50 protein-coding genes and 1 tRNA gene (2 of these 51 only partly in view) are annotated in these 57,671 nt (G+C 36.9%); 34 read left to right on the forward strand and 17 right to left on the reverse strand.

Annotated elements, in window-relative coordinates; translation table 11 throughout:
- The 4 genes from NG809_RS16760 to NG809_RS16775 form a co-directional block, all read left to right on the forward strand.
- A protein-coding gene (locus NG809_RS16760) for a K(+)-transporting ATPase subunit C (protein WP_262152418.1) crosses the window boundary here: on the forward strand, positions 1-213 show its 3' end. 354 nt of this gene lie to the left of the window's left edge; 213 of the gene's 567 nt are visible here — the last part of the coding sequence; its start codon lies off the left edge, out of view; its stop codon occupies positions 211-213.
- Positions 214-291: 78 nt separating this feature from the next.
- On the forward strand, positions 292-1,371 hold the full coding sequence (locus tag NG809_RS16765) for a porin (protein ID WP_262152419.1): 1,080 nt from the start codon (positions 292-294) through the stop codon (positions 1,369-1,371).
- A gap of 207 nt (positions 1,372-1,578) precedes the next feature.
- Complete coding sequence (locus tag NG809_RS16770; RefSeq protein ID WP_262152420.1) at positions 1,579-2,703, forward strand: sensor protein KdpD; 1,125 nt, start codon at positions 1,579-1,581, stop codon at positions 2,701-2,703.
- Positions 2,703-4,430 carry a sensor histidine kinase gene (locus NG809_RS16775; protein ID WP_262152421.1) on the forward strand — a complete coding sequence of 576 codons (1,728 nt, stop codon included), beginning with the start codon at positions 2,703-2,705 and terminating at the stop codon, positions 4,428-4,430. The genes NG809_RS16770 and NG809_RS16775 overlap by 1 nt, the downstream gene beginning before the upstream one ends.
- Positions 4,431-4,508: 78 nt before the next feature.
- Here NG809_RS16775 and NG809_RS16780 read toward each other — a convergent pair whose 3' ends face one another.
- Positions 4,509-7,511 (reverse strand): DUF4982 domain-containing protein, encoded by a 3,003-nt coding sequence (locus tag NG809_RS16780; RefSeq protein ID WP_262152422.1) that lies wholly within the window; start codon positions 7,509-7,511, stop codon positions 4,509-4,511.
- Positions 7,512-7,718: 207 nt separating this feature from the next.
- On the opposite strand from NG809_RS16780, the gene NG809_RS16785 reads away from it, so the two are divergent.
- Positions 7,719-8,753, forward strand: a complete 1,035-nt coding sequence (locus NG809_RS16785; protein WP_262152423.1) for a LacI family DNA-binding transcriptional regulator — start codon at positions 7,719-7,721, stop codon at positions 8,751-8,753.
- Here the strand turns inward: NG809_RS16785 and uxuA are convergent.
- From uxuA to NG809_RS16845, 12 genes are all read right to left on the reverse strand, one after another.
- Positions 8,748-9,911, reverse strand: coding sequence for a mannonate dehydratase (gene uxuA, locus NG809_RS16790; protein ID WP_262152424.1), 1,164 nt, complete (start codon positions 9,909-9,911; stop codon positions 8,748-8,750). The genes NG809_RS16785 and uxuA overlap by 6 nt on opposite strands.
- A gap of 10 nt (positions 9,912-9,921) precedes the next feature.
- Positions 9,922-10,743, reverse strand: a complete 822-nt coding sequence (locus NG809_RS16795) for an SDR family oxidoreductase (protein WP_262152425.1) — start codon at positions 10,741-10,743, stop codon at positions 9,922-9,924.
- Positions 10,744-10,817: 74 nt separating this feature from the next.
- Positions 10,818-11,723, reverse strand: a complete 906-nt coding sequence (locus NG809_RS16800) for an IS1595 family transposase (protein WP_262147160.1) — start codon at positions 11,721-11,723, stop codon at positions 10,818-10,820.
- Between the two features lie 364 nt (positions 11,724-12,087).
- Complete coding sequence (locus NG809_RS16805) at positions 12,088-12,909, reverse strand: alpha/beta fold hydrolase (protein ID WP_262152426.1); 822 nt, start codon at positions 12,907-12,909, stop codon at positions 12,088-12,090.
- Positions 12,910-13,250: 341 nt separating this feature from the next.
- Complete coding sequence (locus tag NG809_RS16810; RefSeq protein WP_262152427.1) at positions 13,251-13,769, reverse strand: DsbA family protein; 519 nt, start codon at positions 13,767-13,769, stop codon at positions 13,251-13,253.
- 4 nt (positions 13,770-13,773) lie between these two features.
- Entirely contained in the window at positions 13,774-14,235 is a 462-nt protein-coding gene (locus NG809_RS16815) for a redoxin domain-containing protein (protein WP_262152428.1), read from the reverse strand.
- A 4-nt stretch (positions 14,236-14,239) separates the two neighbouring features.
- Entirely contained in the window at positions 14,240-14,941 is a 702-nt protein-coding gene (locus NG809_RS16820; RefSeq protein ID WP_262152429.1) for a YoaK family protein, read from the reverse strand.
- 26 nt (positions 14,942-14,967) lie between these two features.
- A complete protein-coding gene (locus NG809_RS16825; RefSeq protein ID WP_262152430.1) occupies positions 14,968-16,014 on the reverse strand; it encodes a cupin domain-containing protein in 1,047 nt (348 codons plus the stop codon).
- A 473-nt stretch (positions 16,015-16,487) separates the two neighbouring features.
- The gene (locus tag NG809_RS16830) at positions 16,488-17,045 is read right to left on the reverse strand and encodes a hypothetical protein (protein WP_262152431.1); all 558 of its coding nucleotides are present in this window, start codon (positions 17,043-17,045) and stop codon (positions 16,488-16,490) included.
- A gap of 348 nt (positions 17,046-17,393) precedes the next feature.
- Positions 17,394-19,601 carry a hybrid sensor histidine kinase/response regulator gene (locus NG809_RS16835; protein ID WP_262152432.1) on the reverse strand — a complete coding sequence of 736 codons (2,208 nt, stop codon included), beginning with the start codon at positions 19,599-19,601 and terminating at the stop codon, positions 17,394-17,396.
- A 284-nt stretch (positions 19,602-19,885) separates the two neighbouring features.
- A complete protein-coding gene (locus tag NG809_RS16840) occupies positions 19,886-20,581 on the reverse strand; it encodes a LytR/AlgR family response regulator transcription factor (RefSeq protein WP_262152433.1) in 696 nt (231 codons plus the stop codon).
- A gap of 54 nt (positions 20,582-20,635) precedes the next feature.
- Positions 20,636-21,112, reverse strand: coding sequence for a Dps family protein (locus NG809_RS16845; RefSeq protein ID WP_262152434.1), 477 nt, complete (start codon positions 21,110-21,112; stop codon positions 20,636-20,638).
- 233 nt (positions 21,113-21,345) lie between these two features.
- Between NG809_RS16845 and NG809_RS16850 the strand changes: the two genes are divergently transcribed.
- The 26 genes from NG809_RS16850 (at position 21,346) to NG809_RS16975 (ending at position 52,396) form a co-directional block, all read left to right on the forward strand.
- Positions 21,346-22,278, forward strand: a complete 933-nt coding sequence (locus tag NG809_RS16850; protein WP_262152435.1) for a ring-cleaving dioxygenase — start codon at positions 21,346-21,348, stop codon at positions 22,276-22,278.
- 50 nt (positions 22,279-22,328) lie between these two features.
- Entirely contained in the window at positions 22,329-22,625 is a 297-nt protein-coding gene (locus NG809_RS16855) for a GNAT family N-acetyltransferase (protein WP_262152436.1), read from the forward strand.
- Between the two features lie 53 nt (positions 22,626-22,678).
- Positions 22,679-23,632, forward strand: a complete 954-nt coding sequence (locus NG809_RS16860; RefSeq protein WP_262152437.1) for a VOC family protein — start codon at positions 22,679-22,681, stop codon at positions 23,630-23,632.
- 1 nt (position 23,633) lies between these two features.
- The gene (locus tag NG809_RS16865) at positions 23,634-24,254 is read left to right on the forward strand and encodes an alpha/beta hydrolase (RefSeq protein ID WP_262152438.1); all 621 of its coding nucleotides are present in this window, start codon (positions 23,634-23,636) and stop codon (positions 24,252-24,254) included.
- A gap of 211 nt (positions 24,255-24,465) precedes the next feature.
- Positions 24,466-24,813 (forward strand): cupin domain-containing protein, encoded by a 348-nt coding sequence (locus NG809_RS16870; RefSeq protein ID WP_262152439.1) that lies wholly within the window; start codon positions 24,466-24,468, stop codon positions 24,811-24,813.
- 9 nt (positions 24,814-24,822) lie between these two features.
- Positions 24,823-25,134: a hypothetical protein gene (locus NG809_RS16875; protein WP_262152440.1), complete on the forward strand. Its 312-nt coding sequence runs from the start codon at positions 24,823-24,825 to the stop codon at positions 25,132-25,134.
- Positions 25,135-25,144: 10 nt separating this feature from the next.
- Complete coding sequence (locus NG809_RS16880; RefSeq protein WP_262152441.1) at positions 25,145-25,729, forward strand: Crp/Fnr family transcriptional regulator; 585 nt, start codon at positions 25,145-25,147, stop codon at positions 25,727-25,729.
- Positions 25,730-25,967: 238 nt separating this feature from the next.
- Complete coding sequence (locus NG809_RS16885; RefSeq protein ID WP_262152442.1) at positions 25,968-26,360, forward strand: Rid family hydrolase; 393 nt, start codon at positions 25,968-25,970, stop codon at positions 26,358-26,360.
- A gap of 98 nt (positions 26,361-26,458) precedes the next feature.
- On the forward strand, positions 26,459-27,334 hold the full coding sequence (locus tag NG809_RS16890; RefSeq protein ID WP_262152443.1) for a pirin family protein: 876 nt from the start codon (positions 26,459-26,461) through the stop codon (positions 27,332-27,334).
- A 146-nt stretch (positions 27,335-27,480) separates the two neighbouring features.
- Positions 27,481-28,899, forward strand: coding sequence for an NADP-dependent phosphogluconate dehydrogenase (gene gndA, locus NG809_RS16895; RefSeq protein ID WP_262152444.1), 1,419 nt, complete (start codon positions 27,481-27,483; stop codon positions 28,897-28,899).
- A 10-nt stretch (positions 28,900-28,909) separates the two neighbouring features.
- Positions 28,910-30,391 (forward strand): glucose-6-phosphate dehydrogenase, encoded by a 1,482-nt coding sequence (gene zwf / locus NG809_RS16900; protein ID WP_262152445.1) that lies wholly within the window; start codon positions 28,910-28,912, stop codon positions 30,389-30,391.
- A gap of 19 nt (positions 30,392-30,410) precedes the next feature.
- Positions 30,411-31,121, forward strand: coding sequence for a 6-phosphogluconolactonase (gene pgl, locus NG809_RS16905; protein WP_262152446.1), 711 nt, complete (start codon positions 30,411-30,413; stop codon positions 31,119-31,121).
- A 506-nt stretch (positions 31,122-31,627) separates the two neighbouring features.
- Positions 31,628-32,317 (forward strand): hydrolase, encoded by a 690-nt coding sequence (locus NG809_RS16910; protein ID WP_262152447.1) that lies wholly within the window; start codon positions 31,628-31,630, stop codon positions 32,315-32,317.
- A gap of 70 nt (positions 32,318-32,387) precedes the next feature.
- On the forward strand, positions 32,388-34,160 hold the full coding sequence (locus NG809_RS16915) for an amidohydrolase (protein WP_262152448.1): 1,773 nt from the start codon (positions 32,388-32,390) through the stop codon (positions 34,158-34,160).
- A 30-nt stretch (positions 34,161-34,190) separates the two neighbouring features.
- Positions 34,191-35,561: an alginate export family protein gene (locus tag NG809_RS16920; RefSeq protein WP_262152449.1), complete on the forward strand. Its 1,371-nt coding sequence runs from the start codon at positions 34,191-34,193 to the stop codon at positions 35,559-35,561.
- Between the two features lie 176 nt (positions 35,562-35,737).
- A complete protein-coding gene (locus NG809_RS16925) occupies positions 35,738-36,481 on the forward strand; it encodes a M17 family peptidase N-terminal domain-containing protein (RefSeq protein ID WP_262152450.1) in 744 nt (247 codons plus the stop codon).
- A gap of 720 nt (positions 36,482-37,201) precedes the next feature.
- Positions 37,202-41,104 carry a response regulator gene (locus NG809_RS16930; protein WP_262152451.1) on the forward strand — a complete coding sequence of 1,301 codons (3,903 nt, stop codon included), beginning with the start codon at positions 37,202-37,204 and terminating at the stop codon, positions 41,102-41,104.
- A 569-nt stretch (positions 41,105-41,673) separates the two neighbouring features.
- Positions 41,674-42,216 (forward strand): peptidoglycan-binding protein LysM, encoded by a 543-nt coding sequence (locus NG809_RS16935; protein WP_262152452.1) that lies wholly within the window; start codon positions 41,674-41,676, stop codon positions 42,214-42,216.
- A 194-nt stretch (positions 42,217-42,410) separates the two neighbouring features.
- Positions 42,411-42,956: a peptidoglycan-binding protein LysM gene (locus NG809_RS16940; RefSeq protein ID WP_262152453.1), complete on the forward strand. Its 546-nt coding sequence runs from the start codon at positions 42,411-42,413 to the stop codon at positions 42,954-42,956.
- A 201-nt stretch (positions 42,957-43,157) separates the two neighbouring features.
- On the forward strand, positions 43,158-43,703 hold the full coding sequence (locus NG809_RS16945) for a peptidoglycan-binding protein LysM (RefSeq protein ID WP_262152454.1): 546 nt from the start codon (positions 43,158-43,160) through the stop codon (positions 43,701-43,703).
- Positions 43,704-43,783: 80 nt separating this feature from the next.
- Positions 43,784-44,584: a WxL protein peptidoglycan domain-containing protein gene (locus tag NG809_RS16950; RefSeq protein ID WP_262152455.1), complete on the forward strand. Its 801-nt coding sequence runs from the start codon at positions 43,784-43,786 to the stop codon at positions 44,582-44,584.
- 27 nt (positions 44,585-44,611) lie between these two features.
- Positions 44,612-47,398, forward strand: coding sequence for a COG1470 family protein (locus tag NG809_RS16955; RefSeq protein WP_262152456.1), 2,787 nt, complete (start codon positions 44,612-44,614; stop codon positions 47,396-47,398).
- A 19-nt stretch (positions 47,399-47,417) separates the two neighbouring features.
- Positions 47,418-48,845 (forward strand): hypothetical protein, encoded by a 1,428-nt coding sequence (locus tag NG809_RS16960; RefSeq protein WP_262152457.1) that lies wholly within the window; start codon positions 47,418-47,420, stop codon positions 48,843-48,845.
- Positions 48,846-48,869: 24 nt separating this feature from the next.
- Positions 48,870-50,957, forward strand: coding sequence for a response regulator (locus NG809_RS16965; protein ID WP_262152458.1), 2,088 nt, complete (start codon positions 48,870-48,872; stop codon positions 50,955-50,957).
- 60 nt (positions 50,958-51,017) lie between these two features.
- Entirely contained in the window at positions 51,018-51,752 is a 735-nt protein-coding gene (locus NG809_RS16970) for a sensor histidine kinase (protein ID WP_262152459.1), read from the forward strand.
- A complete protein-coding gene (locus tag NG809_RS16975) occupies positions 51,749-52,396 on the forward strand; it encodes a response regulator (RefSeq protein WP_262152460.1) in 648 nt (215 codons plus the stop codon). The genes NG809_RS16970 and NG809_RS16975 overlap by 4 nt, the downstream gene beginning before the upstream one ends.
- Before the next feature lie 474 nt (positions 52,397-52,870).
- On the opposite strand, the gene NG809_RS16980 is transcribed toward NG809_RS16975, so the two are convergent.
- Positions 52,871-52,944, reverse strand: a tRNA-Arg gene (locus tag NG809_RS16980).
- 47 nt (positions 52,945-52,991) lie between these two features.
- On the opposite strand from NG809_RS16980, the gene NG809_RS16985 reads away from it, so the two are divergent.
- The 3 genes from NG809_RS16985 to NG809_RS16995 are packed head-to-tail and all read left to right on the forward strand — an operon-like array spanning position 52,992 to position 56,772.
- Entirely contained in the window at positions 52,992-54,038 is a 1,047-nt protein-coding gene (locus NG809_RS16985; protein WP_262152461.1) for an ABC transporter substrate-binding protein, read from the forward strand.
- A 42-nt stretch (positions 54,039-54,080) separates the two neighbouring features.
- A complete protein-coding gene (gene mtgA / locus NG809_RS16990; RefSeq protein ID WP_262152462.1) occupies positions 54,081-54,725 on the forward strand; it encodes a monofunctional biosynthetic peptidoglycan transglycosylase in 645 nt (214 codons plus the stop codon).
- Positions 54,726-54,753: 28 nt separating this feature from the next.
- Positions 54,754-56,772: a site-specific recombinase gene (locus NG809_RS16995; RefSeq protein WP_262152463.1), complete on the forward strand. Its 2,019-nt coding sequence runs from the start codon at positions 54,754-54,756 to the stop codon at positions 56,770-56,772.
- On the opposite strand, the gene NG809_RS17000 is transcribed toward NG809_RS16995, so the two are convergent.
- The 3 genes in view from NG809_RS17000 to recF are tightly spaced (at most 47 nt apart) and all read right to left on the reverse strand, a layout consistent with a single transcriptional unit that may run on beyond the window.
- A complete protein-coding gene (locus NG809_RS17000; protein ID WP_262152464.1) occupies positions 56,750-57,046 on the reverse strand; it encodes a hypothetical protein in 297 nt (98 codons plus the stop codon). The genes NG809_RS16995 and NG809_RS17000 overlap by 23 nt on opposite strands.
- Positions 57,047-57,057: 11 nt before the next feature.
- A complete protein-coding gene (locus NG809_RS17005) occupies positions 57,058-57,441 on the reverse strand; it encodes a hypothetical protein (protein ID WP_262152465.1) in 384 nt (127 codons plus the stop codon).
- Positions 57,442-57,488: 47 nt separating this feature from the next.
- Positions 57,489-57,671: the end of a DNA replication/repair protein RecF gene (gene recF, locus NG809_RS17010; RefSeq protein WP_262152466.1), read on the reverse strand. It continues 897 nt past the right edge of the window; 183 of the gene's 1,080 nt are visible here — the last part of the coding sequence; its start codon lies beyond the right edge, outside the window — the gene reads right to left on this strand; it ends in the stop codon at positions 57,489-57,491.

The raw sequence follows: 57,671 nt of genomic DNA on the forward strand, positions 1-57,671 counted from the left end.
ACAGCCAGCGGAAGCGGATTGGATCCGAATTTCTCTGTACAGGCAGCCAAAATTCAGGTGAAAAGAATTGCCAAAATCAGAAATATTGATGAAAGTAAAATCAATAATGTCATCGCCGAACACACAGAAAAACCTTTGGCAGGATTGTTTGGACCGGAAAAAATCAATGTCCTGAAACTGAATATCGCACTTGACAGGTTAAGTGCAAAGTAAAATTTTAAAATCACTAATTATCTTTTGGAATTAAATTTTTTCAAACGAAATTCCATCTTTTTCTTAAATTTAAATTCAATGAAAAAAATACTGTTTGTTTTGTCAGCCGTATGTGGAATCACAGCATCTGCACAAAACGATTCTATCATCAAACCCCTTACTGTAAGCGGATACGCTGAAGTTTATTACACTGCGGATTTTAATAATCCTAAAAATAACAGCCGTCCTTCGTTTGTGTACAGTCACAACCGGAACAATGAGATAAACGTCAACTTAGCCTTTATCAAAACGGCTTACAATACCGAAAATGTAAGAGCCAATCTGGCCTTGGCAGTCGGAACGTATATGAATGCCAATTATGCAGCCGAACAGGGTGTGATGAAAAATATTTACGAAGCCAATGCAGGTTTAAAAATTTCCAGAAAACACAATCTGTGGATTGATGCGGGAATTTTCCCGTCTCATTTAGGTTTTGAAAGTGCCGTTGGAAAAGATAACTGGACATTGACACGAAGTCTTTTCGCAGACAATTCGCCTTATTTTGAAACCGGTGCGAAAATTTCCTACACTTCACAAAGCGGAAAATGGTTTTTGAGTGGTTTGGTTCTGAATGGTTGGCAGCGTATTCAGAGAGTTGACGGAAATTCCACGCCTGCATTCGGTCATCAAGTGACTTTTAAGCCTAATGAAAAACTGACCGTCAACAGCAGTTCTTTTATCGGAAACGACAAGCCCGACAGCATTCGACAGATGCGGTATTTTCACAATCTTTACGCAGTGTATCAAATCAGTAAAAATTTTGGGGTAACTGCGGGATTTGACATTGGAGCCGAGCAAAAAGCAAAGGAAAGTAAACAGTACAATATTTGGTACACGCCTGTTTTAATTGCAAAATACAATGCTACAGAAAAACTTAGTTTTACCGCAAGAGGAGAATATTATCAGGATGAAAAAGGAGTCATCATCGCTACCGGAACAGAAAATGGTTTTAAAACTTTTGGATATTCTCTGAATGCCGATTATCAGATCTTTCCGAATCTTGTCTGGCGTACAGAAATCAGAAATTTAAACAGCAGAGTCGCGGTTTTTATGAACAGAATTGATGAGTTTAATAAAAACAGTTTTACGGCAACTACGGCACTGGCAGTTTCATTTTAGTAATGAATATGATATTTATAATTTTTAAACCATTAAGATTATTAATTGATTAAGTTTTTTTAAGAATCAATAGAATTGATTTAAGTCTCCTGCTTAATGATTATTCTCGATTAATCTTAAAAAATCTATCATTTTTGTCCTTAAAAACTCAAAGTTCTTAATGGTATAAAGAAATTTGTAACCGTTCTCAAATAAACCATTTCAATAATGAACGAATCCAGAAAATCCGCAGAAGAATTTTTACATCTTATCAATAAATCAAAAAGAGGAAAACTTAAGATTTATATCGGGATGAGCGCAGGCGTGGGCAAAACTTTCAGAATGCTGCAGGAAGCTCACGTACTTCTTCAAAACGGAATCGATTTAAAAATTGGTTACATAGAAACACACCAGAGAAAAGAAACCCATCGTTTGCTGGAAGGTTTACCTGTTATTCCAAGACGAAAATTATTTTACAAAGGAAAAGAACTGGAAGAGCTGGATGTTCCCGCCATTTTGATGCTCCGTCCTGAAATTGTGATTGTGGATGAACTGGCTCACACCAACATTGAAGGAAGCAAAAATAAAAAACGATGGCAGGATGTGATGGATATTTTAGACGCCGGGATCAATGTAATCAGCGCTGTAAACATCCAGCATATAGAAAGTTTGAACGAAGAAGTAAAGGCCGTGACCGGTGTGGAAGTAGCAGAGAGAATTCCGGATACGGTACTTGCCGCTGCTGATGAAGTTGTGAATATTGACCTTACCGCAGACGAACTGATTGCCAGATTAAAGGAAGGAAAAATTTACGACCAAAGCAAAATTCCTTCGGCACTGAATAATTTCTTTAAAAATGAAAATATTCTTCAGCTTCGTGAGCTGGCTTTAAAAGAGGTGGCTTCGCAGGTGACCAGAAAAGTTGAAACAGAAGTCATCACCGGAAAGACATTAAAGAAAGAAAGATTTCTGGCGTGCATCAGCTCCAATGAAAAAACAGCAAAAAATGTCATCCGGAAAACGGCAAGACTGGCAAATTATTACAACAGTCAGTGGTTTCTGCTGTATGTTCAGATTCCGAAAGAGTCGGCGGACAGGATTAATTTGAGCAAACAGAGACATTTAATTAATAATTTTAAACTGGCTACAGAACTCGGCGCAGAAATCATCAAGGTGGAAAGCAAAAACATAGCCCTATCAATAATGGAACAGTGTGATGAACGAAGCATCACAACGGTATGCATCGGAAAACCACATCTGGATATCTGGAGAATTATTTTGGCAACCGATACCTTTAATTCATTATTAAAAAGGCTGTCAAAACAGAATGTAGATTTAGTAATTTTGTCGTAATGAAAATAAAAACAAAACTGAATGCAGGCGTTGGTCTGCTGTTTTTTATGATAATTGTGCTGTCCACTTTGGGTGGGTGGTTTATTTATCAGCTGAAAAAAGATACGCAGAATATTCTTGTGGCCAATTACAACACGCTGCAATATTCCCGAAATATGCTTTTGTCGCTGGAAGAAATCGGGAAGGAGCCGTTTGCGCTGTCAGAATTTCAGAAAAATCTCAATCTTCAGCGGCAGAATATTACTGAAGATGGCGAGAAAGAAGCGACGCAAAATATTCATGAACATTTTTCAGAATTAAAAAATAATCAGGGCAATTTAAACTTACATTCAGCCATCCGGAAAGATATTGCCGAACTGATGCAGCTGAATATGAATGCCATCCAGATCAAAAGTGGCATTGCCAACACCACGGCACAAAATGCGATTGCAGTGATTTCCATCGTCGGAACTCTCTGTTTTTTGATTGCTTTTATTTTAATGGTGAATCTGCCTTCCAATATTTCCAATCCTATTCGGGAGCTGACTTCGAGTATTCATCAGATTGCCAACCAGAATTACAGAGAACGGGTTCATTTTGAAAGCAACAGTGAGTTTGGTGAATTGGCGAGATCTTTTAATACGATGGCAGAAAAACTTCAGGAATACTCTGAAAGCCGGATTGATAAAATTTTAAAAGGAAAAAAGCGCATTGAAACGCTGATTGACAATATGCATGACGCTGTAATCGGGATCGACGAGAGTAAGAAAGTTCTTTTTGTAAATGATGAAGCACTAAAAATTTCAGGTCTGAAAAAAGATAATTTTGTAGGAAAACTGATTCAGGATGTAGCGGTGAGCAATGATTTGATCAGAGATTTAATTAAAGAGATTATTGATGTCAATCATCCTAAAAATGAGTCTGAAACCTTAAAAATTTTTGTAGAAGGAAAAGAAAATTACTTTGAAAAGGAAATTTTAGACATCAATGTAATTCCCACAGGAGAACACGAAAGCCGTTTTATCGGTCAGGTGATTATGCTCAGAAACATTACGCCATTCAAAGAGCTGGATTTGGCTAAAACACAGTTCATCGGAACCGTTTCACATGAGTTTAAAACGCCTATTTCTTCGATTCAAATGGGTCTTCAGCTATTGGAAAATGAGAAAGTAGGAAAATTAAATACCGAACAGATGAAACTCCTGAAAGGTATTGATGAAGACACGGTAAGATTGCTGAAAATTACACGGGAATTACTGAATCTGGCGCAGCGCGAATCCGGAATGATGCAGCTCAACGTTTATCCGTTTTACGTGAGTACAGTTGTTCAGGAAGTGGTTAAGACCAATCAGTCTGCTGCTGCTGAAAAAAATATCCGTTTTAAAACTTACATTGATCCTCAGTTGGAAAAAATAAATGCGGACGAAGAAAAAATTGTCTGGGTGTTAAACAATTTTGTTTCCAATGGAATCCGTTATTCTCCTGAAAATTCTGAGATAGAAATTTCAATTGATAAGTCGGGAAACAATTCAGTTAAATTTTCAGTTGCAGATCAGGGTGCAGGAATTGAGCCCCAATATTTAAATCAGATATTTACCAGATATTTTCGCATTCCGGGAACCAAAGCTGAAGGCAACGGATTGGGATTAAGCATCTGCAAAGATTTTGTGGAAGCACACGGAGGAAGAATATCTGTAGAAAGTAAAACGGGACAGGGAAGTGTTTTCAGTTTTGTACTGTCTTCGTAATTTGAGATTATACCACATTTTTATATAATTTATTTATTTATAGGTGTTTAATAAAATGAATTTGAACTTTACGAGTGATTATAATTCTTCATAGAACTCAACTTCCACTATGCGTAAATCATTATTTTTGTCCTTCGATGAAATACTTTCCGCATCTTTTTGCTTTTTTCCTGTTACTTCCACAATGTCATTATAAGCATCTTTGGTCGTGGTTTGTCCTTCCAGCTGAATTTTCACAAATCTGCCCTTAACAGGTTTTATTGGAATGGAAATATATCCTAAACTTTTTTCTGTATTTCCGGAATACACTTCCTGATCATCTACTAGGATTTTTATGGGATAACTGCGAGATCTCCAGCCGGCTGGTTTTAATTCTACTTTATTAATTACGGCATCTTTTTCCAATTCATACGTAATCCAGCCTGTTGCTAAATTTCCATCATTTTTCCATTCAGATAACTCGTTGTCATCATAGCTAAATTTAACCTCATTTTGATTAACCGAAGAATATGCTCTCACAATTTTTACAGCTTTTCTCTTAACAGTAAACGAATTACCCTTCGGTGTTTGTCCTCTCTCAAGATTTGATGGTAAATGATGGCCTGAAATGTAATCTGAAACATCTTTGTTATCAACTGAAACCGTATTGAACTCAATTGATTTTGAAGCTAAACCTTCTGCTGAAGCAGTAAGCGTTATTTTTCCGCCTCTGTTGGTTGAGCGTAATAAAATTCTATTGACGCCACTTTCTACGGGTAAAACTTTAGATAAAATATAATTGTCTTTTCCCTGGGCTATTCCGCCACGCCATTCAGCAGGACCTTTTAGGTCGAAAGAAATTTCATTATTCGCCAACGGACAACGGTTTCCCTGAGCATCCACAACTTCAATCTCAACCAATGCTAAGTCTGCACCATCAGCCTTAAAACCATCTGGCGAATGCATTTCTTTTAAACGGATTGAAACGGGTTTTCCTGCAGTTTTAATTTCAGCTTTGCTTAAAAGTTTTCCTTCCGAATTATAACTCACAGCAGAAATTTCACCTTCTTCCCACTGAATATTTTTAAAACTAAAAAGGAAAGCACTGCTTCGTTCACCGAAACCTTTGGATTTACCATTAATAAATAATTCCACTTTTTCACCATTTGAAACCACAAAAACATCTTTTGTAATTTCTGGAGTGTAATTCCAATGTCCGATAATGTACGTTCGGTATTTTTCTATATCAACCCAGCCGTCCCACATCACCTGATGAGCAAAAAAGGCATCTTTCGGAATACGCATCGCATCTACTTCACCGCTTCTTCTATAATTTTCCGCCCCTCTGAAATGCGTGTTTGAATCTGAAAATATAATATTTACACCACCTGAACTGACCCGCGTTCCCGTTCCCGGTCGCACCCTGTAATAATCATACCAGGCATTGATATCAGCAATTGCAAATGAATCCTGATTTTGATTGTAAGCTTTCGTATCCGTTTTTTTTGAGACGGTATTGGTCACAGTGGATCGGTATTCATTGGATCCGTCTCCGTTTTTATGGAAAGGATAGGAATATTCATCCCAATATTTACGCAAAGCCTCATCTCTACAGTATTCTGTCGCCCACATAGGAATATTGGCACTTTTATTAATGTACAGCATTTCGCCTCCATATTCTGCTATTTTACTGTCCAGCATTTCCCTTGAACCTATGGCACGCCCTCCGTGAGGATCGTATTGATCACGGATTGCTTTCATTTCTGCCATGTGTTCCTCCGAAATCGATTCATTTCCGGATTCATAAAACAAAATACTCGGATTATTTCTGTTATAAATGATCGCATCCCTCATCAATTCTGCACGCTGTTCCCAACGTCGGCCAACAACATCTTTTTCTGCATCACCAGCCGGCATTGCCTGAATAAGACCGACACGGTCACAGCTTTCAACATCCTGTTTCCACGGAGTTACGTGCATCCATCTCACAAGATTGGCATTGCTGTCCACCATTAATTTATTTGAATAATCGCTCAACCATGCAGGAACACTCATTCCAACTGCAGGCCACTCGTTGCTGGTGCGTTGTGCATAACCTTTTAATTGAATGACACGGTCATTCAGCCAAACCATTCCTTCATCAAAACGGGTTTTTCTAAATCCGGTGCGTGTATTGACAACGTCCAAGGCTTTATCATCGACAAATAAAGTAGTTTTTACATGATAAAGATAGCCGTAACCCCAGCTCCAGAAATTTAAATTTTCAACCTGATTTTCTGCTGAAACTGTTGCCGTTTGTCCTGCGGGAATCAAAGTGTTTTTTCCGCTAAATGTTTTGACTGTTTTCCCATCAAGATCTTTGATTTCTACTTCGTATCTCACATTTTTATCGAAAGAATATTCGTTACGAACCTGCGATTCTGCGTGAATGAGAGCCGATTTTTTTGAAATATTAATCTGGTCAGCGTAGATATAAGTTCCAGTTGTACCTAAATTGCTGTAGAGTGGAAGCGTCTGATAAATTTTGTCTTTGATGTGCAGATAAACATTTTTCGGAATACCACCATAGTTGGCATTGAAGTTTTTATCATTCCATTGAAATTTTGATTGGGATGTGCTCTCTTTATAATCCCAGGAATTATCGATGCGTACTGCTATAAAGTTTTCTTTACCATTTTTGTTGAGGTAATCTGTAATGTCAAAACCAACTGCCATTACACCGTTTTCGTGCTTTCCAATTGACTTTCCGTTGACGAAAAATTCGCCTCCAAAGCGGATACCTTCAAATTCTAAAAACACTTTTTTACCGTTTGCCTTTTTTGGAAGACGAAAATGCTTACGATACCAGATAATCGAAGTGCTAAGGCTGTCAATAGGAACTCTGAAAGCTTCATCTTCATTAAAAGCTCTGGGTAACGTGATTTTCTTCCAATCAGAATCTTTAAAATTTTTCTTCGACCCCTCCGGAAAATCTCCAACAGCTAATAACCAGCCGTTGTTGAAATTGTATTTTTCCTGAGTTTTAGATTGTGAAAAAACATACAACTGACCACAGATGACTAAAAATAATAAGGTGAAAATATTTTTTAAGTATGCACTCATTTTATGGTGTATTTTTTTGTTCAGATGAACGTCTTGATTTTTTTTGAAGGTTGCTTATTGTTCATTTTATTTAGAGCTTCATCCACTAAACTACAGTTAATTAGATGCTCAACTGTCTTGTAGTGTAGGGCATCAATTCCTTTCTGAAAATTTATTATTGCAGTACATTCATTAATTTAAATATCTTTGAAATCATAACTTTTATCATTGGAGAAAAAAATTACCATCAAGCAGATTGCCACCGATCTTGATCTTTCGGTTTCTACAGTTTCCAAAGCTTTAAACGACAGCTATGAAATCAGCGAATCGACTAAAAGCAGGGTTTTGAGCTATGCTTCCGCAAATAATTATTCTCCCAATCAGGCTGCACAAAATTTAAAAACCGGACGAACAAATACAATCGGCATTGTGGTTTGTGCAATCAATAATGTAATTATTTCACAGATTTTAGACGGAATTTATTCTGCATCGGCAAAATCTGGCTTTGATGTTATCATTATGCAGAGTAATGAAAATATCGATGAAGAAAAACGCTGCCTTTTAGCCTTGCTCAATAAAGGTGTTGACGGCATTCTTTTGGCTCCCGTAAGCGAGAATTCTAATACTGATTTTCTCATAGAAATTAATAAAAATGTTTGTCCCATAGTTTTGTTTGACCGATTTAATCACCACATTGAAACCATTAAAGTCGGCAGTAATGAATATGAAGGAATTTTAAATGCTGTTACTCATCTTAAAGATATTGGCAGACAAAATATTCTCTTTATTACCGGAAACCAATTCGGAGAAGAAAATCTTCGCATCAAAATTTTTAAAGAAGTTCTTAAAGAAATCAATATCACTTTCAGAGAAGAATTGATGCTCCGTTGTGATCTCGCCAATCATCATATACTGGATCAACAAATTGCCACAAAAATTGAAGAACTTCAATTTTCCGGTCAACAACCTGACGCCATTTTCGGGGCTACCGATTTTATCACTATTCGTTCTCTTGGAATATTAAAAAAGTTAAACATCCGGGTTCCTGAAGATATCGCTGTGATAGGTTTTTCCAACTTTGATATGGTTTACTCTCTCAATCCGCCATTATCTGCCATCAGACAACCTGCGAAAGAAATTGGTCATATCGCATTTCTGAAATTAATTGAATTTTTAAATTGCGATATTTCACAGCGTTCAAAACTGATTCAAAACTATTATTTAGATACAAAAATTGATTTCAGAGAATCTACAGGCTTATAAACTTTTTAAAATCCCCAGTTCCAAACCTCTTAATTCGGCAAGTCCTCTTAATCTGCCGATTGCAGAATATCCGGGTAATGTTTTTTTATTTACATCATCCAGCATCTGATGCCCGTGATCCGGTCTGAACGGAATTGGTTTCTCTCTATTTTGATTTTCAATAACAATCGCTTTCATAATTTCATACATGTCAACGTCTCCATCGAGATGATCGGCTTCGTAGAAATTTCTGTTTTTATCTTTTTTTACATTTCGCAAATGAATAAAATTGGTTCTGTCTTTTACTTTATTAAAGATGTTTAAAATCTCTTCATGATTTCCCGCTCCCAAAGAACCTGTACAAAAACAGACTCCGTTGAAAGGTTGGTCAACTGCATTCAGGATAAATTCAAAATCTTTTTCATTACTTACAATTCTCGGCAAACCCAAAATAGGGAAGGGAGGATCGTCGGGATGAATGGTCATTTTGATATGGTTTTCTTCACAAACATCAGCGATTGATTTAAGAAAATACTTAAGATTCTCACGAAGTCCATCTTCACCTAATTTTTTATAAGTGTCAATACTTTCTTTAAGATTTTCCAATGAAATATTTTCCTCTCCCGGAATTCCCAAAAGGATATTTTCTGCAAGCGTTTTCTTATCATCTTCTGTAATATTCGCTATTTTAACTTCAACTTCATTTAAAATCGATTCTGAATAATCCTCAGCAACATTATTTCGTTTCAGAATATGAATGTCAAACAGTGCCAGATCAACCCAGTTGAAGGATAATGCTTTCGAACCGTCTTTCATTTCCAGATCCAGCTGCGTTCTCGTCCAGTCCAAAACAGGCATAAAATTATAGCAAACGGTAAAAATTCCGCAGTCACTCAAGTTTTTTAGAGTCTGTCTGTAATTTTTGATATAAATTTCGGCATTTTCTGAACCTGTTTTTATATCTTCATGTACTGGAACACTTTCTACAACAGACCATACCAATCCGGCATCAGAAATGATTTTTTTCCTTTTACTAATCTCGTCAACTGTCCAGATTTCCCCGTGTGGAATATGATGCAGAGCTGTTACAATGCCAGTCGCTCCCGCCTGTTTTGCATGCTGAAGTGACACAGGATCTTCAGGACCGTACCATCTCCAGGTTTGTTCTAAATTTTTCATTGATATTATTTTAAACTCCCGACCATGCACTGAAACCACCATCAACAACGATCGTTTCTCCATTTATAAATCCTGATGCATCACTTAACAAGTAAACCAATGCTCCCTGTAATTCCTCAGGATTTCCAAGTCTTGAAAACGGAGTATTATTGATGAATTTCTGTGTTCTTGGTGTATAATTATTTTCCGCATCCAGAAGCAATCTTTCATTTTGTTTGGTCAGAAAAACGCCTGGAGCAATTGCATTTACACGAATTTTATCACCATATCTTAAGGGAAGTTCGGTAGCCATCCACTTGGTGTAAGCTTCAATACCGCTTTTGGCAACTGCATATCCCATTACCTGCGTCAAGGTACGGTCAGCAGCAATCGAAGAAATATTGACGATGCTTCCGTATTTATTTTCTGACATTACTCTTCCAAAAATCTGCGTAGGAATCATCGTTCCATAAAGATTTAATTCAATGGCCTCTTTAGTATGCTCAAATTCTGCAGAAAACAAATCCTGATGAGGCTGAATGGTCGCCCCAGAAACATTACCTCCCGCAGCATTCACCAAACCGTCGATAGTTCCGAAGGTACTCAGGATTTGATCTTTGGCAGCCAGCATTTCTTCTTTTGAAAGAACATCTGCAATAATGACCAAAGCTTCAGAACCAAGTTTGTGAACCATGTTCTTTCTTTGTGCAGCGGCTTCTTCATTTCTTCCGATAATTACCACTTTTCCACCTGCTTCTGCAATCGCTTTTACAAATGATTCTCCCAAAATGCCAGTTGCTCCAGTAACGACTATAATTTTATTCTTTAAAGAAAATTTGTCTAATATGCTCATTCCAATGATATTATGATGTAATATTAGAGACAATTTTTTTCAATTTAAAATTTTTAATGTATATCCGTTTTTAATCATACCGCTGTAATATTAGCAATAATGAGCCTTTCGAAGAGTTGGTCGCCGAAATATCTCCGATTTAGTTTGTAGATAAATTCATTTAAATACAGTTGAAGGTATTTTCTTTTGATTTTATGATAATTTCCCAATAAATTCCGTTTTGCATTACTAATGGTAATATGAACCCATTTTAAGGTTTCATTTGTGGTTTCTTTATCCGATTTCTCTGTGATATGAAGCTCTACAAAATCAGAGATATCAACGTACGAGGTACTTTTATCAGTGAAAACAATACTTTGATTATCGATCGATTCCTTAATGGTTTCGTTGATTTCAAGGGAAAGATGCGTTTCTAAAACTTTAGCTTTAAAGTATCTGCAGGATTTTGATTTTTCACCAGTCTCTATATTTTCCAAAGGCGTAGATTCGGCCATTACAGCAACATTTTGTTTGCCCGCTGCACCTCTGCCGCGGACTCCTTTTTCCTGCTCAATCTCACTGGATTCTACTGTAAAATAGCCTTCATCAAATTCAATCATTCCTTCTAAAGTATATTTTTCGTCCCGTGTTCCCATTGCTTTTCTTAGCTTATGAACCATTGCCCAAACAGGCTCATAGCGTTTCAATCCCAATTGCTTCTGAATTTCTTTAGACGAAAATCCTTTTTTTGTAACGCTCATTAAGAACATTGTCTTATACCAAATTAAAAATGAAAGATTAGAGTTCTGCATAATGGTGCCGCTTTTCAAAGAAGTCCTTTTACGGCATTTTTTGCATTCGTAGCTCCAAATGCTCTTAATCCAGAAATGTTCTTTATGACCACATTTGCATGCCACGCCAATCTTATCTCTCTGTTTCTTAAAATGAATTCTGCAATCTTCCTCTGTCCCAAAATGAGCGGTAAAGCTAAATATATCCATCTAATTATTTAAATTACAGATAAATATACGAAATTATTACGAATTACGGATATACATTAAATTTTTTTATAAAAATCTACTACAACGTTTTCGTTTAGAACATTTTGTTGGTTTAAGTATAGAATTGTACATCTGATTTAAAATAAAAATTTTTAAACAAAAAAATGGCGCTAACTGTTTTCACTTGGCGCCATTAGGCTCTTTTTGACAAAGACAGGACTTTATTCAAACCATTTTTTGGAAGATGTTAATAATATTTTAAAGTGTCAGGCTTCTGAAATAATTCGCATTATACTTAGTACTTTCATCTTTTCCAATTAAAAAAGTGAATCCATTCAGACTCACTTTTCGTTATTTATTTAAACTAATCCTCAATAAACTCCAAAAGATCTTTATTGATTGTCTCGTGTTCTGTAGTCGGCATTCCGTGAGGGAAACCAGGATATGTAATCATTTGACCGTTTTTCAACAATTTGATTGATTTCAACGCTGCGTTTGCAATTGGTACGATTTGATCATCTTCGCCATGAAGCACCAAAACCGGAATTTCTACCGCCTTCAAGTCTTCTGTTAAATCAGTCTCAGAAAATGCTTTGATACCGTCGTAATGCGCTACAATTCCACCCATCATTCCTTGTCTCCACCAGTTTCTCTGTACACCTTCTTTAATCACTGCGCCTTCTCTGTTGTAGCCGTAGAAAGGGAAAGTTAAATCAATATAAAACTGATTTCTGTTGTTCAAAGTCTGCTCTCTGATGCCATCAAAAACTGACATCGGAACGCCATCCGGATTCGTCTCACTTTGCACCATCACTGGCGGAATAGCGCTGATCAACACTGCTTTTTTCGCTCTTCCGTTAGCATATTTGTTCAGATAACGGATGACTTCGCCACCACCGGTTGAGTGACCGATGTGAACAACGTCTTTCAAATCTAAGAATTCAACCAATTCAGCCGCATCAGAAGCGTATTGCTCGATGGTATGGTTGTAAATATTCTGGCTGGAACGGCCGTGACCTCTTCTGTCGTGCGTCACCACTCTGTAACCTCTTTGTAAGAAGAAAATAACCTGTGCATCCCAATCGTCAGATGATAAAGGCCATCCATGATGAAACATCAAAACTGGTCCTTCTCCTTGATCTTTGTAAAAAATCTCTGTTCCGTCTTTTAATTTTAGTGTGCTCATTGTTTTAATTTTTTAAATGTTGTGATTGATTAATTTTAATATTTCGTTGTCTTAATTCTTTAGCAAATGTAGGATGGTTCAATTCGTTTCTCGTTAATCTAGTTTAATATCGTACATTTTTGAAAAATAATTTTTATTTGGGCAGCTATTTCCGCCTTCCACTCCCGCTATTTTTTCCCAAGCTAAATCCCCTGCAAAAAATGAGCTCCGTTCAAGTCGGGCTGCAGATTCAGTGTAAAACAAGGTTCAACCTCAAAAGAAAACTTATGTGTTCTTATATACGCTATAAAAGAAACTTAAAAATAATTGAGTGTCAAAAATCTTTTGTGCCTTTTGTGGTTTCAATTCCCAGTATTCTCCCTCAAAAGCTCAAACAAATCTTTTGCGCCACCATCAAATTTTTTCCCATTCACGAAGAAAGTAGGTGTTCCATTCACGCCGCTCATAATTCCACTTTCAAAATCTGAATCCACTTTTTCTGCCAATTCAGTACTTTCCAAATCCTTTTCAAATTGAGGAATATTCAGTTTTAATTGTTCCGCCAGCTTCATCAGTAAGTTATCATTCAAATCTCTCTGGTTTTCGTAAATCGCATCGTGCATTTCCCAGAATTTACCCTGAAGATGGGCTGACTCTGCTGCGATGGCCGCCGGTCTTGCATATTGATGCATTTCAGACAATGGAAAGTTTCTGAAAACAAATTTAATTTGACTTCCAAATTCTTTCATCAATTCCTTCAGAACCGGATAAGCAGCGCCACAATAAGGACATTGGTAATCTCCGTATTCTACAATCACAAGGTCGGCTTCTAGGTTGCCCTGTGCGTGGTCAGTATTGCTGACGTTTGGTTTTAGTGACATAATTTTATTTTGTGTTAAGGGTTTCTAAAGCGTCTAAAATTCCGTCTGCGCCAGGATTGATGGCCGTTGGCGACAGATAACTCCATTCGATGATGCCATCTTTATTGATGACGAAAAGTGCGCGTTTGCATTCGCCTTCTTCATCGTCATAAACGCCGTATTTTTTGGTAATTTCTCCTTTAGCTTCAAAATCTGCCAGCAAAGGAAAATGTAAATTCCTTGATTGTGAAAAAGCCAGATGACACCATTTGCTGTCGACAGAAATTCCGAAAATCTCTGCATCGTACTTCTTGAAAAACTTCAACGTCTCATTGTACAAAGCCATTTGGTCGCTGCAAACCGGACTCCAGTCTGCGGGATAAAAAGCGAGAATGACATTCTTCCCTTTTAATTCTGAAAGTGTAATTTTTTGGTCGGGCGTTGCGTACAAAGTAAAATCTGGAGCAACATCGTTTTTCTGTAACATAATATTAGTTTTTAGCGTTAATTTTTGAAATCAATATGCCGCAAATCATTAGTAATAATGCTGGAATCATCAATGTCCATTTTCCAAAATAGTCGAGTAGGAAAGGAGTGATAAATGCACCGGACAAAAACCCTATCCACAAAAGCAAAAGATGAATGGCGTTGGATTGATATTCCTTTTTTTCTGCTTTATCTTTGGTCATCGTCAGCATTGCGGTGTTTCTTGCCAAGCTGTTCAGAGTTCCTGTCACGAAATCTGTATTCACTTTTTGCTTTCCTACTGAAGTCACAATCGTGTTCATTATTCCCATTGAAAATCCGACGATTCCGATGGATAATAGAGTATTGATATTTAAGAAATAAGCAAGGATGGTGTATAAAATCAGAATTCCGGAAACCAAATAAAATATCAGTGTTTGGTTCTTTATTCTCTTTGATAATGACAAACACGTCCCTGTATAAATTCCAACTAAAAAACAACTTAGAACGGTGACTGTCGTTATGACAATTCCAAAGTTGTCCGTTGAAAGTGACGCTCCCAGTGAAGTGGTATTTCCACTCATAAAAGAGACGTAGGTTTTCCATTGTATCAGTCCTATTCCATCGATATATCCCGCAATCAAAGCTAAAAATATTGCCAATCTCTCCTGCATCTTAACCGAATCAGATGAAACGGAAATGCTTTTTTTAATGCTGGAATTATCCATAATCTAGAGAGATTTTAATTCGAATCTTATTTCTTAGGCTGAATGAAAACTTTCTCAGTCGGGAATTTTTCAACTTCACCTTCCTTTAAACCAAAGTTCGTTACAACAACATCTTTCGGATTTCCAGCCAGCCATTCGCTTAAATCAATCGATTCATATTTTCCGCTGTTGAAGCCAATCAAAATCCGGCAAACGGTATCGCCTGTATTTTTGATGTAATGTCCGGCTCCCATTGGAACGTAACCTATATCGCCTGCACTGAACTGCTCAGTAACGCAAGTAGATTCGGCTAAGAAAACTGACATTTCTGCCTGTCCAGAAATAAAATATTGCCATTCGTCCGCATTCGGATGCCAGTGCATTTCTCTTAAAGCGCCCGGTTGAAGTTCCAAAATAGAACCAGACATTGTACTGCTGATAGGAAATTCCTTGCTTGTAACCAATCTTTGCAAACCGCCGCCCGGAACAATTCTCGGCTGTTGAGAATGCAAAGGATAACGGTGAAAACTTGTTAATTCGATGTCAGATTCATTCGGGCGAGCTTCTGCTACGAAAGACATCTCGTCCGGAACAATTCCCGCAGCGAAGTAGGCTTCTTTCTGAGGTAAAGAAGCTACTTCTTCTAAAGTTAATCCTAAATTCTGAGCAACAATTTCAGGTGGTACAGATGAAACAAAATCCGTAACGCTGAACGTATGGTCTTCGGAAAAATTACCGTTATCAAAAATCAGAATGAAATGACATTCTTCCGTCCCAGTCGCCTGAATAGAATGCCCATAACCTTTTGGAAAATACCAAACGTCGCCCGGCTCAAAATTATCGGTGTAGCTGTGTCCGTCTGGATGAATAATCGTGGTGCGAACTGTCCCAGAAATCACATATGCCCATTCAGCAGCGTTGGCGTGCCAGTGCAATTCTCTCATACTTCCGGGTTGCAATCTCATAGAAACTCCCGCAATCCCGATAGAAGCAGGGAAATCTTTTACAGAAGCGCCTCTTGTCGTTCCGCCGTCGTTGGTGCGAGGTGTTTGTTTTTCTAATTCGTATTTGAAACTCAAAGATTTTGTGTTCATAATATTATTTTTTAGTGATTATTAATATGTGTTTGTCTTTATTTCTATTGTAAAATTAGTCCTGAATCAGCGGTTTTTCAGATTTAATTCGATGAACGGGCAAAATGAGTCGTTGAGTTTTATGATGGAGTAGATGATGAATATTTTTAAACCAAAATGAAAATTTTTAGAGTTACTTAAATCTTATTGAATAGTTATTTTTGTCATTGACTTCGCCGGTTTTTCGATTTCTGAATGGAATTTTGCGAAGCATTATGAAATGAATAATCTTTTAAAATCCAAATATTTGAGATTTTTCGACTCCACTTCAGAACTTCGTTCGTTGACTTTCAGTCAATGCTCAAAATGACAGCCTTAGAAAATTGAAATTCAAAATTTAAGACGCTCTTGGTCTCAAACAAACTGCGTAAAACAAAAACAAAAAAATCACTGGAAAACTCCAATGATTTAATAAAATATAATGTGTCGATTTTTTAAAAAGGCTGATTGTATTTGCCTGTCAATGCTTTGTTTTCGATGCTTTTTGCAAAGTTTGGCGTTTCTTCGTGATTATGAGCGTCGGAAGCGGCTTGTCTGGAAGCGGATGCATCAGCAAGATTCACGTTGTGTTCTTTTAAATATTCGAACATTTCAGGAGTTGCCGTTGCGTGAATTTCGTTGGTGTACAAAGTGGTGTTGTCATCGATTTTAGTTGCTTTCAGTTCCCATAAAACCTGAACTTTTGTACGTCCGCCTTTGGTAATTGAATCTGAAATGGATAACATTCTGCAATAATCCGGACGGTGTTCTACCGCTACATAATGCTGAACCATCAAAGCATCTCCGATTGTTTCAACGTTTAAAGAAACCGGTTCGCCGTCATAAGTGGTAGAAATAGCCGCTCCGATGTGCTGCGTTGAGCATCTTTGATATTCTGCATCGGGAAGATTAAGTAACCAATCCGCAATGTTTACTTTTTCGATTGGGGCATTTATAATCGCTGTAACTGTAGAGTGAGACAATGCGTTTTCTGGTGTTTGAATAATTTCCATAATGTTTAAAGTTTAAGTTTTTGTATTTTTTAATTTGATGATGTAAAACTACAAGCAACTAAAGTCAAAAACAATTGGTGTTCGATGAACAGGCGTAAACTGTCGTTAAATAGATGTTGAAATTTATTATTGAATAGAGAGAAATAATAATGACTTTAATACGCATCAAGTTTGTCATTGACTTCGTCGAATCTTCGATTTCCTTAGGAATTCAAATTATTATTTTAAATTCTATTTTGAGATTCCTACGGAATGACAAAAGCGAAAAAATCATCAGTATAAACAAAAAAAATCACTGCATTTTACAGTGATTTATAATTATAAAAATTGCTACTAATTCAAATTATTTTAAATCGATTTCATAAATAGTTTAGTTTCAAAAAAAGATTTCAGCAAAACATCTTTTACTTCTTCCAAAGCCAGTTGCGATGCTGGATTTTCTTTGGTTGTTAATTCTAAAATATCTAATTTTTCCTCTAACAAAGGAAGCAAACCCATTATCGCCACACTCGATTTTAAATCGTGGGCTCTTAATTTCAATAATTTAAAATCCTTGTTGTCGTAAGCCAATTTCAGTTCCTGCAAATGGGTTGGGACTTTATCTAAAAACTGTTGTGTCACGGTTCTTTCAAAATCCTTGTCTTCATTACTAATAGACTTCAAATAAGTAAGGTCGATGAATTCGTAATTAGAAGTGACTTCTGCGGTTTTTGTTTCGGTTTTTTTGTTTTCTTTTAATCCAAAATTGGAGATTAATTTAAATAATTCTTCTTCTTTGATAGGTTTAGAAATATATTCGTTCATTCCACGGCTCATACATCTTTCGCGTTCGCCTGCCAAAGCGTGTGCGGTCATTGCGATGATAGGCGTGTTCAGTTTCAGTTCTTCACGGATGGTTTGCGTGGCAACGTAACCGTCCATTTGTGGCATTTGGATGTCCATCAAAACCAAATCACAATCATTATTTCTGAGAAATTCTACCGCTTCCAGACCGTTATTTGCGGTTTCGAAATCGATGTTCCATTGTGACAAAAGATGCTTCATTAGACTTTGATTGATAGTGTTGTCATCCACGATTAACACTTTCAAAGACGCGTTTGTTTTATCTTTAAAATAATCGGTGTCAACTTTCGGAACTACATTCAGCTGTTCTTTCGCAATCGCATAAGGAATATAAAAATGGAAAGTCGTGCCTTTTCCCTGTTCGCTGATGACTTCGATATCACCGTTTTGCAACTGAATCAGACTTTTGACAATCGATAAACCAAGTCCGGTTCCGCCGTAATTTCGGGTTGTAGAATCTTCACCCTGATTGAATCTTTCAAAAACTTCAATGAGTTTTTCTTTATCAATTCCAATTCCTGTGTCAGAAACTTTAAAACCTACAACGACTTCATTTTCTGTCTGTTGTTTATTGTAAATTTCTATATTAATATTCCCCTGATGTGTAAATTTAATGGCATTTCCGATGAGGTTGACCAAAATTTGAGTCAGTCTCGTGGCGTCGCCATTCAAGGTATCAGGAATAGAAGAATCTATTTTGCTGGAAATCGTCAATCCTTTTTCCTTGGCTCTTTCTACGAAAAATGTTTCAACTGAATTTACCAATCCATTGATGCTGAATATGCCTTTGGTAATGCGCATCATTCCGGCTTCGATTTTTGATAAATCTAAAATGTCATTAATAATCGCCATCAGATTTTCCCCAGAACGTTGAATGGACGAGACAAATTCTTTCGAAGTGTCATCCAAAGGTCTTTTTTGTAAAAGATTGGTAAAGCCCAAAATCCCGCTCAAAGGTGTTCTGATTTCGTGGCTCATATTGGCAAGGAAATTTTCTTTCGTTTGCGCGGCGACCAAAGCTTTTTTCTGCGCAACATCCAATTCCTGAATCAATAATCGCTGACGTTTGAACTGACGTAGAATATGATAACCAACGATGGAACCGCTTAGAATCAGTAGAATCAATAGGGAAATATCGTAAAATCTGGCTTTCTGTCCCATTTCCTCACTTTGTTTGCTGAGGTTGACCATATCGACTCTGCGTTTTTCATAAATTTTGGCTGTGATATTGGTAATTTCATTCGAGATTTTTCTGGCTCTTGGATTCGCAATCGAAGTTTGGTCATCCATATCACCAATTGTTTTGTGACGCAAAAGAAGTTTCTCCTTCACAAGCTTTTTCTCTAAAGCCAAAACGCTTAGTCTTTGAATCAGTTTTTGTTCCTCAATATCTGCATTGTCTTTGGAGAGGGAATCGAGGAAGTTTTCTACTTCGTCAATTTTCTGGTCAACTCCGTTAAGATGTGTCGTATCATTTGTTGCAATGGAAGCTCGGATTCTGCTTTCAACGCCCAGAATATCGCGGTCGATTTCTCGCAAATGATTGCTCGAACGCAGCTCGTTGAGAAGTCGGTTGTTATTTTGAATGAGTTCTTTGGTATTTTTAGCTGAATTGATTTGAACCGCTATCAACAGAAGAGAGCCCGCAATAAATGTGAGGATGATGAAATAACTGAACCGTTTGTTGCCCATTACTGAGGATATTTTTTTCATAAGTTCTTGTACTTATTTTGAATTGTTAAAAACCACCCCGTCAAAAATTCTTTGAATTTTCGCCACCCCTCCAGAGGAGGGGAATTTTACATTCGAATTGGAACGTTGAATCTCTCGCAGCCCGACTTGAGCGGAAATCCTTTTTTGCTTTGACTTAATTTCTATTTAAAACTGAAATCGTCTGCAAAAAAGATTGGGAGCCCTTCGACAAGCTCAGGATAAACTTCAGGCGGATTAAGCTGCCCAAACCTAACAAAGTGGTTCGACGTAGTCAAATAAAAATGTTAAAAGACATTCATTCTCGTGTTGAGTGCTTTTCTGTACGCATCTGCAACGGGAATGAATTTTCCGTTGATCATAATTCCGCCGTCCTGAAGTGTGTCTATTTTACCGACAGAAACGATGTAAGACCGATGAACTCTGATGAAATGGTCTTTTGGGAGACGTTCTTCCGCCGATTTCATTGTTCCGTGAATGGCATACATTTTTTCACTGGTGTAAAACTTTACATAATCGCCCATTGCTTCCGCATAAAAAATATCATCGAGCTTCAAACGCCTTGTGATATTGGAATCTCTCACGAAAAGGAATTCATCTTTGGTGACTTCCACATCTTCTTTTCGGCTGTCAAGAATCGCCTGAGCTTTGCTGACTGCCTGTAAAAATCTCGCAGGCATCACAGGTTTCAGAAGATAATCTGCGATGTTGAGCTCGAAAGCTTCGAGTGCGTAATCTTTTTTGGATGAGGTGAAAATGATGATGGTTTCTTTCCCTGATAAAGCTTTTGTGAGCTCGATTCCAGTCATTTCAGGCATTTCAATGTCCAAAAATATGAGGTCAACGTGATTTTTTTGCAGGTGGTTGTAAGCCTCCATCGCATTGTCGTATTCCTTCACAATCGTCAGATTCGGAACTTGTTTTGCCAAATGTGCCAATGTGGTTCTGGCAATATCATTATCATCAACGATTAAGGCTTTCATAGGGATAGTTTATTATGGTTGACACAAATATAATTATTCCTTTTCTTATTTTCTTTAATTTCTGAAGTATGAACGAATCATCCAGGCCATTTCTTCGTGTGTTTCTATCAGGCTTGTGATGAAGTCGCTGGAACCGTAATCTTTGTATTTTTCGGCAAAAGGCGTCACGTTTCCTTTTAGAAAATCGATGATGCTTTCGTGGTCTTTTAACAAATCTTTCATAAAGCCCAAACCGTCATTCGTCCTGTCGCTGTATTCTGTAAGATGGGTCAATTCTAAATAAGCTTTCATAGTTGCAGGTGCGTAATGACCGATTTTTCTGAGACGTTCTGCAACGCTGTCAATCAATTCGTCCAACTGTTTGTACTGTTCTTCGAAGAAAATATGGTTCGCGTGGAAGTTTTCGCCGGTCACATTCCAGTGGGCGTTTCTTGTTTTGATGTAAAGTACAGTTTCGTCTGCCAAAAGTTTTGCCAATTGTTCCGCAACAGCTTCTGCGTTTTGCTCTCTAAGTCCGATGTTTGTTTTCATAATTTTAAGATTTAAGTGGAGCGGTATTGCTCTTATTTCTGATGTAAAGTTCAGGATGAATCTTAAAAAAATGATGGATTTTTCGGTGAATGGGCAAAATGGGTCGGTGAAGATGATTCTGGAAACTATTGCTCTTTTAAAATTTCAGAACGAAGGCATTTATTAAACTAGTTAAATGTGCAGTGCAATCCATCGTCCTAAATTTGTCATATCGAAATTAAAAAATAGACAAAATGGAAAATAGAATTTTAGGATTGCACCACATCACAGCAATCGCCAACAATGCAAAGAGAAATTTAGATTTTTATACTCAGGTTTTAGGTTTAAGACTGGTAAAGAAAACAGTCAACTTCGATGATCCCGGAACATACCATTTTTATTACGGAAACGAAGAAGGAACACCGGGAACGATTTTAACATTTTTTCCGTGGGAAGGAATTGGAAAAGGAACAAATGGCTCCGGTTTGGCAACTCACATTGGATATTCGGTTCCGAAAGGAAGTTCGGAATTCTGGAAAAACAGATTTCAGGAATTTAATATCAGTTTTGAGGAAGGAGAAATTTTCGGTGAAAAACTGATCTCATTTCAGGATCCTGACAGACTTCAGTTGCAGTTTATAGAATCATCAACACCGGATGACAGAAAAGTATGGACCACCGATGATATTAAGGACGAAAATGCTTTGAAAGGTTTCCACAACATCACTTTAACCTTGAAAAAAGCAGACCCAACAATCAAAGTTTTAACCGATATTTTTGGATACGGTTTGCAAAAACAGGAAGGCGAAAGATACAGATTCGCAACCGATGCGATTGAAACTGCAAATCTTGTTGACATCATTGAAAACGATAAAATTCCGGCAGGTAGAAACGCCGGAGGAACCAATCATCACGTTGCTTTCCGTGTGAAAGATGATAACGTTTTAATGGAATTCCGTGAAAAAGTAATGTCCGCAGGTTTGAGCATCACGCCGAAGATCGACAGAGATTATTTCTACTCCCTGTACTTCCGTGAGCCGGGTGGTGTACTCTTTGAGATCGCTACCGACAATCCAGGTTTCACAGTGGATGAGCCTTTAAATGAATTGGGCAAAAATTTAAAACTTCCAAAACAGCACGAATCTTTGCGTGAAAAAATAGAAGAAGTTTTACCAAAATTATCATAGCATCATACAGTTTTAGAACACAATATCTTAACATTAAGCAAAAAATTATTATGGAAACAACAAAAGTGGTTTTAGGAAACGCAAGAGGTGAAGTTCAGCTTTTCTCGGATGACAATAAAGCCGGAAAAATGGATATCTCTGTCATCAAAGACAAACTTACAGTATATCACACAGAGGTGGATGATGAGTATGCAGGAAATGGTTTTGCCAAACTGTTATTGGGAGAACTTGTTTCATACGCAAGAGAAAATAATTTGAAAATTGTTCCACTTTGTCCGTACGTTCATGCACAGTTTAAACGGAATCCTGAGGAATATAACGACGTGTGGTTTAAGGTGGAAGCGTAATTTTCACTAAAAACCAACAACCAGCAACTATCAACCAATATCAAAAAAAAATTATGGCACTTATCACAGGACTTCATCATGTAACGGCAATCACAGGCGATTCGCAGGAGAATATAGACTTTTACACAGGTGTTTTAGGGCTTAGATTAATCAAAAAAACAGTCAATTTTGATTATGCTGAGGTGTATCATTTTTATTTCGGAGACGAATTCGGAACGCCGGGAACAATCATGACAACTTTTCCTTACGGTAAAGGTCTGGCCAACGGAAGGCACGGAAAAGGCATGCTCAATACCACCGCTTTTTCTGTTTCAATGGATGCTTTTGATTACTGGCTGGAACGTCTTGATCAATTCAATATTCCTTACAAACAGGCACAGCAAAGGTTATCGGGCGAAGTTTTTATTTACCTGGAAGATTTTGACGGATTGGGTTTGGAGCTGGTTTTTAATGAAAAAGACATTAGAAAAGGTTATGATAATGGATTTATTCCGAAAGATTTTGCAATAAAAGGAATTCATCACGTTGAAATTTGGGTCGATGCTTACGAAAGAACGGCCTCACTTTTAACGACGCAGATAGATCATCAGCTGATTGCTGAAAGCTCGGACAGATTCAGATTTGGAACGGAAGACAGACCCGGAAAATATGTCGATTTGCTTTGCACACCATCTGCTTTGAAAGGTTTGGCAGGAAGAGGAACAGTACATCACGTTGCCTTTGCTACTCCAAATGCGGAAACGCAACTTGAAATGATTGAAAAATTAAACAAATTCGGTTTACAGCATACGGAAGTCAAGGACAGAAAATATTTCACTTCCATTTATTTTAAAGAACCTGGCGGAGTTTTGTTTGAGATCGCCACCTCAGGACCCGGTTTTGATATTGATGAAGAATTGGCTTCTTTAGGTGAAAATCTAATGTTGCCGGAACAGTTTGAAGAAAACAGGGAGCATCTGTTAAGTGTTTTACCCCAAATTAATTATCCAACCCAAAAATTTAATTAAAATGAACCATATTTTAGATATTAAAACATCAGGAAAACTATTAGCTGAAGCCGAAAAAGTTTTGATAATGATTCACGGAAGAGGCGGAAGTGCTCAGGATATCTTGAGCCTTTCACAACACTTGAATGTAGTAGATTATGCTCTGCTTGCGCCACAGGCAACCAATGGAACCTGGTATCCGTTGTCCTTCACCGCTCCGGTTGAGCAAAACGAACCTTGGTTGTCATCAGCCATTGAAACTGTTGGAAAAACTGTTCAAACGGCTTTGGATGCTGGAATCAAAGGTGAGAATATTTACTTTTTCGGATTTTCACAAGGTGCGTGTCTGACCTTGGAATTTTTAGCCAGAAACGCTCAAAGATTTGGTGGAGCAGTGGCGATTATCGGTGGTGTGATTGGTGAAAAAATCAATCGTGAAAATTACAAAGGTGATTTTGCGCAAACGCCGGTTTTCCTGGGGACAAGCAATCCGGATTTCCATGTTCCTATAGAAAGAGTTTACGCGACAGCCAATATTTTAAAGGAAATGAATGCCGATGTGACGGAAAAAGTTTATGCTAATTTTGGACATTCGATTAATCAGGAGGAAATTGAACTGGCGAATTCTATTGTTTTTAAATGATTTATTCTCTCGGAGATTTTTCAGATTCAGCAAATTTTATCAGATATCTGCAAAATGAAAAAAATCTGCGAGAAATAAAAATACGTTTAAGTTTTAAACATAATTATCACGAATATTTGCACAAATAAACACCATCTTGATTCAATAGGAACTGCTTTAGCCCGTTTAAGAAATTAAAATATCAATTGGCTTCAGCCAAAACTTTAAATCAATGAAAATCACAAAAATATTCAGTGACGAAAACGGCGAATCTCACTTCGAAGACATCGAAATTCCATTAATTAATCAAGGCGAAATCGGATTTTTATCAGAAGATATTAATGTCAAAAAACTGCAGTTCAGAACCGTTTCTGCTGATTATGATTACGGTTTTCATCTCGCTCCGCAAAAACAATATATTGTATTGTTGGATGGAGGCGTAGAGATTGAAACTTCGCTGGGTGAAATCAGACAGTTTCAAACGGGAGAAATTCTTTTGGTTGAAGATATTTCAGGAAAAGGTCATACAACAAAAAACCTTGAGAAAAAGGAAAGAACTTCGCTTTTTATTCATTTATAAATTAAGAAAATGAAAACTTTAAATTTTTTAGTCATCGGAAAAAATCAGGAAATTCTTGAAACTTTAAAAAGAATCATCGAAAATAATGAAGGCTGGAACGCCGAAATCCAAAGCGATGAAACCATTTGTCCCAATTATATTAAAGAAAATCAGGTTGATATTGTTTTGTTGAGTTCCGGATTGGATCAAAAATTTGAAAATGATATTAAAGTTTTCTGCGAAAATCTGGATAAAGATGTGAAAGTTATCGACCATTACGGCGGTGGAAGTGGACTTCTGAAGAACGAAGTTTACACACTTTTTCCTAATTTGCAACCTTAAAATAAAAACTATGTTCCAGAATATCATCAAAAACATTTCAAGATTTGTCGTGCTGACACCTGAAGAAGAAAAAATCTATGAAGATCTTCTTGTACTGCAAAAGTTTCCAAAGAAAACACTTTTGTTGCGGGAAGGAGAGATTTGCCAGTTCGAAGGTTTTATCAAAGAAGGCTGTGTGCGAACCTATTATCTTGATGAAAATGGTTTTGAGGTAACCCTTTTGTTTGCAGTGGAAGATTGGTGGATTACTGATATTGCGTCATTCAACAACCAGATTCCATCAAAGGTTTTTATAGAAACACTGGAAGATACTGAGATTTATACTCTCAACCCGACAACAAAAGAAGAACTGATGCAGAAAGTTCCGAAGTTTGAAAGGGCTTTCCGACTGATGATGCAAAAGTATGTGGTGACTTTACAAAACCGTCTGATTAACACCATTTCCCAGCCAGCCACAGACCGTTATCTCGAATTTATCAGGGTTTATCCGACAATTCCACAGCGCGTTGCACAATACTACATCGCATCATATCTTGGAGTTTCGAAAGAGTTTGTGAGCACGATCAGAAAACGTTTGGCAAATAAGCAAAAGTAAAAATGAAATAACGATACTTCTCTGCTTGAAGAGCAGTTCAATATTACTGAATTTTCCGAAAGGTAGTTTACGCATTATATGTAAACTGCCTTTTTCATTTATAGAAATCTTCAGAAAAGAGCGGAATTAAGACTTTAGATTTTTTTTGAGAAACGTTATTTATTAAACCAGTTAAATGTGTGCGAACTTTCATCACTTTACATTTGCTGTATCAAATTAACAATTAAAACCAAACAAAATGTCAGAACAAAACAAAAAATCAATAGGCTTCGGAATGCCTTGGGAAGAAATCTACGGATATGCACAGGCTGTAAAAAAAGGAAATACGGTTTGGGTGTCAGGTCAGTTGGGACACAATGAAAAAGGTGAACTGGCGGAAGGAATGGACGCTCAAATGATGCAAAGTTATGCCAATATCAAGCAACTTTTATCACGATTTGAAATGAGCATGGATCATGTGGTAGAAGAAGTGATCTATGTTACTGATATGGCATCGGGCTTTGAAGCGAGAAAAAAATTCAAAAATGATTTTTATCCTGATCCTTTATCGGTTGCAAGTTCAATTATTGGAGTAAGCGAATTGGCATTACCGGGACAGTTCGTCGAGATCAAGATAATCGCATCTCATTAATTGATTTGTACCAAACTGATTTATTAAACCAGTTCAGTGCCCAGCGATTTTACTCATCCTAAATTTGCTCTATCAATAACAAATAACAACAAAAAGATATGGACAGAAAAGATTTTTTAAAGAAAGGATTACTCGGAACAGGAATGTTTGTAGCGACAGCCTCATTAGGCAATACAATGAAAAATGAGATTGATGAAATCGAGCCTTTGGAGCCGATCGGATACAATCATTTACCAAATACAGATTCAAAAATCAAAGACAATTCTGTAATTCACAAGGCGGATTCCAGAGGGAAGGCAGACCACGGCTGGTTAGTGAGCAATCATACATTCAGCTTTGCCAATTATCACAATCCGGAAAGAATGCATTTTGGTGTTCTCAGAGTTTTGAATGACGATAAAGTGGAGGCGGGAAGAGGCTTCGGAACGCATCCTCACGACAATATGGAAATCATCAGCATTCCGTTGGAAGGAGATCTGGAACATAAGGACAGTATGGGAAATTCGGCGATTATCAGGAGTGGAGACATTCAGGTAATGAGTGCCGGAACAGGAATTATGCACAGCGAATTCAACAAAAATAATGACAGTTTGGTAAAGTTTCTTCAAATATGGGTATATCCAAAGAGAAGAAATGTGACACCGAGATATGACCAGATGACTTTAGACAAAACAAAAGGTCAGAATAAATTCCAGCAGATTCTTTCTCCCAATGCATATGACGAAGGGGTTTGGATTCATCAGGATGCGTGGTTCCATTTGGGAAACTTCGAAAATCATATTGAAACCAAGTATCAAATCAGGAAAAAAGGGAACGGTGTATATGCTTTTATTTTAAAAGGAAGTGCAGAAATCGAAGGACAGAAAGTGGAAACGAGAGACGGTTTAGGTGTCTGGGATATTACAGATTTAAATATCAAATCAACTTCAGAAAATACAGAAATTTTATTGATGGAAGTTCCGATGACGATGTAAGAACTTGATAAAAATTTTAAATTATTGATTCGGTTTTATGTAATGGTACATAAGATATCAAACGAAATAAAATTAACATAATTTTTTTACTGATATGCATTTCCGTAAATTTGAGCTGTAAAAATAAAAATAAATCTTAAGTAAGAATGGAAAAGTATAATTACGGGGTCATTGGTCTCGGCGTAATGGGGAGAAATCTGCTTTATAATATTGCTGATCATGGTTTTTCTGTAGCAGGATTCGATTTAGATGAAGAAAAAGTCATTGAGCTCAGAAATGGAGTGGCTGAAGGAACAAAGGTTATCGGGTCTGTTTCTCTGGAAGAATTTGTAATAGGTCTGGACATTCCTAGGAAAATTATTCTGATGGTTCCTGCAGGTAAGCCGGTAGATGCTGTTCTAGAAAGTATTACACCGTTTCTCAGCCCGAAAGATGTCGTAATTGATGCAGGGAATTCTTATTTTAAAGATACTGAAAGACGTATTGACGATTTAGCTTCTAAGAATCTGCATTTTATGGGAATGGGGGTTTCCGGAGGTGAGCAGGGCGCAAGAAGAGGACCGAGTATCATGCCCGGAGGTGATTTGGAAGCCTTCAACCTGGTTAAACCAATGCTGGAAAAGATTTCAGCAAAAGTAAATGGTGAACCCTGTACAGCTTACATGGGAAAAGGTGCTTCCGGAAATTATGTGAAAATGGTTCATAACGGTATCGAATACGCCATTATGCAATTAATCAGTGAGGCTTACGATCTGCTGAGAAAAGGTGCAAACCTAAACAACGATCAGCTATACGAAGTTTTTAAAAAATGGAATGAAGGAGAGATGAATTCTTTCCTCATAGAAATTACCAGAGATATTTTTAAACAGAAAGATGATTTGACAGACGGTTTTCTCGTCGATCAGATTTTAGATAGAGCCGGAGCAAAAGGAACAGGAAAATGGACTTCTGAGCAGGCAATGGAAATCGGCGTTTCAATCCCTACAATCGACATTGCTGTAACGTCAAGAATTTTATCTGCCTATAAAACTGAGCGTACTCAGGCGTCTAAATTATATTCAAAAGAAAAAATTGCAAGTCCTGAGAATACAGAATTGTTTATTAAAGAAGTTGGTGATGCATTGTATCTGGCTACTTTAATAAGTTATGCTCAAGGTCTTGCTTTATTGGTTAAAGCTTCGGAAGAATATCAGTTTGAAACTCCTTTGAAAGATGTTGTGAAAATCTGGAGAGGCGGTTGCATTATCCGTTCTGTTTTATTAGAAAAATTCTATAAAGCTTACGTTGAAAATCCAGAATTACCTAATATTCTTTTAGATAAAGAAATTTCCGATATCGTAAAATCTAAAGTTAAATCTTTGCGAAACACTGCATCCTTCGCTGTTTCAAATGGAATCCCAAGCCTGGGAATTCAATCTGCATTAGGTTATTTTGATGCCTACACAACAGATAGTTTACCTGTGAATCTTATTCAGGCACAGCGCGATTATTTCGGGGCACACACGTATCAAAGAGTAGATAGAGAAGGTGTTTTTCACACATTCTGGAACACAGATAATAATTAAAATTCAGAAAATGAGCGACAATACAATCCTGCACCCAACCACTATTGTAATTTTTGGTGCGACTGGAGATTTGGCAAAAAGAAAGCTTTTTCCTGCATTTTATAATTTGTATATTGATGGCAGAATGCCGAAGGGCTTCAATATTTTAGCTTTGGGAAGAGCCGAAAATACAGATGAAAAATTCAGATCTTACGTTAAAGAAAATCTTGAGAGTTTTTCAAGAAGGAGTATAGCATCGGAAGACTGGGCCGGGTTTCAGGCGCACATCAGCTATTTTCAGCATCAACTGGACGAAGAAAGTTCCTACCAAAATTTATATCAGAAACTGGAAAGTTTTGATAAAGTGTACGGAATGAGAGGGAACAGGCTGTTCTATCTTTCTATTGCACCGAACTTTGTATCAGTTATTTCAAATCATATCAAAAATACATCGATCGCTTCCGATCCGGCAAAAGACCGAATTATTATAGAAAAGCCTTTTGGTCACAATAAAGAGTCTGCTATAGAACTGAATAATCTACTTTCTCAAACCTTTCAGGAAGAGCAGATTTACCGTATCGATCATTATTTAGGAAAGGAAACGGTTCAGAATATTTTAGCATTCAGGTTCGGAAATTCAATTTTTGAGCCTTTATGGAACCAAAGACATATCGAATCTATTCAAATCACTGTCGCAGAAGAAGTTGGAGTAGAAACGAGAGCTGGATTTTATGAGCAAACGGGTGCTTTGCGAGACATGATTCAGAATCATCTTTTACAGATTCTCTGCATGGTTGCCATGGAACCACCGGTTTCACTGGAGTCTGGTGAAATCAGAGACCGTAAAGTGGATGTTTTAAAATCAATCCGCAGAATTTCGCCCGAAAAAGTAGATCATTATGCTGTTCGGGGCCAATATGGAAGAGGTAAAGTAAATGGATTAAAAGTAAACGGCTACCGCCAGGAAGAAGGAATTGCACCTGATTCAAATACAGAAACCTTTGTGGCCATTAAATTTTATTTAGATAATGAAAGATGGGAAAGCGTTCCTTTCTACGTTCGCACCGGAAAGAAAATGAAGGAAAAGCATTCTTACATTACCATTCAGTTTAAACCGCTCCCTCATTCTGCATTTTCAGAAAGTACATCTCTTCTGTCTGCTAACCGGTTGATTATAAATATTCAGCCACAAATGGATATCAGGCTACAGTTCATGTCAAAAAAACCCGGACTTTCATTAGAATTGAAACCCGTGGAAATGATCTTTGATAATTTTGCATGTCAGACCGATACTCCGGAAGCTTACGAAACGCTTCTTTTAGAGGCACTTGTAGGTGATCTTACATTGTTCATGCGTTCTGATCAGGTAGAGGAAGCTTGGGATGTTGTAAAAACAATTCAGGAAACATGGGAAAAAACGAAAGATTCATCTTTCCCGAATTACGAAGCAGGAAGCTGGGGTCCCGATGACAGCAATGCTTTGGTTGAGAGACAGGGAAATCAGTGGGTTTAAAAATTAAGCAAAGAACAAAATGAAAACTACGATATTTGATAATCTGGATGCATTATACAAAAAGTCAGCAGATACTTTTGTTGAACTTTCAGAAAAGTCTATCCAAAAACATGGGAAGTTTACAGTTGCATTAAGTGGTGGCTCTTCTCCAAAAGCCATTTTCAGTTTATTGGCGACTCCGGAATATGCCGGTAAAATAGAATGGAACAAAGTATATTTTTTCTGGGTAGATGAAAGATGGGTTTCTTTGGATGATGAAAAAAGCAATTACAAAATGACTCTGGAAACGCTTTTATCTAAAGTTCCGGTAACTGAAAACCAGGTTTTTCCAATGTACAAAGATGGAGTTGAACCTGAAGATTATGCAAAAGAATATGAAGCGCAAATCCGAAATGTTTTAGGCGATGAAGGTATTTTTGATTTTATTCTTTTAGGAATGGGCGATGATGGTCATACGGCTTCATTATTTCCAGGTGAAACGGTTTTACATGAAAAGAAAAAATGGGTTGATGCCTATTTTCTCAAACCTCAGGAAATGTACAGAATCACTTTGACTGAGCCCATCATCAATAAAGCTGAAAATGTTTTGATTGTCACCTTTGGTCAATCTAAAAAACATGCTCTGAATGAAGTTTTAAATGGAGCGTATCATCCTGAATTATATCCGCTCCAGTTAATTGAAAAGAAAGAAAGTGTACAGATTTTTACTGACGAAGAAGCAACAAATTAATTTTGCATTTTTTTTTCACTAAACTGATTTAATTAAACTGGTTAAATGTACAGTGAACTTTTTCATCATAAATTTGTCCTGTCATTAATCTTCGAAAAGTTAAAAAAGTATTTTGAAAAATTGGTGATAATATATCAGTAAAAAATTAAACACTCATTCATTTTTGAGTGATATATTATAATGAATAAGACTTGGGTTTAATATCCGGGTCTTATTTTTTTTATCCAAATTTTGCAGATAAAAATTTCAATTTTATTTATAAAATACTGATAATCATGATTTTAATGTTGTGTTATTCTCTTTGTAGATCATTATACTTAAGTATGTCTGAAATTCAATAAAAGTAAATTTAATTTTTTTTCAATAAAAATGATTTATTAAACTAGTTAAATGTGCAGGGTTTTCCGTCGCCCTAAATTTGTCATATCAAAATCAAACAGATATTAAAACAGATTTTGAAAATCGAACACACATTATAACAAAACAACATTTAAAAATCAAACATTATGAAAAAGTTAATCTTAACATTCGCAACAGTAGTATTATCAGTAACAGCATTCGCTCAAAAAGCAGGAACTACAATGCTAAACCCAACCAATCACGCTTTGGTATTAATTGACCACGAGGGACAGATGGCATTCGCAACCAAAAACATCAGTATGGAAGAACTGAGAAACAATGTTGCATTGATTGCAGGCGGTTCAAAAATCTTCAATGTTCCTACAGTTGTAACAACTGTTGCGGAAAAGTCATTCGCCGGTCCTGTTTTTCCGGAAATTTCAGCCGTTTATCCTGAAGCAACCAGTGGATATGTAGACAGAACCACGATGAACACGTGGGAAGATGTAAATGCTCACAAAGCCATCACAGGAAAAAACAAAAAGAAACTGGTTTTGGCTGGTCTGTGGACGAGCGTTTGTATCGTAGGCCCGGCTCTATCGGCAATCGACGAAGGTTATGAAGTGTACATCATTACAGATGCTTCGGGTGATATTTCAAAAGATGCTCACGACCAGGCAGTTACAAGAATGGTTCAGGCAGGTGCAAGACCGATTACCTCAGTTCAGTATGTTCTTGAATTACAGAGAGATTGGTCCAGAAAAGAAACATACAAACCTGTAAATGATTTAATGAAAAAATATGGTGGTGCTTACGGATTGGGAATTCAGTACGCTCAGGATATGCTTAAACATTAATCAAATTTCAACATCGGCAGGTTGAAAACCGACCTGCCTTACTTTCTTTAAAACCATTAAAAAGTACATTATGAAACCACTCCATAAAATTCTATTCTCATTGGTCTTAGGTGCCGGATTGTTTAACGCTCAGAAAGCAGATTTAATAGTAACGAACGGAAAAATCACCACAATGGATGATAAAAATCCGGAAGTTCAGGCGGTTGCCATCAAAGACAACAAAATTTTCCAGACCGGAACAAATGCTCAGATTTTAAAACTAAAAGGAAGCGCTACAAAAATCATTGATGCTAAAGGAAACCGTGTGATTCCTGGATTGTTTGACAGTCATTTGCATGTCATCCGTGGTGGAAGATTTTACAATACAGAACTTCGCTGGGACGGTGTGAAAACTTTGAAAAGAGCTTTGGAAATGTTAAAAGAGCAGTCTCAGAGAACACCAAAAGGGCAGTGGGTAAGAGTGATCGGAGGCTGGAATGAATATCAGTTTGAAGAAAAAAGACTGCCGACTTTAGCAGAAATCAACGAAGCGACAGGCGATGTTCCGGCTTTTGTAATGTATCTCTACGGAAAAGCTTGGCTGAATAAATCAGGTTTAAAACAATTAAACATCAATGGTGAAACGCCAAATCCGGCTCAGGGTTTAATTGAAAAAGACTACAACGGCGACCCGACAGGTCTTTTGGTTGCAGAGCCAAACGCATTTATTCTATACTCAACTTTGGCAAAATTGCCTGAGCTGACCGAAGCGGAAAAAGAAAATTCAACGCTTCAATATATGACTGAACTGAATAGTCTTGGCGTGACGGCGGTAATGGATGCTGGCGGTGGTTTTCAAAACTTCCCTGATGATTACGGAACGACGGATGCGTTGAATAAAAAAGGAAAAATTACGGTTCGTTTGCCTTATTATCTGTTTGCCCAAAAGAAAGGTTCAGAATTATCTGACTATACAAAATGGACAGGAATGGTAGATATAGATGACCACGGGCACAACGACCACAACGGTATTGATTATCATGTGAATGGTGGCGGTGAAAATCTGGTTTCGGATGGTGCAGATTTCGAGAATTTCCTTTTCCCAAGACCAGAATTACCTGCAACAATGGAGAAAAGTATGAAAGAAGTCGTAAGTCTTTTGGTGAAAAAAAGATGGCCATTCAGAATTCACGCAACTTATAATGAAAGCATCACAAGATTTTTAAACGTCATCGAAGAAGTGAATAGAGAAACGCCCTTGAACGGATTGGTCTGGTTCTTTGACCACGCGGAAACAGTTTCTGAAGACAACATGAAACGCATCAAAGCTTTAAACGGGGGAATTGCAGTACAACACAGAATGGCGTATCAGGGTGAAAGTTTCATCCACCGTTATGGGAAAAAGGCTGCGTTGGCTTCTCCACCAGTCAAGAAAATGCTGGAAATGGGAATTCCTGTAGGATTGGGAACAGACGGAACCAGAGTCGCAAGTTATAATCCGTGGGTGGCTTTGTACTGGATAACTTCAGGGAAAACTTTGGGCGGAACTCAGGTCATGGCCAAAGAAAATGCTCTTGACAGAAAAACAGCTTTATCGCTTTCCACTTTTGGAGGATATGAATTGATAAAGGATTATGAAAAAGGAAAAATCAAAAAAGGATATTTCGCAGACCTTACGATTTTAGATAAAGATTATTTCAGTGTTGATGAAGAACAAATCAAAAACATTACTTCAAAATTAACTATTGTTGACGGAAAAGTGGTTTATGGAGACGAAACCTACAAAACAATTTCTCCAGCTGTACTTCCGGTTCTTCCGGAATGGTCTCCTGTAAAATATTACGGCGGATATCAAACGAAATAACTAATTCCTGAAAACGTCAAACCCAAATCAATGAAAAAGCTAAATCTAATATTATTTATCGCTCAGATTTTTCTTTCGATAAATGTCTCCGCACAATTTAAACTGATGAGGTTTGATGAAAATTATTCCACATACAAAGATTCTGCAGACACATTTTATAATTCCATCAAATACATTCCGCTTTCCGAAAAAAATAACAATAAATATTTATCATTAGGCGGAGAGGCGAGGGCGGAATTTGTTCATTTTGAAAACGAAGACTGGGGAAGACTGGGAATTGGAAGCAACCCGTTTTTTATCCAGAGATATACGGTTCATGCAGATTTGCATTTAGGTTCACGAGTAAGAGTTTTCGGACAGTTGCGGAGTGCGTGGGAAAATGGCAGAAAAAACGGACCGAGACCGATTGACGAAGACCATCTGAATGTTCAGAACCTTTTCATAGACGTGGATGCCATTAAAAATGAAAAAGAAAAACTGACCGTTCGTGCCGGAAGACAAGAACTGGATTACGGAAGTGGAAGATTAATTTCAGTTCGTGAAGGTCCGAACTTAAGACTCTATTTTGACGGACTGAAACTGATGTACAAAAGAGGAAACTTCAAATCGGATGCTTTTATGATGATGGCGAGTGAAATCGGTACTGGAGTTTTTGATAACAAACCTTCTAGATCGGTCAATCTTTGGGGAAGTTACAACACTTTAGCTCTTCCGAAAAGTGGAAATCTGGAATTCTATTATTTAGGAATTCACCGCAAGGAAACCCGTTTTGAAGATGGAACAGGCGATGAAACCAGACATACTTTGGGCGGAAGATTTTACAGATACGGCGGTGGTTTTATTTACAACTTTGAAGGAGCTTATCAGTTCGGGAATTTCAATAAAGGAACCATCAGCGCGTGGACCGCTTCTGCAGACATCGGATATCTATTCGAAAATGTGAAAGGAAAACCGACCATTAATCTTCGCAACGATTATATTTCCGGAGACCGAAACAGAGGAGACGGAAAATTGGGAACGTTCAATCCATTATATCCAAAAGGGGGTTACTTCGGATTTAATCCGCAAATCGGACCTGTGAATTTAATTGACATTCATCCATACGCAACGGTTGATTTAAACAGCAAAATGACGGTTCAGGCCGATGTGGTTTTCAACTGGAGATATTCTTTACATGACGGCGTTTACAGACCGAGCGGTTCTCTGAATCTAACTTCAATGAATTCTAAAAAGAAATACATCGGGACAGCTTTCCTCGGAAGCTTTAATTATAAAATCAATAAATCTTTTACCTTCAACACCGGAATTCAGTACTTCAAAACCGGAGAGTTTGTAGACGATATTATTGAAAATGACAAAGATGGTCTTTTTATTAATTCAAGAATTGTATTCAAATTTTAATGAATTAATTTGAAAATTTGAGAATGCGGTAATTTGAAAATGAATTTCAATAGTTATCTCACATCAATGTCAGAATCTATTTCTGAAACTACCTTTGATAAGCATTAAACAAAAATAAATTGACAAAATATAATCAGCTAATAGCTAACCGCTAAAAGCTCTAAACAAAAAATATTATGAAAAATATACTACAGAATACAATAAAGAGATCATTATTAATTGCAGGATTGGTTTTCTCGACTTTAACTTTCGCACAAACTACAACAGCGAATTCTTCTGCAACTCCTGCAAAAATCGGAACATCCAAAAACTGGGGCTCAGTGGATGGTATTTCTATGATAGGATTGGTTCAGGGACCTTCTTCAGCCGACGCTCAATTGCAGATGGCCTGTGTTTTTGAATATACAGATAACGACATCCACAGCGCTCAGGCATTGCCCGCAAACCTGAACGGATTGGTTCATCTGGATGAAGCTTTGAAAGGTGAATTCACCAAAATCAGACAGTCGGGTCAGTTCAAAGGCCATTCTTTGGAAACTCTTTTGATTTCTCCTCCAAAAGGTTCTATGTCTGCAAAAAAACTATTGCTGATTGGTTTGGGAGACCGTAACAAATTCACTCCGGAACTGATGACTTCAGTAGGAGAAGTTGCAGCCCGTGAAGCAATGAGACTGGGCGTAACCAATTTTGCCTTTGCAAGCGACTTAAAAGATGCCGGAATTGATTCTCCAACGGCTTTGGTAGCAGGAAATGTGGTAAAAGGTATTGTCATGGCTAACCGTTCAGAAATTTATTTAAAAGAACACAAACTTTCCGAAACAAAAAAACTTGAAAAAGTATATCTGTTGGCTGGTCCGTCTTTCTTTGAAGGTGCAGGTGGTGGGATTCAGGCTGCGATTGCGGAAGTTAAAAAGAGGTAATTTTTTTATGTAAATTTTTAGCGATCTTTTTTAGAATTTTTCATCTGAACTATTTCTGGTATTTAAAAAGGCATCAACTTTCTGTAGTTGTAGCCTTTTAGCTGTTGATGATATCGGTAGGACTGGATTATTGTTATTAGCTTTAATAGATCATATTTGGCATGAGATAGATTAGATAGCATTGAGTTATGCTTTGATATATTAAAATCTTAACGACATCATTTCGTATTTTGGATTTGTCTCACGCATAATTGAAAGTTCATTATTACAATTAGTAAATCAATTGATTTTAAAATTGGTAGTTGGAAAAGAAGTTTCATGCGTATAAAAATAGTGTAGATTATGTTTTTATAATATTTAAATCTCAATAAATCGGCAATTGTTTAAATTTTTCACAAATATCATTTTAGACTATATGTTATGATGACTCACTATTGGAAATGAAAATCTAAATTTCGTATTGATATTTATTCCTGGTAAATAAAATCTGCAATTTATTAATTTCTCTATCTATTTATCTAATTCATAGTCATATTTATAAGCATTAATGAAAAACTGATATCTGATGGACGAATAATTTTTTTTAGGATTAAAGTATGACGGTCGTTGTTTTTGTTGGGTAAGTGGATTGATTTTGCAAATTGTATTTATATTAAATTGTACTTAAATTGAAAATTTGTAATCATAAATGTTTATTTTTACAAATAATTTATTTTCATTATGTTAAATTTAATCCTTCCTGCAAATGAGGAAGATAGATTGAAAAAATTAGAGTTTTTTGATCTTCTCAACCTGGGAAAAGATCCACAATTTGATGTTTTTGCAGAAACTGCGTGCCTGATAGCTGATTGTCCTGCCTCATTAATTTCAATAATGGATAGAAAAACACAGAATATCCAGAGTTGTATCGGTATGGATATCGATTCTGTTGAGCGGGAGAATACGGTTTGTCAATATTCAATTGCAAGTGGGGAAATTGTCATTATTAATGATACGCTATTGGACAGCAGATCCCAACAAAATCCATTAATTGCAGAAGGAGGAATAAGATTTTATGTAGGAATACCATTTTTTGATGAAGAAAATTTTGCTCTGGGAACAATTTGTGTGATTGACTATAAGCCCCGAGTAATTACAGAAAAGCAGATTACTGCACTCAAAAAGCTGTCAGATGTTATTTCTAAACTTTTAACCGCAAAGAGAAAAGCAACTTATGCGGAATATTTTCAGCAGATCTTTAACATATCGAATAATCTAATTTGTGTTTTGGATGACGAATTGAAGTTTAAAGATTTCAATCCAGAAGTTGTGAAAATTTTCTCTTTAGAAAAAGAAAGATTGAAAGGGCTCGATTTTACCGGGATTTTTGGTGAAGCGGATAAAGATCTTTCAAACTTGAAAGATATGATGAGGGAAGCTCACGAAGTCTCTTTTACGACCTCTAAAGTAATTGAAGACGGAAGTTCGGTAGTCGTGGAGTGGGTACTAAAACCCAATCAGGAAATTTCTGAAATCTTCTGCTTCGGAACCAACATCACCATGCAGATTGAAGAGAAAGGCCGTTTGGCAAGCTCGGAACGACGTTTCAGAAGCTTTTTCGAAAATGCAATCGGTCTGATGAGTATGCATGATATGGACGGAAACATTCTTGCGGTAAATGAAAAAGGTAGGGAAACGCTGCGGTATTCCAGTGATGAAGTGAAGGATCTGAACCTTCGTGATCTAGTTCCTGAAAAAAACTGGCCTTCTTTAAATGAATACCTCGAACGCATCAATAAACAGAAAGAAGACTTTGGAACCATGATTCTGAGGTCTAAAACAGGTGTTGAGCAGGTATGGATGTATCACAACCTGGTGGAAACTGACGAGGACGTAAAGCCGTACGTGATTAGTACGGCACTAAATGTCACCGAACGAATGGCTTTGGAAAAAGATCTGATTCATACCAAAAAAATGCTTGAACAGACAAGTTCCGTAGCCCAGGTCGGTGGTTGGGAAGTGAATCTGAAAAAAAACACCCTTTTTTGGTCGCAGAGTACGAAAGAAATTCATAAAATAAATGACGACTATCAACCTGATCTCGAAAACGCCATGGGTTTTTATACAGAAGACAGCAGGGAAAAAGTTGAACATCTGTTTCACAGAGCAGTAAAAGAGGGAATTCCTTACGATGATGAATTTCAGCTCATCCGCAATGACGGAGTTACAATTTGGGTAAGGGTAAAAGCAATTCCTGAATTTGAAGGCGATGTTTGCACAAGAGTTTTCGGTATCATTCAGGACATTGATGTTTTCAAGAAAATGTTTCTTGATATTGCAAAAAAGGAAGCCATGATGCAATCTTTTGTAACGTATGTTCCTGCAGCTGCTGCGATGTTCGACAGAGACCTTAATTATATTTCTGTAAGCAGCAAATGGAAAGATGAATTTCAAATGAATGACCTTGATATCATCGGAAAAAATCTCTTTGTGATTTCACCAAACATTCCGGTGGAGCGCAAAGAAATTTATCACGCCGCTCTGCAGGGTAAGACATACATCAATGAAGATTTCGCAATTCAACTTGATGGTAAGGATGAAATTCAGCATTTAGACCTGAGAGTTGGACCATGGTATCTGTCTGATAATGAAATTGGAGGTGTCATTGTCTCTGTACAGGATATCACCACAGCTGTGAAGATCAACGAAGAGCTTAAGAATGCCAAGAATATGGCTGATATTGCAAGTAGGGCAAAATCTGAGTTTCTCGCCAACATGAGCCATGAAATCCGAACTCCGCTGAATGGAGTTATTGGTTTTTCAGATCTTCTTTTGAGAACAGATCTTAATGATATTCAGACACAATACCTTAATTATATAAATGAATCCGGAGAAAACCTTCTCAACATTATCAATGATATTCTTGATTTTTCTAAAATAGAATCCGGTAAAATGGAACTTTTGATTGAAGAAAGTGATGTTTATGAAATGGTGAGTCAGGTTATTAATGTCATTCTTTATCAGTCTCAGAAAAAAAATATTGAACTTCTTTTGAATATAGAACAAGGTCTGCCAAAAACCCTTTTGCTTGATGAGGCAAGATTAAAGCAAATCCTTATTAACCTTCTCGGTAATGCCGTAAAATTTACTGAAAAAGGTGAAATTGAACTTAAGGTAGAAAAGTTGCGTATGGATGACAGTAATATTGTTCTGAGATTTTCTGTACGGGATACGGGAATAGGAATACCTGTGGAAAAGCAGAAACATATTTTTGACGCATTTACTCAGGAAAACAGCTCTATCAGTAAACGTTATGGCGGTACAGGTCTTGGCCTTACCATATCAAACAATATTTTGGGATATATGGGCAGCCACTTGTCGCTGAGCAGTGTACCTGACAGAGGTTCTGTATTTTTCTTTGACATTGAAATTCCTTATGAAGTATCAAAATCAAATGAGGATGACGATCTCGCTATAAAAAAAGTACTTGTGGTGGATGATAATGAAGCAAACAGAATCATTCTGCAACACATGCTTAACTATAAAAATATAGAATCCACTCTGGCTGCCAACGGAATGGAAGCCTTACAGATTTTGCTTGCAGGCGACCGTTTCGATGCGATACTGATGGACTATCATATGCCGGTAATTTCCGGTCTGGAGACCGTTACAAAGATCAGAGAATTATTTACCGAAAAAAGCGAGACTTCACCACTCGTAATTCTTCACACTTCTTCTGAGGAGCATGACGTGATTAGTTCTTTCCGTAAGGAAGATGATTCTTACTTTCTCTTAAAGCCCATTAAATCTGATGATCTTTACAAACTTCTCAGACGTGTTTCACAGCTAAATGTTACAGAAGTTTCTGCACCTAAAAATTTGGAGAAGGATCATTTTTCCTTTATGAAAAATCTCGAAGTTCTTTTAGTAGATGATAATCCGGTAAATATGGTTTTGAATAACCGGCTGATGAAATCACTGATACCAGATGTACAGCTAACAGAAGCGGTAAACGGTTTGGAGGCATTGGAAGAATGTATGCAAAAAGATTTTTCAATCATTCTTATGGATGTTCAGATGCCTGTGATGAACGGGATTGAAGCTACACAAAAGATCCGCCACCTGCCAGGATACGAAAATGTGCCAATTATAGGAGTTACGGCAGGAAATGTATTGGGAGAAAAAGAGAAGTGTCTGGAGTCGGGTATGAATGATTTTCTTCCGAAACCTTTACGTCAGGCAGATCTGTTGGAGATGCTCAAAAAATATATTGGCATTGAAAAAGATAGGGACGTTATAGCTGAAATCGTTCCTGAGGAATTTATAAATACGGAAATGCTCAGGGAGCAGATTGGTGATGATGAAAATTTCAAAAAAATATTTTTAGATCTTGTCATTAAAGAACTTACACAAACAAAAGATGATATAGGTGTTGCAGCAGCTGAAAAAGATGCCACGGCGGCCAAAATGATTCTACACAAACTTAAGGGTACTGCAGGAACTGCAGGTCTTTTCAGACTTTCGGAATCTGCATTGCACTGGGAGAACAAAAGCGATCGGGATATAGATTTTAGAGATATGGAGAAAGAAATTAGTACAGAAATTACTATAGGATTGGATATCATAAAAGATTTAATAAATTAAAAATCACTTAAAAATGTTTATCCTGATCAGCAACTATCATAAAATGATACCCAAAAAGTGAAATACTAAAATAATTAAAGCCTTTTTAAAATGATTTGAAAAACAAATTTTCAAGTCATTTTTCTTTTCCCCAAGCCTATAGGATGGAAAAATGCCTTGAAATTTCGTTAAAATCAACTCCATATAGGCTCGTGGAAATTAATTTTGATGAAATTTAAACAGACTCTTACGCTTAATAATTTCTGCAATAATCGTGTTGTTATTGATACAGTATAGAAATAAAATATTGATTTTGCCTCCGGCGAGGCATTCTGTCGAAACAAAATTCCGTATGGACAGGGGATTTGACCCTGGTTTTGTAATTGTTTAGTATATTCAAAATAATAATAAGAGCTTTCTAAAGCAGAGAAAAACAGCCGCAAGTTTCATAATGTCAATTATTTAATAAAATAAGAATAAAGGATTTGGCAATGTCAAATAATGGTATTACATTTGATTTAAAGGAAGTTTAATTCTGAAATTAAATTTCAACACACCATTTTATTCGAGTCACATTAAATATTTTTGTTATGAAAAGACAAATCGCTATTGCTGCGTTTGCTTCGGGATTAATATCTTTGGGAAGCAACCACGTGTCGGCACAAAATTCTGATAATGTCAGTACCTCAGTCAATATTATTTTAGCAGATGTCATATCAATGGATTTGGGAGCTGTTGGTTCAGGCGGAGCTATAAATTTTAATTATGCAAATACTTCAGATTATAATTCTTCGAAGAATGTTGCTATGCCTAACAGTCTGGTAATCAATTCTTCTAAAAAATTCGACGTCAAAATAAAATCTGAGGGTGCAAACTTTGTAAGTGGCTCAAACCTTATTCCTGTGGATGTATTACAGGTAAAAGCAGTATCGGGTGGAAGTCTGATGGGAACCATGAATGAGGTAACTTTATCTACAGCCGATCAGGTTTTGGTGAGCAATGCAAGTTCAGGCGCAAATCAAACTTTGAATATCGCCTATTCTATCTCTGCAGAAAAGGCATCAAAGGTTCTGCTCGGAAAGCCTAAAGGAACCTACACGCAAACAGTAACGTATACTGCAACAGCACTTTAATTAGAAATAATAATAATTTTTAGAAGCCCTCAACATCTGGATGTTGGGGGCTTTTGGTTTGAGATAATTCCGTTGTAGTTATTTTACTACATCAACTTCCATTTTCAACTACAAAGAAACCTTTGTCGCTACTGTAGTTTTGCAGTGTTCAAAAGAGAACAGAAAATCAAAAATAAAAATTAAATAAAACTCTCATGAAAAAACAAATCGTAATCGCAACTTTAACTTTCGGAGCAATTATATCAGGAACTAACGCTGTTCAGGCACAGAATGCAACCGCAACTACAACGGTAAACATTACGTTGAGTGATGTGATCTCTATTGATACCGGAAGTACTGCAATCGGCAATAATGTTGACTTTGTCTATACTTCTGCAGCAGACTACAACTCGGATCAAACTGTTACTAAAGCCAATTCTCTAAAGGTTACTTCAACAAAGAATTTTAACGTTAAAGTAAAGGCAGGCGGAGCTAATTTCATCAATGGAACCAACACGATCCCTGTAAATGTTTTGACAATCAAAGCTGCTACAGCTGCCGGAACAATGGGAGGAACAAAAACCGCTGTAGTTTTATCCACAACCGATCAGAATTTAGTTACAAATGCACCGTTGGGAAGTGCCCTAACATTAAATTTGGATTACCTGATTCCGGCATCGAAATCATCTTCTGCCGATATCTTAGGTAAACCTGCCGGAACGTACACACAAACCGTAACTTATACTGCAACCGCATTGTAGTTATTCCGGAAAATTATTTATAAGAAAGGTTCTTAACATCTACATTTTAGGACGTTTTTTTAAAGGAAATTAATAATCCTTGTAGTTATTTTACTACATAAACTTCCATATTCAACTACAAAAAAACTTTTATCGCTGCTGTAGATTTGCAGTGTTCAAAGGGAACAATTTAATAAAATAAAAAAAATAAATATTATTATCATGAAAAAACAAATCGTAATCGCAGCTTTAACTTTCGGAGCAATTATATTAGGAACGAGTAATGTTCAGGCACAGAATACCAATGCAACCACAACCGTAAACATTACTCTGAATGATGTAATTTCTATCGATACCGGAAGTACCGCAATCGGTAATAATGTGGATTTTAACTACGCTACTGCAGCAGATTACAATTCTGATCAAACGGTTAATAAAGCCAACTCTTTAAAAATCACTTCTACGAAAAACTTTAACGTTAAGGTAAAAGCAGGAGGGGCTAATTTCCTGAACGGAACAAACACAATCCCTGTAAATGTTTTGACAATTAAAGCCGCTGCATCTGCGGGAACAATGGGAGGAACAAAAACAGCTGTAGTTTTATCTGAAACTGATCAGACTTTAGTTTCAAATGCTCCACTGGGAAGTGCTTTGACATTGAATTTGGACTATATGATTCCTGCAGCGAAATCATCATCTTCTGATATTTTAGGTAAACCAGCCGGAACTTACACGCAAACAGTAACTTATACTGCGACTGCTTTATAATAAAATTTTTAAGATTGTAAAGGTTCCTTTAGTTACGTTTCAGTAGTTTTGGGAATCTTTTATTTTAAACAATTTACACCATGCGCAAGTTTATTCATCTTTTCCTTTTCCTAATTATTACAGCAGCTTCTTCAGCTCTGGCACAAAGTATTTCTATGTCACCTACACGTCTGTTTTTCACAGGCAATCCGGGAGAAAAAGTGACTCAGACAGTCACGCTTCAGAACAGCTCAGACAAAGATTACGTCTTTAATCTCAACTATAAAGACTGGGTAAGAGAAGAAAACGGAAATAAGGTTTATCTTGATGCAGGAAGTTCAAAAACTTCTAATGCTGCCTGGGTTTCAACTTTAGAAAACGCTGTCACAGTTCCTGCGAAAAGTACAAAAGAGATTGTAGTAACCATGAAGATTCCGGCAAATGCATCAAAATCTGCAGTTACCAACAGCATGCTTTTCTTCACGCAATTACCACAGCAGGCAGATCAGGCAAAGGCCAAAAACGGGATTGGTATCATCACATTATTTGAGGTTGGTCTTCATATTTTTTATACACCAACCGGAAACCAGGTGAAAAGCCTTGATATTACAAATATTGCAGAGGTGTCTTCCGATAAGCCTGCAGAAAGAAAAGTCGCAGTAAGCATCCATAATGACGGAAACACGATCAATGATGCGACTGTTGAGTTTGAACTCACCAATACAGACAGCGGTAAGGAAATAAAATTGCCTGCAACTGCGATATCCATGCTCCCCGACACCAATCAGATAGTTCAATTTTCTTTACCGGAGAATATTTCAGGGAATTTTCTTGGCGTGGCCATTATTAAAATGGCAGGATCCAATGATTTACGCGTAGGCGAGAAAAACTTTAAATTTTAAAATTAAGTCTTAAAACAAAAAAATAGAATGTCGGTATTAATTCTTAGGAGAACAACTTTACTTTTAGCATTTGTTCTTTTAAACTTTTCATTTGCTTTTTCGCAGGATAAGAAGGATATCAATATCTATTTTGAAAAAGACAGTGTAGCAGTTGAAAAAGGTTCAACTTTTACCAATTTCCTCTTGATTGAGAATAAAAGTTCTGAAGCTGTAACCATTCAGAATATAGTGCCGCAGGAAAATTATCCGGGATTACTTTTCTATCCTAAAAATGAATTTATACTGGATGCAGGACAGTCTAAAAATCTCCCGGTAAAAATGATTGCCAATGTAGATTTTATGAAGCTGAAATCCAGTGAGATTAAATTTCAGGTTTCATACTCAATTTCATCTGTAACAAGAACTGAAAGCACATCTTTTCTGGCTAAAAAAGAGGAAAACAGAAACATCGCAATTTATACGGAGACTTTCGAAAATTTCATTAACCCCGCAGCGCCGGACTCTTCAGTATTACTCACTGTAGAAAACCAGGGCTACGGTAGAAGGAACGTAAAAATTGACTTTCAATCGATACCTGATGGTTTGGAAATGATGCCAAAACAACAGACTGTTACTCTTGAAGCTTTGGAAAAACAAACTGTCGAGATCAAAATTGTAATCAGAAAGCACAACACGATTTTTCCTGAATTCAATATCAATGCAATCGCCACAGATCTTATTACCAATGAAATTGTGGGCAGCAACACGCTCCATTTACTCATTTTGTCAAACAACAGACAGATTGCCAGAGGACCCGAATCTGTAAACGGAAGTAATTTTGCGGAAATGAGCTACAACGAAAATAGTTCAGGTTTTAATTTTTTGCAATTAAGAGCAAATACAGCGTTTAAGATGAGTGAAAACGTGAAATCGCGCTTCAATATCGGTACAGATTACTTTATGGAAGGAGGTCTTTATAACATCTATGATACCTGGCTGGAAATGGAGAGAAAAAATACGGTGTTACGCGTTGGAAATATCAATAGCACAGATTACGAATACCCGATTTTCGGAAGAGGTGCAAAAGTTTCCACCAAATTTGGTAATAACAAACAGATCGAATTGCTTGCGCTGGAAAACAATTACAATCTCTACAGTACATATTTCCGGCAAATAAATGGGTCTAACGTAGTGGGTGCAAAATACGGGTTTGGAAATGCCAAAACTCTAAATGGCAAAATCTCATATATATACGACCACGATCCGCGTTTAAATATCGATACGCAACTGGCGAATGCCGTAACATCTTTTTTAATTGCCGGCAAACACACTGTCCGTACGGAGTTTGGTCTAAGTCATGAGAAAGGACTTGTGAATAAGGATGAAAATGCAGGTGGACTGGCAGGAGCAAATTACGAAGGAAAATTGGGAAGATGGGATTTGCAGTCTATCAATTCATTCGCCACCAAAAGTTATTCAGGGATCAAAAGAGGATCTTTTTTCTCAAACCAAAGAATCGGCAGACAATTTTCTGAGTCTCAGCGGGCATTTGTACAGTATCAAAACTCGCAGTTAGACCCCGGTTTTCTGAGTTCGCAGAATGCACCTTATCAGCCTGAGATCAGTACCAATTTACGCTATTATTTTAACAGTACAGAAGCGTTGGCAACAGGTTACCAGTTTAATGGAAAAAACTGGAATTTCCTTGTTTCTCCAAAAATTGAAAAGCAAAAAACAGCTAATATTTACACATCGCACGAACTTTTTTCTTACAGACTCGAAACCAATATCAGCACAACACTGGGCAACCATGCGATCAACCTGACTGCGGAATATTCCTATTCAAACGCAGACAATCAATCAGACTGGTTCAACAGTTTAAGAACAACTTTGTCGTACAGATATAAATCGGTCTCTCTCAACGGCACAGCACAGTGGAACGCAACCAACGTTTTTGATTTAAATTCGTTTTATAATACAGACCGTAAATTTGCCAACTACAATGTGTACGCATCGTACAACTTTCACACACTGGGTAATAATTTAACCGGATCTTTTTCAGCAGGAACTTTTTATTCGGAGCTTTATAAAAATTTAAACACCAATATCACCGGAAATCTTGAATACAGGATTTCATCTTCCTGGTCGGGCACGGGATATTTTAATCTGTCAGGTTATAAGTCTACAGCTGAGTATTCAACCAGCGGGAGTTATTATCAGTTCAGAGTGGGAATTAAAAAATATTTTGCACCAGCTACTGCCCTTGGAAATCATAAAGTGACATTCCAGTTTTTTGAAGACAAAAATTTCAACGGACTTCCGGATTCAGGTGAAAAGGTATTCGCTGAAGAGATTGTAAAACTGGACGATTATATCGCGATGACGGATAAAAACGGAAAAGTGGTTTTTCAAAATGTACCCGACGGTATTTATACATTGAAAGTGAATGAAAGTGCAGGTGCCAGATTAATGATGGATCCTGTAATAATGGTGAGTAAAAATATCAACCGTAAGGTAGGCCTCGTAAAAAACATCAGAGTAAGTGGAAAATTAACCGAGATCAAACAGGCTTACGATGTTTTGGATACTGATGTAACCGGTATAGCTGTGTATGCAAAAGGTGAAGATGGATTGATCTATACAGCTTTGGTCAACCAAAAAAATGAATTTGAATTTTTCCTGAAAGATGGAAAGTATGAAATCTATATTGAAAATGACAAGTACAGCTATACACAACCAAGACAAACCATTCAGGTGACGAAAGAAGGTTACTCAGCTGATGTCATTTTTGAATACAAAAAGAAAGACACAACCATTAAGGTGAAAAAGTTTTAAATTTAGAGGTATGAAAACGATGAGGTTTTTTTTAACGGGAATTTATACTCTGTGCTTCGGATCATCAGTCATGAAAGCTCAGGATATATTTCTGACTATTCCTGAAAATAATATTTATAACAGAACAGAATTCACGTCAGTGCCTACAAGGGTAATGTCGAACCCCAACAGAACAAACTGGATCTACGGCTTTTTGGGATTTGGACCGGTAGCTCCCGCATTTACCTCTACATCAGGGCAGAATTTTACGATGCCTTCTTCTTCAGCAACTTTACCCGCCAGCGTTCTTACATGGCAGCTGGAGAGTATGGGAGGGCAGTTGCCGGGTACAGGATTTTCGGGTTATTTACCTGGTTTTCAGTCTTTCAGTCCCAGTGCTGTAAAATGGTTTGAACCACCGGGATCCCTGCTTTTCGGAGCAGCGTTTAACAAGGGAAATATTAATTTTACATTTAAAATACCTGCCTCACAATTTTCTGCAAATGCCTTCCGCGCCGGAAATTATTCTATGGATATTGCTCAGAATTATAATGATTTCACACCACTTAATTTTAAAACAATTTTAGTCATTCCGTCATCAATACGTTGGGTAACAAACTCTTTGACAAAATACATCGAAATATCCTCTTTAAATGACTACCGTGGTACGGGCACTAAAGTGTGGGATTTGGGGAATACAGAATTCGCAAATACTGTCGATTTTAATTTTTGGGCAAAAGCAGCTGCCGCAACTGTTCAGTTTACTTCCTCCAAAGGTGTTCCCGCAACAAGAAATATAGGCAGTATTAAATTGGGAAGTACAGGATCTGCGCTTGTGACAAAATCGTTATCTGCCGCTTTTCAGAATTTTTCTGCAACTGATTTAAATGTTGCAGCAGGCAACAGAAACAACTTCATACCAGAACTTTATATTTCAGCTGATGATTTTAAAAATTACTTTTTTGAAGCAGGAACCTATACATTTGAACTGAATTTTGATGCCAGAAGTAAAGATAATCAGATCAACAGTTTTCAAAATACTGCCGTTCAGATAAAAGTGCTTCCAAGATCGGAGATCACAATCCCCGGTTCAGGGAAAAATGTAAATTTTAATTTTAACACGGCAGCATTATACGCAAATGGTCAGTCACAGACAATTCCAAACCAGATTATATTATCCAATAATGAAAGTTTTGAACTTTATGTAAAATCAGACGAAAATTATTTTAAAAAAGGTGGCCTTCAAACCAGCATCAACTCAAACATATTACAGATTGGGATCGATGGAAGTTCTGTAAATGTACCATTATCCAAAACTCCACAAAAAATTCTCTTTAACGGCACACCGGTTCTGGACCGCCAGCTGAACGTAAAATATACCATTTCTCCAGCGGATGCCCAGGGTTTGGTAGGAAAGGAAAACACTACTTACTCCATCAATGTTTATTACAGCTTTACCGCAATCTAATCCTGCTTTTGTCAGCGCTTATTTATGGATCATTTTAAAAGCAATAATTATTCTCAATCTGAAATTGACAGATTGAAAGCATTCGAAAAAAAATATAGCGGCGTTTTTGATTTTATACTTTACACCGCTGCAAAGATGACCAACACGGAACATTGCAGCATTAGTATTGTCACAGATGGAATGGCTTATGTTATAGCAACTAACGATGGTTCTCCAAATCAAATCTATCAACAGAATCCTGATTTTCATCCTGAAGGTGACACCTCAGTTTATAAATTTAAAGAGACAGAATTTCAATATCACAGAAGCTATCTGATTCCAAAGTCAGATGATCATTTTGTTGCTTATTTAAATTTTTTTGACAGTGAATATAAAAATCCTGATAAAACAGAAACAGATATTCTCAGCGAGGTCTTAAAGGAGGCTTCGAAATGCTTTTTGATAAAAGAAAAGGAGCAGTTTCTAAATAATGATGATGTGCTTTTTGAAACATCCAAAGATGACATTACCGAACGCAAAAAAATAGAAATCGATATTCTGGAAGCGAAAGAGCTTGCAGAAAAAGCTTACGCTCTGAAATCTGAATTTGTAGCCAACATGAGTCATGAGATCAGAACCCCTCTCAATGGTATCATCGGTTTTACCGAACTTCTTTTGGAAACTAATCTCGACGACACGCAAAGGCAGTACATGGAAATTATCAACCAATCCGGAGTATCCCTGTACAGTATAATCAATGATATACTTGATTTCTCAAAACTGGAGAAACAAAAACTTAAGCTGAATCTTGATAAAGTAGAGATAGAAGAGCTGGTTTCAGAAGCCTTTAATATTGTTTTTTACAACAATGGAAAAAAGCATTTGGAAATGATCCTGGATATTGACGATGCTATACCTGTATATATCTGGACTGATGCAATGCGTTTAAAACAGGTTTTCGTGAATCTGTTGAGCAATGCTCTGAAATTTACAGAAGAGGGTGAGATTGTTTTATATGTGAAGGTACTGGATGATTTGGGAGAAGGAAAAAAAAGAATTCGCTTTGGAGTTCGCGATACAGGAATTGGAATCAACAAGGAAAAACAGTCTGAAATTTTTGAAGCATTTTCGCAGGAAGACGGCAGCATCAGTAAGAAATATAGGGGCGCAGGTCTTGGGCTCACAATATCAAACCAAATCCTGGCTCTTCTCGACAGTGTTTTACACTTGGAAAGCGAACAGGGAGAAGGGAGCGATTTTTACTTCGATATGCAGTTTGATACGCAGGGGGAAGAATACGATCTAAGTCTGAGCGGCATTAAAAAAGTGCTGATAGTAGATGATAACGAAAACAACAGAAAAATCCTGAAAAGGATGTTGGAACGAAAAAATATAGAGGTAACGGAATCTGATAGTGGTATGAAAGCATTGCTCATGATCATGGAAAGGTCTGATTACGATGTGATTATCATGGATTATCACATGCCTGTAATGGATGGAATTGAAACCATCAGAAAAATAAGAAATATGATGCCGGGTACTTCTGATGTTGCTCCGTATATCGTTTTGTACAGTTCTTCTGACGACACTGAGCTTCAACATGCATGTGACGAATTAGAGATTGAAAACCGTTTGATCAAACCTATTCGTATGAAGCAGATGTATCAGATTTTGTCCGCTTTAAAGACCTCTGAGAAGAAAGGGACTAAAAAAGCAGAAAATAAGATGACTGAAGTGAATTTACAGGAAATAAAAATTTTGATTGCTGAAGACAATGCTGTTAATTTGTTACTTACAAAAACTTATTTAAAAGATATTCTTCCGCAGGCATTTATCATCGAGGCAAAAGATGGAACTGAAGCAGTTGAGCAATACCAAAAAGAAAGTCCCGATCTTATTTTAATGGACATACAGATGCCGCAGCTTAATGGCATTGATGCAACAAAGCAAATAAGATCGATGGAAAAAAATGTTGAAATTCCTATTATTGCATTAACAGCTGGAAGCCTTCCTGGAGAAAAGGAGAAATGCATGCAGGGCGGGATGTCGGACTTTTTAACTAAGCCATTGTTGAAACAAACCCTGTCAGATATGTTGCGGAAATGGGTCGGGATAGGAAAAAATAAAAAGTAAATCATATATTTAGATTGTTAAAAAGTATTAAAGTGGAAAATTTACCATTATAATTAGTTTATGGATGATCTTATCAATGAATTACGGTTAAAAATAGAAAAGCTGGAAAATGAAAACAGTTTTAAGAACGGACTGATATCGATATTGTCTCATGACTCCAAAGAATTATTTGGAAATTTTCTGTGGCTTGTAGAATCGCTTGAACAGAAGATCGTAAATGAGCAGGATTTTTACAAGATGTTACCACAGGTAAAAAGTGATGCCCGCAAGAATCTGCAGACTGTTCAGGACAGTACCGCCTGGTTAAAAACGCAGTACGGAGACTTCAAGATCAAACCTGAAAAAATCATGGTGACAGATCTTTTTCATTATCTGGAAGAACAGTATGCTGCTAAACTGAAAGAGAAATGTATCAAATTTTATTTTAAAGGAGATCACAATTCATTTATTACGAGCGACCGCTTATTACTGCAGTATGTTTTAGACAAAATCTTCAACAATGCAGTAAAATACTCATCACAAGGGCAGGAAATTTATCTGCAGCTGACTTCAGAGGAAAATCAGACCATACTTTCTGTGATTGATTCCGGAACCGGAATTGGTGAGAAATACTTGTCTACGATCTACAGCTATGATAATCCTGTATTTCAGGGGACTAACGGCGAAAAAGGGGCCGGATTAAGCTTGAAAATTGTAAAAAATTTCATATTCTTGCTGCAGGGAAATATCAACATACAGTCGGCTGAAAGTAAAGGAACTACTGTCTCCCTGTTTTTACCTAATTTTATTTCATGAAGGATTTACAGCCAAACGTCCGTATTGTTATAGCAGATGATCATGGTATTGTCCGGATGGGTTTGATTCAGACAATCAAACGACTGAGATCTGATGCCTTTATTCTGGAAGTGGAAGATTATAAATCGCTCTACAAAGTTATTCAGAAGGAAAATCTGGATCTGGCTATCATGGATGTAAATATGCCGAATGGTACCGTTCAGGAAGCAATAGACTACATTAAAATTCACCAGCCTCACCTGAAAATCCTTCTGTTTTCCTCACAGGATGAAGAAGTCTATGCATTACGATATCTTAAGATGGGAGCTGGCGGCTACTTAAGCAAGCAAAGTTCTGGAGAAGCAATCGAGGCAGCTTTAAATGCGATGCTTACAAAAGGTCGATATGTTAGTGACAATGTAAAGGAAGCGATGTTTGTAGAGTCGTTAACGGGCTCGGGAAAAACTTCTCCTTTTGAAACGCTCTCAGACCGTGAACTGCAAATTGCTACAAAGCTTGCAGAAGGTCTTCCGCTTAAAGAAATTTCCAATCAGTTTAATTTGCACTCATCTACAATCAGCACTTATAAAAACCGACTTTTTGACAAACTTAAAATACGTTCTGTACCGGAATTGGTAGAGATACTTAGATTGTACAACCAGTAAATATTTTTCATCTCTCCCTCTTTCTGTCATTCTTACATTCTGAAAATATTTAAAGTAAAAAAATGTAGTTCTACTTTTCACCAGATAGGATCACATTCATTTTTTCATGTCTCGTAATTACGTTGCTGAATCTCCCACACGCCACATTTGCTTTTCCATTTACAAAATGTAGGATGGTTGATGCCCTGTTGACAGCAAATTATATACACCATCTTCCCTTGATTTTGTTTAAATAAATCTTAGTAATCTGGACTTCTGAAATCTAAAGTCTCCAAATTAAAGAAACTTTATTTGTAAATGTTTCGATTTCTGGGGAAGATTACAGTCTGATTTATCCTGAGAAATAAATCTCCTTTTGAGAGTATTCAAGCCACAAAAGTCAACAGTCTTGCTGCTGATAACAGCTTTGTAAACAGAGATTTATGGAATAAAAAAACCGACAAAGAAGTGAAAAAACTTCAAATGTCGGTCTTGTGACCTCGACAGGATTCAAACCTGTAACCTTCTGAGCCGTAATCAGATGCGCTATTCAGTTGCGCCACGAGGCCTTGTTTAAAGGTTTGCAAATATACAATTTTTTTGTTTTCTTTGAAATATGAAATCAAAAATTTTATTATTATTCGCCTTTTTACTGCTAATTTCCTGTAAGAGAGAGCAAAAAATTACAGCTTCAGACTGGCAGGTTTTGTCTGAGCGTACCCAATTTAAACAGGAAAATGAAAGTTTTCATCTGAAAACAGGAAAATTCGACTATGTTTTTGCGGAGAAAGATCTTCCCTTCAAAAAAGTAATCATCCTGAATGCAAGTATGATCGGTTATATTTCCGAGCTTGAAGCGGAAAGTCAGATTGCCGGTGTTTCGAGTCCTGAATATATTTATTCTGAGAAAGTTCAGAATTTAGTGAAGTCAGGCAAAATTCAAAATGTGGGGAATGATCAGAAATATGATGTGGAAAAAATCCTTTCATTAAAACCGGATGCTATTTTCACCAACCATATTCCCAACTTTGAAAATACGTATGAACTCCTTAAAACCAATGGAATTAAAGTCATTTTTCTGGATGAATATTTAGAACAAAAACCTTTGGAGAAAACATCTTATCTCAAAATTTTCGGAAAACTTTTAGGTAAAAATGAGCTTGCAGAAAGGAAGTTTAAGGAAATTGAAAAAAATTATAATGATTACAAAAAAAGGGCAGCTTCAGCAACCACAAAACCCAATGTTTTAGCCAATGAAATGTACGGAAACGTCTGGTACATGCCCGGCGGAAAAACTTCTGTTGCTCAGTACGTTTCAGATGCCGGTGGAAATTATATTTTAAAAGATAATTCGGAAGACAAAGCTGTTACCATGAGTTTTGAAGAGGTTTATGCCAAATCAGATTCAATCAATTTTTGGGTGAATGCCGGTAATCATTTAACAAAAAAAGAGATGCTGCAAATCAATCCGTTATATTCAAAATTAAATGTTTTCAACAAAGGAAAAGTGTATGCTTTCAGCGGAAGACAAACTGCGACAGCGAACGATTTTTTTGAGAGCGGAGTAGTGCGCTGTGATGTGGTACTGAAGGATTACATTAAAGTTTTTCATCCTCAGATATTTCGGGATTACAGGCTCACCTACTTTAAAGAATTGCAGTAACCTCGCAGTATTTGTTTACTTTTGTACCAAGTTTTTGAGCTTATGTGGAAAAAAATCAAACAGTTTATTTTTATCATACTTCTCCTCAATGTATTTTTCATCATTTGGGGAAGATTCTTTAATCCACCCATTACCATTACTCAGATTGGTGGCCTGATTCAGTACGGAAAGCTGGACAGAGACTATATTTCCTACGAAGAAATGGGATCTAACGTGAAGAAAGCCGTGATTGCATCCGAGGATCAGAAATTTTTCACCCACGACGGTTTCGATTATACAGCCATCGAAAAGGCTTACAAAAACAATGAGAAAGGAAGAAAAGTACGCGGCGGAAGTACAATTTCGCAACAGACCGCAAAAAATGTATTCCTTTGGCAACAGAGAAGCTGGATCAGAAAAGGTCTTGAGGCGGTCTACACTTTCGTAATCGAGAAAGTCTGGTCTAAAGATATTATTCTGGAACGTTACCTGAATTCAATTGAAATGGGGCGTGGCGTTTTTGGTGTTGAAGCCGCTTCAAAATACTATTTCGGGAAATCTTCAAAGGATCTGAATCAGTCGGAAGCTGCATGGATAGCTGCCGTTTTGCCAAATCCAAAAAAATACGATCCTAAAAATCCTTCAGCTTATCTCAATAAAAAGCACAGATGGATTATGAGACAGATGAAAAATGTAAGTTTAAAGTAGATCACTGCTGCTCATAAAAAATGTTGATTTGAATAATAAAAATTTTAAAACAGTTCTTTCCAAATACTTTTCTTTTGAAAATGATACGAAGTCTCTGGATCCTCTGGCGGAGTTTCTGGAAGGTATCCGAAAGTCTGATTTTAAAGATGTTTTGACGTATTTCAGAGCCAATGAAGAGCAGAAAAATCACTTTTCACAATACATCAGAAATATCTTTTCCGAAAGGCCTTTCAATTTATCACTTACGGAGGCCAATATTTTATCTGAAAATTCATTTTTTTCAGAGTTAAGAAAGAGAACTTTAAATAAATTTCTGCCGTCTGTAGAGCATGATCAGACGGTTTGGTATCTTATAGACAACATCAGTGTAAGGCCTAAAAAAGATCTTCAGTATTTCCATAATATTCCTGAAAATGAACTGGATGAATTTCTGAATCTTCTTCATATTTCAGATTTTATCAGAAACGAAAAAGTAAAAAGCGAACTTATTTTTTCCATGAATATCCTCTCATGGCGCGTTACGGGAATGGCCTTGGAGGTCGACGTTGTAAGAATGGCTCCCGAATACAGAAATTTTGACAATCCTTTTCTGGCACTTCAGAATGAACTTGAAGCTTTGGCTGAAGAGTTTAAAATCAATCCCAAACTTCAGCTTTCTTCCAAAGACAGCCGATATAAACAGATTAAAATCTACACCGGCCAATGCCTTGATTTTGTAAATATATCCTTTAAAAACTCATCAAAATACGGTATTTCAGGGAAAATTAACCAGTCCCTCCTGAAGATCAGACAGCAGACGACAAGAATTTTAGAAATTGCTAATCTTTTGGTCATAGATTCGGAAAGAGATTATTTGATTAAGTCTAAGCAGTTGATATTTAATATTTTAGATTATAAATCACATAAAAATAATATTGCTGAACTTTTCAACGACAGCACACGGCTGATTTCGCATTTAATTACCAATCACACCGCGGAAACAGGAAGTCATTACATCACGGCAAACCGCAAACAGTACATGAGCATGTTCTACAAAGCCAGCGGCGGTGGAATTATTGTCGGGGCTCTATGCGTTTTAAAAATGCTGTACGGTTTTATGCCCGGCAGCGATTTTTTTCATGCGTTTCTCTATGCGATGAATTATGCGATGGGTTTCATCATGATTTATCTGATGAGTTTCACATTGGCAACCAAACAGCCCGCTATGACGGCTGCAACGATGACCAAAGTACTCTCGGAGCAGGGAAATTCACAGAAAAACTACACTGAATTTGCAGATTTGGTTTCAAGATTGTTCAGAAGTCAGTTTATTGCATTTGTTGGAAATGTTTTGCTGTCATTTCCGATTGCGCTGGCGATTATTTATGGTTTGGATGTCTTTTTCTCCCAAAATTTAGCAGTGGAAAAATCGGATAAACTCTTAAAAGATCTGGATCCTTTTCAGTCTAAAGCCATTCTTCATGCGAGTATTGCTGGGTTTTACCTTTTTATTTCAGGAATCATTTCAGGAAATATTGCCAACAATTCTGTGTTTTATCAGATTCCTGACAGGATTGCAAAGAATCTCAATATCAAAAGGTGGTTTGGGGCAAAATTTGCGAAAAGTCTTTCAAAATATTATGCTAAAAACTGGGCTGGGATTATTTCCAATTTCTGGTTTGGCGTCTTTTTGGGAGCTACGGCACCCATCGGGCTGTTTTTCGGACTTGATCTGGATATCCGACACATCACATTTGCTGCAGGAAACTTCGCTTTAGGACTTTACGGCAGAGACTTTTCGATAGACGGCTACACTTTCTGGCTTTCGTTTTTCACCGTTTTCCTGATTGGTTTTTTCAACTTTGCGGTGAGTTTTGGTCTGTCAATGTTTTTGGCATTCCGTTCAAGAAAACTGAATTTGGGTGAAGTGAGAGATATTTACCGTGAAATTTTCAGGTATTTTCTGCGTCGTCCGCTCAGTTTTTTTATTCCGATGCGTTCGTTTTACGACAGAAAATCTGATGCCTTGATCAGCAACAGCATTCCTACAAAATCTGAAGATCATTAAATTTTTCTTCCCCGAATTTCTCCTGAAATTTCTTTAGAAAAAAGCTTTTTCTCATCTGAAAATCGTGCTTCAGCAAAGGAGAATTTACTTTAATAGAGATAATTTTGTCATCAAGATTTACAGATTTAATTTCATTAAATAAAGCTTCATCAAGATAGTCTTCAAGAAAATCTTTAATTTCAAAAGCGACCAGTTTATCTTCAAAACCATGAATTCTGGCAAAAGATTTTACCAGTTCTGAGGATTGAAATTCACGTTTTTTGTTCTTTCTCATTTTGATAATTTTTAAAGCTGAATCTCATGAATAAACAAATCGTGAGTTTTTTCATTCCAGTAATATTCAGAATTTTCTTTTTGGTAAACTGTAGAATTTACAGTAGGTTTAAACCATTTTGGAATTGTTAAAATGCTTTTGAAATCGGATTTCAATTTTGAATTGATTTCTGCTGAAAAGTTTGCTTTACTAGAATTTAAGTTGTTGATTTTCTTAAAATCAGTCCACCATTTTTCACTTGGTTTCAGATGAATATAGATCTCATATTCTTTGCTCCAATGACCAGATTCCCAATATTTAGCATTGATAGTTTTTACGTCATTTGGCAGGTCGGAATTTGTCCATAAATAAAAAATCTGTTCTTTATCATCAGTTTCAATTCCGCAACTTATCATAAATATTGTTAGAGGAAAAATTGATAATATGTTTTTAAAACTTCTCATTAAATCTCAAAAATTATACTTTCTTCATTGATTTTCTTAACCACGCTTTCCGTACGTTCGCGATGCGTATCTGTAATGAAAATCTGCCCGAAATTTTCCTGATTAACAAGCTCAATTAATTGCGAAACACGACTGTCATCCAGTTTATCAAAAATATCATCAAGTAACAAAATTGGTGTTTT

Origin of the sequence: Chryseobacterium foetidum (assembly GCF_025457425.1) — a bacterium.
Lineage (GTDB): Bacteria > Bacteroidota > Bacteroidia > Flavobacteriales > Weeksellaceae > Chryseobacterium > Chryseobacterium foetidum.

Coding starts and splice junctions, on each gene's coding strand:
- NG809_RS16765 (WP_262152419.1), top strand. CDS start 292: ATGAAAAAAATACTGTTTGTTTTGTCAGCCGTATGTGGAATCACAGCA.
- NG809_RS16770 (WP_262152420.1), top strand. CDS start 1,579: ATGAACGAATCCAGAAAATCCGCAGAAGAATTTTTACATCTTATCAAT.
- NG809_RS16775 (WP_262152421.1), top strand. CDS start 2,703: ATGAAAATAAAAACAAAACTGAATGCAGGCGTTGGTCTGCTGTTTTTT.
- NG809_RS16780 (WP_262152422.1), bottom strand. CDS start 7,511: ATGAGTGCATACTTAAAAAATATTTTCACCTTATTATTTTTAGTCATC.
- uxuA (WP_262152424.1), bottom strand. CDS start 9,911: ATGAAAAATTTAGAACAAACCTGGAGATGGTACGGTCCTGAAGATCCT.
- NG809_RS16795 (WP_262152425.1), bottom strand. CDS start 10,743: ATGAGCATATTAGACAAATTTTCTTTAAAGAATAAAATTATAGTCGTT.
- NG809_RS16800 (WP_262147160.1), bottom strand. CDS start 11,723: ATGGATATATTTAGCTTTACCGCTCATTTTGGGACAGAGGAAGATTGC.
- NG809_RS16805 (WP_262152426.1), bottom strand. CDS start 12,909: ATGAGCACACTAAAATTAAAAGACGGAACAGAGATTTTTTACAAAGAT.
- NG809_RS16810 (WP_262152427.1), bottom strand. CDS start 13,769: ATGTCACTAAAACCAAACGTCAGCAATACTGACCACGCACAGGGCAAC.
- NG809_RS16815 (WP_262152428.1), bottom strand. CDS start 14,235: ATGTTACAGAAAAACGATGTTGCTCCAGATTTTACTTTGTACGCAACG.
- NG809_RS16820 (WP_262152429.1), bottom strand. CDS start 14,941: ATGGATAATTCCAGCATTAAAAAAAGCATTTCCGTTTCATCTGATTCG.
- NG809_RS16825 (WP_262152430.1), bottom strand. CDS start 16,014: ATGAACACAAAATCTTTGAGTTTCAAATACGAATTAGAAAAACAAACA.
- NG809_RS16830 (WP_262152431.1), bottom strand. CDS start 17,045: ATGGAAATTATTCAAACACCAGAAAACGCATTGTCTCACTCTACAGTT.
- NG809_RS16835 (WP_262152432.1), bottom strand. CDS start 19,601: ATGAAAAAAATATCCTCAGTAATGGGCAACAAACGGTTCAGTTATTTC.
- NG809_RS16840 (WP_262152433.1), bottom strand. CDS start 20,581: ATGAAAGCCTTAATCGTTGATGATAATGATATTGCCAGAACCACATTG.
- NG809_RS16845 (WP_262152434.1), bottom strand. CDS start 21,112: ATGAAAACAAACATCGGACTTAGAGAGCAAAACGCAGAAGCTGTTGCG.
- NG809_RS16850 (WP_262152435.1), top strand. CDS start 21,346: ATGGAAAATAGAATTTTAGGATTGCACCACATCACAGCAATCGCCAAC.
- NG809_RS16855 (WP_262152436.1), top strand. CDS start 22,329: ATGGAAACAACAAAAGTGGTTTTAGGAAACGCAAGAGGTGAAGTTCAG.
- NG809_RS16860 (WP_262152437.1), top strand. CDS start 22,679: ATGGCACTTATCACAGGACTTCATCATGTAACGGCAATCACAGGCGAT.
- NG809_RS16865 (WP_262152438.1), top strand. CDS start 23,634: ATGAACCATATTTTAGATATTAAAACATCAGGAAAACTATTAGCTGAA.
- NG809_RS16870 (WP_262152439.1), top strand. CDS start 24,466: ATGAAAATCACAAAAATATTCAGTGACGAAAACGGCGAATCTCACTTC.
- NG809_RS16875 (WP_262152440.1), top strand. CDS start 24,823: ATGAAAACTTTAAATTTTTTAGTCATCGGAAAAAATCAGGAAATTCTT.
- NG809_RS16880 (WP_262152441.1), top strand. CDS start 25,145: ATGTTCCAGAATATCATCAAAAACATTTCAAGATTTGTCGTGCTGACA.
- NG809_RS16885 (WP_262152442.1), top strand. CDS start 25,968: ATGTCAGAACAAAACAAAAAATCAATAGGCTTCGGAATGCCTTGGGAA.
- NG809_RS16890 (WP_262152443.1), top strand. CDS start 26,459: ATGGACAGAAAAGATTTTTTAAAGAAAGGATTACTCGGAACAGGAATG.
- gndA (WP_262152444.1), top strand. CDS start 27,481: ATGGAAAAGTATAATTACGGGGTCATTGGTCTCGGCGTAATGGGGAGA.
- zwf (WP_262152445.1), top strand. CDS start 28,910: ATGAGCGACAATACAATCCTGCACCCAACCACTATTGTAATTTTTGGT.
- pgl (WP_262152446.1), top strand. CDS start 30,411: ATGAAAACTACGATATTTGATAATCTGGATGCATTATACAAAAAGTCA.
- NG809_RS16910 (WP_262152447.1), top strand. CDS start 31,628: ATGAAAAAGTTAATCTTAACATTCGCAACAGTAGTATTATCAGTAACA.
- NG809_RS16915 (WP_262152448.1), top strand. CDS start 32,388: ATGAAACCACTCCATAAAATTCTATTCTCATTGGTCTTAGGTGCCGGA.
- NG809_RS16920 (WP_262152449.1), top strand. CDS start 34,191: ATGAAAAAGCTAAATCTAATATTATTTATCGCTCAGATTTTTCTTTCG.
- NG809_RS16925 (WP_262152450.1), top strand. CDS start 35,738: ATGAAAAATATACTACAGAATACAATAAAGAGATCATTATTAATTGCA.
- NG809_RS16930 (WP_262152451.1), top strand. CDS start 37,202: ATGTTAAATTTAATCCTTCCTGCAAATGAGGAAGATAGATTGAAAAAA.
- NG809_RS16935 (WP_262152452.1), top strand. CDS start 41,674: ATGAAAAGACAAATCGCTATTGCTGCGTTTGCTTCGGGATTAATATCT.
- NG809_RS16940 (WP_262152453.1), top strand. CDS start 42,411: ATGAAAAAACAAATCGTAATCGCAACTTTAACTTTCGGAGCAATTATA.
- NG809_RS16945 (WP_262152454.1), top strand. CDS start 43,158: ATGAAAAAACAAATCGTAATCGCAGCTTTAACTTTCGGAGCAATTATA.
- NG809_RS16950 (WP_262152455.1), top strand. CDS start 43,784: ATGCGCAAGTTTATTCATCTTTTCCTTTTCCTAATTATTACAGCAGCT.
- NG809_RS16955 (WP_262152456.1), top strand. CDS start 44,612: ATGTCGGTATTAATTCTTAGGAGAACAACTTTACTTTTAGCATTTGTT.
- NG809_RS16960 (WP_262152457.1), top strand. CDS start 47,418: ATGAGGTTTTTTTTAACGGGAATTTATACTCTGTGCTTCGGATCATCA.
- NG809_RS16965 (WP_262152458.1), top strand. CDS start 48,870: ATGGATCATTTTAAAAGCAATAATTATTCTCAATCTGAAATTGACAGA.
- NG809_RS16970 (WP_262152459.1), top strand. CDS start 51,018: ATGGATGATCTTATCAATGAATTACGGTTAAAAATAGAAAAGCTGGAA.
- NG809_RS16975 (WP_262152460.1), top strand. CDS start 51,749: ATGAAGGATTTACAGCCAAACGTCCGTATTGTTATAGCAGATGATCAT.
- NG809_RS16985 (WP_262152461.1), top strand. CDS start 52,992: ATGAAATCAAAAATTTTATTATTATTCGCCTTTTTACTGCTAATTTCC.
- mtgA (WP_262152462.1), top strand. CDS start 54,081: ATGTGGAAAAAAATCAAACAGTTTATTTTTATCATACTTCTCCTCAAT.
- NG809_RS17000 (WP_262152464.1), bottom strand. CDS start 57,046: ATGAGAAAGAACAAAAAACGTGAATTTCAATCCTCAGAACTGGTAAAA.
- NG809_RS17005 (WP_262152465.1), bottom strand. CDS start 57,441: ATGATAAGTTGCGGAATTGAAACTGATGATAAAGAACAGATTTTTTAT.